The following is a 57,671-nucleotide window of genomic DNA, read 5'->3' as shown; positions in this document are numbered from 1 at the left end:
CCGCATTTTCTGTCTCAAGTAGGCCGCCCAACCGGGGCGCCCCTGTTTTTGACGCGACGTTTCAAGTCCGCTTCACAAGAGCGCGAGGAGAAGCACCGATGGTTTTTCGTCAGAGAAAAAACTCAGAGGTTCGACATATGGACATGTCTGCCGCGGACATCAAACGTGCAGCGATCACGGAAGCTCGCTCACAACCGCACCCCCATTCCGTCAGTTCCGGTCAGGAACTGAATGGCTCCGAAATCCTGGTTCAGAGTCTTCAGGCCGAAGGCGTGAAGTTCCTCTGGGGCTATCCAGGCGGTGCCGTCCTCTACATCTACGACGCGCTCTACAAGCAGGACGCCATCCAGCATGTGCTGGTACGTCATGAGCAGGCTGCCGTGCATGCCGCCGACGGCTATGCCCGGGCAACCGGCGAAGTCGGCGTTGCGCTGGTGACCTCGGGTCCCGGCGTCACGAACGCGATCACCGGCATCGCGACGGCGTACATGGACTCGATCCCGATGGTGATCATCACCGGTCAGGTCCCGACGCCCGCCATCGGCCTCGACGCCTTCCAGGAATGCGACACCGTCGGCATCACACGCCCGATCGTGAAGCACAACTTCCTGGTCAAGGACGTGCGCGACCTCGCGACGACGCTCAAGAAGGCTTTCCACATCGCGCGCACGGGCCGTCCCGGCCCGGTCGTGGTGGACATCCCGAAGGACGTCTCGCTCAATCGCACTGCGTTCCACTACCCGGAGCGTGTCGAGATGCGCTCCTACAACCCGGTGAAGAAGGGCCACAGCGGGCAGATCCGCAAGGCGGTCCAACTGCTGATGGGCGCCAAACGCCCCTACATCTACACCGGCGGCGGCGTGATCCTGGGCGAGGCCACGGCAGAGTTGCGCCAACTGGTGGACCTGCTGGGCTATCCCTGCACGAACACGCTGATGGGCCTGGGCGCGATGCCTGGCAGCGATCCACGCTTCCTCGGCATGCTGGGCATGCATGGGACCTACGAAGCGAACATGACGATGCAGCACTGCGACGTGCTGCTGGCCGTCGGTGCACGCTTCGACGACCGCGTGATCGGCAACCCGAAGCACTTCTCGTCGGTCGATCGCAAGATCATCCACATCGACATCGATCCGTCGTCGATCTCCAAGCGCGTGCGCGTGGACATCCCGATCGTCGGCGACGTCAAGGACGTGCTGCAGGAACTGATCGCGCAGATCAAGGAAGCGCAGGCAAGACCTGACGCCGACTCGATCAACGCCTGGTGGAGCCAGATCAACGACTGGCGCAAGCGCGACTGCCTGGCCTACAAGCAGTCCAACGAGGTCATCAAGCCGCAGTACGTCCTCGAGACGCTCTGGAACCTGACCCGCGACCGCGACGCCTACTTCACGTCGGATGTCGGCCAGCACCAGATGTGGGCCGCCCAGTTCCTGCGCTTCAACGAGCCGCGTCGCTGGATCAATTCCGGCGGCCTGGGCACGATGGGCGTGGGCCTGCCGTATGCGATGGGCATCAAGCTCGCGAAGCCCGAGTCGGATGTGTTCTGCATCACCGGCGAGGGCAGCATCCAGATGAACATCCAGGAGTTGTCCACCTGCCAGCAGTACAAGACGCCTGTGAAGGTGGTCTCGCTGAACAACCGCTACCTCGGCATGGTGCGGCAGTGGCAGGAGCTCGACTACGGCAAGCGTTACTCGCACAGCTACATGGATGCGCTGCCGGACTTCGTCAAGCTGGCCGAGGCCTACGGACACGTGGGCCTGCTGGTGGAGAAGCCCTCGGACGTGGAGCCCGCGCTGCGGGAAGCGATGCGGTTGAAGGACCGCACCGTCTTCATCGACGTGCGCACCGATCCGACCGAGAACGTCTGGCCGATGGTCCAGGCGGGCAAGGGCATCTCCGAGATGCTGCTGGGGTCCGAGGACCTCTGAGACCGGTGACGGCCTGAAGCTGTCCGTCGAGACGCGCGTTACCGCGCGCGTCGCGGCCGGCGGCGGACGGTCCGAATCGCTCAGGGTGAACCGACCTGATTTCCTAGATCGAAGAGCGTGGCCAAGGGCCGACCGGTTACCGCCGGCGGTCTGAAGAGCGCGAAGGACGAGACTTCATGAAACACATCATTGCTTTGCTCATCGAGAACGAGCCGGGTGCGCTGTCGCGCGTCGTCGCGCTGTTCTCCGCCCGGGGCTACAACATCGAGAGCCTGACCGTGGCGCCGACGGAAGACCCGTCGCTGTCGCGGATGACCATCGTCACCAGCGGCAGCGATGACGTGATCGAGCAGATCACCAAGCACCTGAACCGGCTGATCGAGGTCGTCAAGGTCGTCGACCTGACCGAGGGCCGCTACATCGAGCGCGAGCTCATGCTGATCAAGGTGCGCGCCGTCGGCAAGGAGCGCGAGGAACTCAAGCGCACCGCCGACATCTTCCGCGGCCACGTCATCGACGTCACCGAGAAGACCTACACGATCGAGCTGACCGGCGATGCCGGCAAGCTCGACGCCTTCATCGACGCGATCGACCGCAGCGCGATCCTCGAGACGGTGCGTACCGGCACCAGCGGCATCGGCCGCGGCGAACGCATCCTGCGCGTCTGAGCGCATCCTTCACTGAACAACCCCTGACCTGTTTTCCCCGGAGAGACCACCATGAACGTGTATTACGACAAGGACGCCGACCTCAGCCTGATCAAGGGCAAGAACGTCACCATCATCGGCTACGGCTCACAAGGCCACGCCCATGCCCAGAACCTGAACGAGAGCGGCGTGAAGGTCACCGTGGGTCTGCGCCGCGGCGGCGCGTCCTGGGCCAAGGCTGAAGGCGCTGGCCTGAAGGTCGCCGAGATCGCCGACGCGGTGAAGGCTGCCGACGTGGTCATGATCCTGCTGCCCGACGAGCAGATCGCCGACGTCTACAAGAAGGAAGTCGAGCCCAACATCAAGCAGGGCGCGTCGCTGGCCTTCGCTCACGGCTTCAACGTCCACTACGGCCAGGTGCAGCCGCGCGAGGACCTGGACGTGTGGATGGTCGCCCCGAAGGCCCCGGGCCACACGGTGCGCAACACCTACAAGCAGGGCGGCGGCGTGCCGCACCTGATCGCCGTCTACGCCGACAAGACCGGCAAGGCGCGCGACCTGGCCCTGAGCTACGCGGCCGCGAACGGTGGCGGCAAGGCCGGCATCATCCAGACTTCGTTCCGCGAGGAGACCGAGACCGACCTGTTCGGTGAGCAGGCCGTGCTGTGCGGCGGCGCCGTTGAGCTGATCAAGGCGGGCTTCGAGACGCTGACCGAAGCCGGTTATGCGCCGGAAATGGCCTACTTCGAGTGCCTGCATGAACTGAAGCTGATCGTCGACCTGATCTATGAAGGCGGGATCGCCAACATGAACTATTCGATTTCCAACAATGCGGAGTACGGCGAGTACGTGACCGGTCCGCGCGTGGTGACTGCGGCCACCAAGGACGCGATGCGCCAGTGCCTGAAGGACATCCAGACCGGCGAGTACGCCAAGTCCTTCATCCTGGAGAACAAGGCCGGCGCCCCGACGCTGATCAGCCGCCGCCGCCTGACCGCCGAGCATCCGATCGAGCAGGTCGGCGAGCAACTGCGCGCGATGATGCCGTGGATCAAGGCCAACAAGTTGGTCGACAAGTCCAAGAACTGATCCACGCAGATCGCGTCAGATCAGTCCAGAAGGCCGCGCGGGTCGCACCGCGCGGCCTTTTCCGTTGATGCGCTGGGTTATCCTCCGGCCCCATGAATTCGACCGAAAACAAGAACGTGGACCTGCTCGACGAGGACGAGGCGGACAGCCTCGACGCCCCGCAGCGCCCACGCCACAAGGGCATCTACCTGCTGCCCAACCTCTTCACGCTGGCGGCGCTGTTCAGCGGCTTCTACGCGATCGTGATGGGCATCGGCGGCCGTTTCGAGCAGTCCGTCTACGGCATCTTCGCCGCAATGGTGCTCGACAGCCTGGACGGCCGCGTGGCCCGCATGACCAACACGCAGAGCACCTTCGGCGAGCAGATGGACTCGCTGTCCGACATGGTCTCCTTCGGCGCGGCGCCGGCGCTGATCATGTATTCCTGGGCGCTGCAGGGCCTGGGCAAGTGGGGCTGGTTCGCGGCCTTCGTCTACATCGCCGGAGCAGCGCTGCGCTTGGCGCGTTTCAACACCAACATCGCGGTCGTGGACCGGCGCTTCTTCCAGGGCGTGCCCAGCCCGGCCGCAGCGGCATTGGTGATGAGTCTGATCTGGGCGCTCGACAGCTCTGGCTACAAGGATATCCACCGGGATCCAACGCTGGCGTGGCTCGCCTTCGGTTTCACGCTCTACGCCGGCCTGACGATGGTGACCAACGCGCCGTTCTACAGCTTCAAGGACATCACCTTCAAGCGTTCGGTGCCCTTCATCGTGCTGGTCGTGATCATGCTGGCCATCGCGGCGATCAACATCGACCCACCGCGCGTGCTGTTCGGCGTCTTCTGCGCGTACGGCATCTCAGGCTATGTCGTCTATGCGGTCCGGCGCGCCAAGGGCAAACCGGCAAGCGTCATCGCGATGTCGACCGACGAACCTGATGAAGCGGGCCTTCACCGATAGCGAATGCTTGCGGCTCGGTCATTCGCCCACTGACGTTGACGCTGCATACGCCGCGCCTCTATATTCAACAGCTATGACGTCCCCGGCCCGAATTGCGCTGCTACTACTAGGTGACCTTCGGGTTCGCTAGATCGCGCACGTCCGTCCATCCAGACGCTCATCCCAGATCAACGGCCCGAATGCAACTCGCAACGGGCCGTTCCTGTTTCTGGAGAGTCTGCGAGTTGCGCCCCTGAACCCACAGGAACGCTCTCATGCTCAAGCAACCGCAGACCAAGTACCGCGCCTTCGCCCCCATCGCCCTTCCGGACCGCCGCTGGCCCGACGTGCAGATCACGAAGGCGCCGCTGTGGCTGAGCACCGACCTGCGCGATGGCAACCAGGCGCTGATCGAGCCGATGGATCCGGAGCGCAAGCTGCGCATGTTCCAGATGCTGGTGAAGATCGGCTTCAAGGAGATCGAGGTCGGCTTCCCCTCGGCGTCGCAGACCGACTTCGACTTCGTGCGGCTGCTGATCGAGCAGGGCCACATTCCGGACGACGTGACGATCCAGGTGCTGACGCAGGCGCGCCAACCGTTGATCGAACGGACCTTCGAATCGCTGGTCGGCGCCAAGCGCGCCGTCGTCCATCTGTACAACGCGGTTGCTCCGGTCATGCGCCGCGTCGTGCTCGGCATGAGCGAGGACGAGATCGTCGACCTGGCCGTCACCCACACGCGGATGATCCGTGAGTTCGCCGAGAAGCAGCCGGAGACGGATTTCCGCTTCGAGTACTCGCCGGAGATGTTCTCCAGCGCCGAGTTGAGTTTCTCCAAGCGCGTCGTGGACGCGGTGACCGAGGCCTGGGGCGCCACCCCGGAGCGCAAGATCATCATCAACCTGCCGTCGACGGTCGAGCACTCCACGCCGAACCTGTTCGCCGACATGATCGAGTGGATGGGCCGCAACGTCGAACGACGCGACTGCATCGTGCTGTCGGTGCATCCGCACAACGATCGCGGCACCGGCACGGCCGCCGCCGAACTCTCGATCATGGCCGGCGCGGATCGCCTCGAAGGCTGCCTCTTCGGCAACGGTGAGCGCACCGGCAACCTGGACCTGGTGAACGTCGCGCTCAACCTCTACACGCAAGGCGTGCATCCGGAACTGGACTTCTCCGACATCGACGAGATCCGCCGCTGCGTCGAGCACTGCAACCAGTTGCCGGTGCATCCGCGCCATCCGTACGTCGGGGAACTGGTCTACACCTCGTTCTCGGGTTCGCACCAGGATGCGATCAAGAAGGCTTTCGCCGCCCGCAAGGAGGGCGACATCTGGGAGATCCCTTATCTGCCAGTCGACCCGAAGGACCTGGGCCGCAGCTACGAGGCGGTGATCCGCGTCAACAGCCAGTCGGGCAAGGGCGGCATCTCGTACCTGCTCGAGGCCGAGTACGGCATCGAGCTGCCGCGTCGCCTGCAGATCGAGTTCAGCCAGATCGTCCAGGGCGTGATGGACACGAACGGCAAGGAACTCGGCGCGGCCGACCTGTGGCGCATCTTCGACCGCGAATACGGCGTGAAGCAGGCGCCGTCGCTGCATCCGCAGATCGATACCGCCGAGGACGGCCAGACCCGCGTGCAGGCGCAGGCGGACCTGTGCGTCCGCATGGTCAAGATCGACGGACAGGGCAAGGGTCCGATCGACGCCTTCGTCGAGGGCTTGAACAAGCTGCTGAAGACCCAGGTGCGGGTGCTCGACTACCACGAGCACGCGATGGGTAGCGGCGCCGATGCCCAGGCGGTGGCTTACCTGGAGCTGCGCGTCGGCGACGCGACGCTGTTCGGTGTCGGCATGGACGGCAACATCGCGTCGGCCTCGCTGAAGGCGATCGTCTCCGGCCTGCGTCGTGCGTCGCAACGCGGCGTGCTCAAGCTCGCCGACCGCGTCGCCGTGTGAGGGACCGGGGCGGCCCCCGCGCCGCCCTCGGACGTCTCATGAGGGCGTCTCACTCGTGCGCCGCGCTCGCCGCCTAAACTCGCTGATCGGGCCGCTCCGGCCCGCGGCCCGCCACCGCAAGGAAGCCCCGACATGTCCGACCACTTGATCATCTTCGACACCACGCTGCGCGACGGTGAGCAATCGCCCGGCGCGTCCATGACCAGGGACGAGAAGCTGCGCATTGCGCGTCAGTTGGAGCGGCTGAAGGTGGACGTGATCGAGGCCGGCTTCGCAGCGGCGAGCCAGGGCGATTTCGAGGCGGTCAAGGCGATTGCCGACGCGATCCGCGACAGCACGGTCTGCTCGCTGGCTCGCGCGAACGACCGCGACATCGCCCGCGCCGCCGAGGCGCTCAAGGGGGCTGCGCGCGCCCGCATCCACACCTTCATCGCGACCAGCGAGCTCCACATGGAGAAGAAGCTGCGCATGACCCGCGAGCAGGTGCTGGAGCAGGCGATCCAGGCCGTGCGCTTCGGCCGCAACCTGACCGACGATATCGAGTTCTCGCCGGAGGACGGCTACCGCTCCGATCCGGAGTTCCTCGCCCGCGTCGTCGAGGCGGTGATCCGCGAGGGCGCTCGCACGATCAACATCCCCGACACGGTCGGCTACGCGATCCCGGAGCTTTACGGCCAGTTCATCAAGACGCTGCGCGAGCGCGTGCCGAACTCCGACCAGGCGATCTGGAGCGTCCACTGCCACAACGACCTGGGCATGGCGGTGGCGAACTCGCTGGCCGGCGTGAAGATCGGCGGCGCGCGCCAGGTGGAGTGCACCATCAACGGCCTGGGCGAGCGGGCCGGCAATTGCTCGCTGGAAGAGGTCGTGATGGCGGTGAAGACCCGTCGCGACTACTTCGGCCTGGACGTTCGGGTGGATCCGTCGCAGATCGTCCCGGCGTCGAGGCTGGTCTCGCAGACGACCGGTTTTGTGATCCAGCCGAACAAGGCGGTGGTCGGTGCCAATGCCTTCGCACATGCGTCGGGCATCCATCAGGACGGCGTGCTGAAGGCCCGCGACACCTACGAGATCATGCGCGCCGAGGACGTCGGCTGGAGTGCCAACAAGATCGTGTTGGGCAAGCTGTCCGGCCGCAATGCGTTCAAGCAGCGGTTGCAGGAACTGGGTGTGGTGCTGGAGTCGGAGGCCGAGATCAACGCCGCCTTCGTCCGGTTCAAGGATCTGGCCGACCGCAAGTCCGAGATCTTCGACGAGGACATCATCGCGCTGGTGATGGACGAGTCGGTCTCCCAACTCCAGGAGCATTACCGGCTGGTGGCGCTGGCGCAGCGCTCCGAGACCGGTGAGCGGCCGCAGGCGCAGGTGGTCTTCGCCGAGGGCGAGATCGAACACCGCACCGAGAGCGATGGCAACGGCCCGGTGGACGCGGTGCTCAAGGCGATCGAGAGCAAGGTCCAAAGTGGGGCGGAAATGCTGCTGTATTCGGTCAGCGCGATCACCAGCGGCAGCACAGAATCGCAGGGCGAAGTCACGGTGCGCCTGCAACATGCGGGGCGCGTGGTGAACGGCGTGGGGGCAGATCCCGATATCGTGGTCGCCTCGGCCAAAGCATATTTGAGCGCTCTGAACAAGTTGCAGAGCAAGACGGAGCGGGTCGCCGCCCAAGGTTGACAGGACAACGCACGCGGAGCCCTTGGGCGCGTCGGATGGCACGGATTCAGGTACTTTAAGAGCCTGCGTTAAGTCATTGATCTTGCCGGTCTTTCAGCGATCCCCTACACTCGCGCCCACTGACCTGGGGACTGGATTGAAGACCATTGCGACATTGCTGTCTGGTGCCGCGCTCAGCGGCGTCATGTTGCTGACGGGCTTGACCGCCAGTCTCGCGCCGATCCAATCGGCGCAGGCGGCTACCTCGTCGTCCTCCAAAGCCAAGGTGAAGAGCGTGCGGCAGGCCAAGCCGGCTCCCCGCTCTCCGCGCAAGGTGGCTGCCCGCGCGGCAGCCCCGATCCGGGAAGTCGTCCCGTCCAAACCGTCCTTCGGGACGATGTACGGCCTGCATGACACCGAAGATCCCCTCGACCTGAAATCCAGCGTCGCCTACGTCGTCGACCAGGACACCAATGAGGTCCTGTTCTCGAAGAACCCGTCGGCGGTGCTGCCGATCGCGTCGATCACCAAGCTGATGACCGCGCTGCTGGTCGTCGAGGCGAACCAGTCGCTCGACGACAAGATCGAGATCACCGACGAGGACAAGGACACCGAGAAGTTCACCGGCTCCCGCCTGACGGTCGGCACGACGCTGACGCGCGGTGAACTGCTGCATCTGGCGCTGATGTCCTCGGAGAACCGCGCGGCGCATGCGCTCGGACGCAGCTACCCGGGCGGCCTGGAGACCTTCGTCGCGGCGATGAACGCCAAGGCCCACATGTTGGGCATGATGGACACGCATTACGTCGAGCCGACCGGCCTGTCCAGCCGCAACCAGTCGAGCGCTGCCGATCTTGCCAAGCTGGTCAAGGTGGCGCACGCGTTCCCGCTGATCCGCGAGCTGTCGACCTCGTCCGAGTACACCGTCGCGCTGGGTCGCAAGCAGGTGCGTTTTGGCACGACGAACGGACTGGTCCGCAAGGGCGACTGGGACATCGGCCTGCAGAAGACCGGCTTCATCAACGAGGCTGGCCAGTGCCTGGTGATGCAGGCGCAGCTCGCCGGTCGCAAGCTGATCATGGTGTTCCTGGATTCCGCCGGGAAGTACTCACGCATCGGCGACGCCGAGCGTGTGCGCAAGTGGCTGACGGGAGCCGCGTCGCCGCTGGCGGCCGTGGCAACGCCGGCGGCTGTCAGCGCGACAGCACTCACTCCGGTGATCTCGGCCAAGTAAACAGCCGTTCCTGCAATGAAAGAAGCGGGCCTTGCGCCCGTTTCGTCATTTCCGCCTCAAACCCTGCCCGTCGTTTCCGGTCCGCACTGTCAACGACGGCTGCCGGGTTGGCCCCGCTCCGCCAACTCAGCCCCGGAAGCCGAGCGAGGCCGAGATCCGCGTCGCCGTCTCTTTCAGTCGGGGCAACCAGCCTTCCTCCAGCCGGTCCGCGGGTGCCGAAATCGACAGGCCGGCCACCAGCTTGCCCTGGTCGTCGTAGATGCCTGCGGCCATGCAGCGAACGCCGAGTTCGAGTTCTTCATCGTCGCGCGCGACGCCGCGCTGGCGCACCAGCGCCATTTCACGCTCGAGCAGGGTGATCTCGGTCAGGCTGTTGCGTGTATGGCCGGAGAGGCCGGTGCGCGTGGCATACGCGCGCACGCGCTGGGGATCGTCGCTCGCCAGGAAGAGTTTGCCCACCGACGTCAGGTGCAACGGCGCCCGGCCGCCCACCGCGCGCACGACTTGCATGCCGCTGCGTTCGGAGTAGGTCCGCTCGATGTAGACGATCTCATCCCCCTGCCGCACCGACAGGTTGACGGGCTGGTGGGTCAGCTTGTGGAGTTCCCGCATCGGGCCGATCGCGGCCTCGCGGACGTCCAGTCGCGCCTTCACCAGGTTGCCCAGCTCCAGCAGTCGCATGCCCAGCCGGTAGCTGCCGGCTTCGGGCCGGTCCACGAAACGTCCCAAGGTCAGGTCGTTCAGGATGCGGTGTGCGGTCGACGGGTGCAGGCCCGTCGTCTCGCTGATCAACTTCAGCGACACGGGGTCCTGATGCTGGGCCAGAACGTCCAGCAGCGCGAAAGTGCGCTCGAGGACCTGGATGGCGGGGGTCTGCAACTCCTTGGACTTCATGGCGGACGATTGTGAAGGATTTCTCCCCGGTTTTGCATGGCGAAACCGAGAGGGGCCTCCAGAGGGCGCAATCCGTCGTTTTTGCCCATCAGCGGTGCGCGGACCGGGGGGTGACGGGCGTCAGGAGGAAGCGCCGCCGATGGATTGCCGCATTGCGGAACGAGCCGCGAACAGTCCGCTGCGCACGGCGCCTTCGAGTGTCGCGGGATAAGGCCCGGCCAGGTAGTCGCCGGCAGCCCAGACCCCCGGAGCGATCGTTGGGTCGGGGCGGGTCAGTCCCGGTGTGCAGGCGAAGGTCGCTCGCTTCTCGCTGAGCACGCGAACGATCCGCGGTGGCGTCGCCCATCGGAAATGTTCCCGGGCCTGCGTCAGCGCCGCGGCGCCGGTGGCATCCAAACCTTGGGCGACCCATGGCGCGGCGCCGCTGACGACCAAGCTGAACAGTCCCGGATGCTGGCCCAGCTGGCCCAGATCGAAGGCGAACTGGGCGGGCTCTGTCGCCGATTCGCGCAGCGCGACCATCGGCGCCGGCAGCGCCGACCCCATGCTCTCCAGGTAGATGGTGACGATGGGCTGGAACTCGAACGCACCGGCGGCCGCGCTCCAGTGCGGTGCCAGATCGCGGGTGAGCCGTGACGCCTCGACGGATGTGCAGGCCACGATGACCGCGTCGAAGGCGTCGCCGTCGACGACCCAGCGCCGTCCCTCCGCGTCGAGTTGCTGGACTCGCTGCGTGTGGATCTCCGCGCCACGCGACAGCAGCCACGCGCGCGCGGGTGTCGGGAGCAGCGCGCCCAGTCCGCGCCGGGGCAGCAGCAGGTCCGCGCTCCCCGGGCCGCTGAACAGCGCGTCCTTGAGCACCCGCAGGAAGACCTGCGCGCTGGCCTGGCTGGACGGCGTGTTCAGCGCGGCGACGCACAGCGGATCGATCAGGTCGTCACGCACGGTGCGAGGGAGCCCGGCGCAGAGCTGGGCGACCGTCAGCGCCGGAGCACAGCGGAAGCCCCGCATCGTCCACAGGCTGCTTGTCATCAGGAAGCGCAGCCGGTCCCGCAGCGACCACGCCGCGCAGCCCATCACGCCGCGCAAGAAGGCGAGGGTGGGCGGCCCTGGCGGGAGCCGAAGCGTCTCGCGATCGGGATAACGCAGCCGCAGTGGCATGCGGAGCAGGTCGAGGTCGGGATCTCCGCCGACGCGTCGCATCAGCGCCAGCGTGTCCGTGTAGGCGCCGATCAGGATGTGCTGCCCGTTGTCGAGCGTGGGCTCGATGCCTTCCAGGCTGCGCGCCCGCCCGCCGAGCGTGGGCGCCATCTCGAACAGCGTGACCGAGGCGCCCAGCGAGACGGCTTCGACAGCCGCGGCGAGCCCCGCCCAACCGCCGCCGATGACGGCCAAGCGAGTCACGTCAGCGCCCGCGCCAGTTCGTCTTCATCGCGATCCACAGCTTGCGCAGCGGCGTCAGCGCGATGCGCTGGTGAAGGACCTGGAAATTCTCCGCCTCGATCTCGCGCAGCAGCGTGCGGTAGATGTTGGCCATCATGAGCCCCGGCTTCTGCGCCTTGCGGTCGGTATCGGACAGCAGCGACACCGCCTCGTCGTACAGCGCGTGCGCGCGGTCCGCCTGGAACTTCATCAGCGCGGTGAAACGGTCGCTGTAGCCCCAGGGCGCGTCGCGCTTGAGGATCTCGTGCGCCTTCACGTCGAACTGCTGCAGCTCGCTCACCGGCAGGTAGATGCGGCCGCGTCGCGCGTCATCGCCGACGTCGCGAATGATGTTGGTGAGCTGCATCGCCTGACCCAGCTTGTGGGCGTAGGCGATGGTGCCGGGATCCGTGCGGCCGAAGATGCCCGACGCCACCTCGCCCACCACGCCCGCCACCAGGTGGCAATAGCGTTGCAGGCCGGGGTAGTCGAGGTAGCGCGTCTGCTCGAGGTCCATCTGGCAGCCGTCGATGACCGCGAGCAGGTGCTCGACGCGGATGTCGTAGTCCTTGACGTGCGGCATCAGCGCCTTCATCGCCGGATGCGAGGGCTGGCCGTTGAAGGCGCTCATGGCCTCCTTGCGCCACCAGGCCAGCTTGGTCGCGGCGACGCCAGGATCGGACACCTCATCGACCACATCGTCGACCTCGCGGCAGAACGCGTAGAAGGCGGTGATCGCGGCGCGGCGCGGCGGCGGCAGGAAGAGGAACGCGTAATAGAAGCTCGAGCCGCTCGCGGCGGCCTTCTGCTGGACGTACTGCTCCGGCGTGGAAGCGCCGGCGGTCGTCGGGTCGGAGGTCTTGTCGGTCTTGGTGCTCATCGCGCCGTCCCTTCGCGGCGTGTGTTCGTACGGTCTGCCGGCATCGTCATCGCGCGCCACAGCAGGAGCGGCGCGTCGGATGCACCGATCGTCGGCCGTCTCAGCAAGGCGTCGAAACGGTTCGATGCCAGCTTGTCGAGGATGCGGAGGCCGCCTTGTACCACCAAGCGCAGCTCCCAACCGGCCCGGCCCGGAATCCGGCGGGCCAGCGGCGCACCTTCGGCCATCAAGTCGCAGGCCCAATCACAGAGTTCCGCGATCAGCGCACGGGCCGCCGGGCTGTCGCGCAGCGACAGCAGGTCCTGTCCCTCGACGCCGTGACGCCGGCGGTCCTCCAGTGGCGCATAGATCCGGCCGCGTGGACCGTCGACGGTGAAGTCCTGCCAGAAGTTGATCAGTTGCAGCGCCGAGCAGATCGCATCGGAGCGCCGCAGCGACTCGACGTCGTCGATGCCGTACAGGTGCAGCAGCAGGCGCCCGACCGGGTTGGCCGAGCGGCGGCAGTAATCGAGCAACTCGGCGCGGGTCGCGTAATCGGTTTTCACGAGGTCCTGCTCGAAGGCATCGAGTAGATCCTCCAGTAGCGGCACCGGCAGGCGGTATTGGACCAGGACCCGTCCCAGCGGCGCGAACACGCGTGCCGCCCAGCGCGGAGAGGGCGCTTGGCCGGCGGTGATGGCACGCAGGTCGGCGCGATAGTCGGCCAGGTCGCGCAGACGCCGCGAGGGCGTCGCATCGCCTTCATCGGCCAGGTCGTCGGCCGTCCGGGCGAACCGGTAGATCGCCATGATCGCGGGACGCAAGGCCGGCGGGCTCAGCCAGGAAGCGACAGGAAAGTTTTCGTAGTGCTCTATGCTCACGGGCGGCATTCTCCGCTGAGCGGGCGATGTCGTTTGCGTCAACCTGACGTCCCGAACCACGCGCTGTTCGCCGAGGACGTCAATCTCCGCAGACCACGAGCAGTACCCCGGTGAACCGTACGCCGTCGGTTTGACACGTTCGGACACGCTGAATACATTACTGACCAGTCAGTCAGTTACTCCGATGCCCGAGGTCGGGCGTCGTGGCTTTGTCGAGGTGTTCATGCCCCAACGGTCTCTTGTGTCCCTGTCCGCCGGAACGTCCGGCGCCGTGTCCGAATCCGCCTTCGCCGGTTCCTGGGGACGCCTGTCGACGTGGCTGTCGGCGACCGCCGCGATCGCCGCCATGGCCGTGCTGGCCGCCTGCGGCAAGCAGGCCCCGCCGCCGGAACCGGAACGCTATGTGCGCACGCTGGTGTTGACGCCGCAATCGGCCGGTCTCCAACGCGAGTTCGCGGCTGAAGTGCGGGCCCGGGTCGAATCACGGCTGTCCTTCCGCGTCGCCGGCAAGATCCTCGAGCGCAAGGTGGACCTGGGATCGGTGGTCAAGCCCGGGCAGGTGCTGGCGCGGATCGACAGCTCGGACCTGGTGCTGGCGCAAGAAGCCGCCAAGTCCAACGTGCTGGCGGCGCGTGTCAACCGCGACCAACTGGGCGCGGACTACAAGCGCTACATCGACCTCCACAAGCAGGGCTTCATCAGTGCCGCCGAACTGGATCGCCGCGACGCCGCCTTCAAGGCCGCGCAGGCGCAGTTCGAATCGGCCCGTGCCCAGTCCGACGTGCAGCGCAACCAGGCGCAGTACTCGAGCCTGATCGCCGATGCGGCCGGTGTCGTCACCGGCGTCGACGCGGAGCCCGGCATGGTCGTGGCCGCCGGCACGCCGGTCGTGCGCGTGGCCAACGATGGGCCGCGGGACATCGTGTTCTCCGTCTCCGAAGACCAGGTCGCGCTGGTACGCGCCGCCGCCGCGCGTCCGGACGGCCTGAAGGTCCGCCTCTGGACCGATACCAAGGCCGACGCGCAGCCGATCAAGCTGCGTGAACTGGCCGCCGCCGCCGATCCGGTGACGCGGACCTTCCTGGTGAAAGCCGAACTGAACAGCCAGAACGTGCACCTCGGGCAGACCGCGACGGTGGTGCTGACCGGCGCGCCGTCGGACAACGCGATCAAGCTTCCGTTGAGTGCCGTGATGGAAGTACAGGGCAAGAGTTCCGTGCTGCTGCTCGACCCGAAGACGATGGCGGTACGCCCGCAGGCGGTGACTGTCGTCGGCGCCGAAGGCAACGAACTGGTCGTGCAGGGCCTGTCGCCCGGCATGGAGGTCGTGACCGCCGGCGGCCACGTGCTGACGCCGGGGCAGAAGGTCAAGCGCTTCGTCCCGCCGGGCACGCCGACCGAGGGCGCAGCGCCCGCGCCGGCTCCGACTGCTTCGCGCTGATCCTCGGGAGCCCTGAATGAGCAACCCGAGCCGCGCCGGTTTCAACCTCTCGCGCTGGGCGCTGGAGCATGCCCCGCTGACGCGCTACCTGATGGTGGTGCTGATGGTGCTGGGCTTCGCCGCCTACTTCCAGCTGGGCCAGGACGAAGACCCGCCGTTCACTTTCCGCGCGATGGTCGTGCAGGCCTACTGGCCCGGCGCGACGCCGCAGCAGATGGCGGAACAGGTCACCGACAAGATCGAACGCACCCTGCAGGAGGTGCCGCACGCCGACAAGATCCGCAGCTACACCAAGCCGGGGGAGTCCCTCACCATCTTCCAGGTGAAGGACAACACCGCGCCGACCGAGGTGCCGCAGCTCTGGTACACGGTCCGCAAGAAGATCGGCGACCTGAAGGCCACGCTGCCGCAGGGCGTGCTGGGACCGTTCTTCAACGATGAATTCGGCGACGTCTACGGCTCGATCTTCGCGCTGTCGTCCGACGGCGGTTTCTCGATCGAGGAACTGCGCCAGCAGGCCGAGGCGGTCCGCTCCGAGCTGCTGCGCGTGCAGGACGTGGCCAAGGTGGATCTGTTCGGTGTCCAGGCCGAGAAGCTGTTCATCGAGATCTCGCAGAAACGGCTGGCCGAACTGGGCCTGGACTTCAACCAGGTGGTGTCGCAGCTCAACGCGCAGAACGCGGTCGAGAGCGCCGGCACGATGAACGCCGGCAGTGCCAACGTGCAGATCCGCATCGAAGGGCAGCTCAACTCGGTCCAGGCGCTGAGCGAATTCCCGATTCGCGGCACCAATACGCAGACCGGCGTGGCCAGCAGCATCCGCCTGGGCGACATCGCCAAGGTCCGCCGCGGCTACGTCGATCCGGCGACGACGATGGTCCGCTTCAACGGCAAGCAGGTGGTCGCGCTGGGCGTGTCGATGGGCAAGGGCGGCGACATCATCGCGCTGGGCAAGGCGCTGCAGGCCAGCGTCAAGCGGCTCCAGCAGCAACTGCCCGCCGGCATCACGCTGCAACAGATCCAGGACCAGCCGAGCGCCGTGAAGAGCTCCGTGGGCGAGTTCGTGCACGTGCTGATCGAGGCCGTCATCGTCGTGCTGGGTGTGAGCTTCATCGCGCTGGGCCTGCACACCAAGCCGCTGCGCATCGACGTGTGGCCGGGTCTGGTCGTGGGCATCACGATCCCGCTGGTGCTGGCGATCACCTTCGTGGTGATGCTCTACGCCGGCGTGGGGCTGCACAAGATCTCGCTGGGGTCGCTGATCATCGCGCTCGGCCTGCTCGTCGACGACGCCATCATTGCCGTCGAGATGATGGTGCGCAAGCTCGAGGAGGGCTACGACAAGATGCACGCGGCGACGTACGCCTACGACGCCACAGCCAAGCCGATGCTGACCGGCACGCTGATCACCGCGGTCGGCTTCCTGCCGATCGGCCTGGCGAAGTCCACCGTCGGCGAGTACACCTACGCCATCTTCGCGGTGACCGCGGCGGCGCTGGTGATCTCGTGGATCGTGTCGGTGTACTTCGTGCCCTACCTCGGCGCGCTGCTGCTGAAAACCCGCGCCGGCCACGAGGGCGAGGCGCACGAGGTCTTCGATACGCCGTTCTACAACCGCTTCCGCCGCTGGGTCGCGTGGTGCGTGTTCAACCGCTGGAAGACCATTGGCCTGACGATCCTGGTGTTCGTGCTCGGCCTGGCCGGCATGGGCAAGGTGCAGCAGCAGTTCTTCCCGGACTCGAGCCGGCCGGAGATCCTCGTCGACCTGTGGCTGCCAGAAGGCGCCACCATCGAGGAGAGCAACGTCATCGCCAAGCGCTTCGAGGCCCGCATGGCCAAGGAGCCGCTGGTGGGCAGCATCGCGACCTGGGTCGGTTCGGGTGTGCCGCGCTTCTACCTGCCACTGGACCAGATCCTGCCCAACACCAACGTCAGCCAGGCCATCATCCTGCCGAAGTCGCTGGCCGACCGCGAGACCTTGCGCCACAAGTTGCCGCAGATCCTGGCCCAGGAGTTCTCCGAGGTGCGCGGCCGCGTGAAACTGCTGCCCAACGGGCCGCCGGTGCCGTACCCGGTGCAGTTCCGCATCGCCGGCGACGATCCCGCGCAGCTGCGGATCTACGCCGATCGCGCCAAGGAGCAGATGCGCGCCAATCCCAACATGGTGGGCGTCAACGACAACTGGAACGAGGCCATCAAGGTCCTGCGGCTTCAGGTCGACCAGGACAAGGCGCGCGCGCTGGGCGTGACCAGCCAGAGCATCGCGCAGGCGGCGCGCATCCTGGTGACCGGCACGACGGTGGCGCAGTACCGCGAGGCCGACCGGCTGATCGACATCGTCCTGCGTCAGCCCGTGCAGGAGCGCGACACGCTGTCCGAACTCGCCAACGCCTACGTGCCGACGGCCTCCGGCCGCTCGGTGCCGCTGACGCAGATTGCTAAGCCCCAGTTCACCTGGGAGCCCGGCGTGATGCACCGCGAGAGCCGCCAGTTCGCGATCACCGTGCAAGGCGATGTCATCGAGGGCCTGCAGGGCGCGACCGTGACGAACCAGCTCTGGCCCGCGCTCGACGCGATGCAGAAGGAGATGCCGCCCGGCTACTCGATCTCGATCGCCGGCGCGGTCGAGGAGAGCAGCAAGGGCACCGGTTCGATCGCGGCCGGCGTGCCGATCATGCTGTTCATCACCTTCACGCTGCTGATGCTGCAGCTGCACAGCTTCTCGCGCGCCATGCTGGCCTTCCTGACCGGCTTCCTCGGCATCGCCGGCGTGTCCGCGGCGCTGCTGATCCTGAACCGTCCGTTCGGCTTCGTCGCGCTGCTGGGCGTCATCGCGCTGATGGGCATGATCCAGCGGAACTCGGTCATCCTGATCGACCAGATCGAGCAGGACCGCAGTCGCGGCGTCCCCCGGCCCAGGCGATCGTCGAGTCCGCCGTGCGTCGTCTGCGCCCGATCGCCCTGACTGCAGCGGCCGCCGTCCTGGCGATGGTGCCGCTGTCTCGCAGCGTGTTCTGGGGCCCGATGGCGGTGGCGATCATGGGCGGCCTGATCGTGGCCACCGTGCTGACGCTGCTGGCGCTGCCGGCGATGTACGCGGCCTGGTTCCGCGTCGAGCGGGACAAGGACGCCGGCATCGCGCCGTCCACGCATTGATCGCGCACTGACCCCGCACCGACCTCGCAGGGGTTTCCCCCGCCCGGGACGGGCGGGGGTGCGTCGGAAAGCGTCGATTCCTTGATTACAATCGCCGGTTTTCCGGATCGCGGAGGGCGGGCCCTGGGCTCTTCCTTCGCTTCATGAATTACCAAGGGGCCGTCGCGCAGGACTGTGCGCAGCGATCGCGACGACCTCAGTTCACCCGGCGCGGGTGGCGAAATTGGTAGACGCACCAGGTTTAGGTCCTGACGCCTTCACGGGCGTGCCGGTTCGAGTCCGGCCCCGCGCACCACACTCTCAACTGATTCCGAGTCCACTATGGCTGTCACCGTCGAAACTCTCGAAAAGCTCGAACGCCGCATCACGCTCACGCTGGCGGCCACTGACATCAACTCCGAAGTCGAGTCGCGCCTGAAGAAGCTGGCCCGCACGGTCAAGGCCGACGGTTTCCGTCCCGGCAAGGTGCCGATGTCGTTCGTGGCGCAGCGCTATGGCGCGCAGGTCCAGTACGAAGTCGTCAACGACAAGCTGGGCGAGGCCTTCAGCGCCGCCGCCAACGAGGCCAAGCTGCGCGTCGCCGGCATGCCCAGCATCGCCCAGAAGGACGAAGCGGCCGAAGGCCAGCTGGCCTTCGACGCGACCTTCGAGGTCTACCCGGAAGTGAAGATCGCCGATCTGGCCGAGGCCGAGATCGAGCGTGTCGCCGCTGACGTCACCGATGAAGCCATCGACAAGACCGTCGAGATCCTGCGCAAGCAGCGCCGTTCGTTCGCCCAGCGTGGTGCCGCGGACGTCGCCGCCGACGGCGACCGCATCACCATCGACTTCGAAGGCAAGATCGACGGCGAACCCTTCGCCGGCGGCAAGGCCGACGCGTTCCAGTTCCTGCTGGGCGAAGGCCAGATGCTCGAGGCTTTCGAGAAGGCCGTGCGCGGCATGAAGGCCGGCGAATCGAAGACCTTCCCGCTCGCGTTCCCCGCCGACTATCACGGCAAGGACGTCGCCGGCAAGGAAGCCGACTTCCTGGTCACGGTCAAGAAGATCGAGGCCCAGCACCTGCCCGAAGTGAACGAATCGTTCGCCAAGGCCCTGGGTATCAAGGAAGGCACGGTCGAGGCCCTGCGCGCCGACATCAAGAAGAACCTCGAGCGCGAAGTGAAGTTCCGCGTGCTGGCCAAGAACAAGGGCGCTGCGATGGACGCGCTGGTCGGCAAGGCCGAGCTGGACGTGCCCAAGTCGCTGATCGCCGGCGAAGCCGAGCGCATGGTCGCCAACGCCCGCGAAGACCTGAAGAAGCGCGGCATCAAGGACGCCGACAAGGCCCCGATCCCCGCCGAGCTGTTCAACGATCAAGCCGAGAAGCGTGTGCGCCTGGGCCTCGTCGTGGCCGAACTGGTCCGCTCGCAGAACCTGCAGGCCAAGCCCGAGCAGCTGCAGGCCCACATCGAAGAGATCTCGCAGAGCTACGAGAAGCCGGCGGAAGTCGTGCGCTGGTACCTGTCGGACCGCGAGCGCATGGCCGAGGTCGAAGCCGTCGTGATCGAGAACAACGTCACCGACTTCATCCTGGGCAAGGCCAAGATCACCGACAAGCAACTGCCGTTCGACGAGCTGATGGCCACGGCCTGATCCGCGGACACGCTGCTTTGGCGCGGGCTTTTTCGGCGTTGCTCTTGATTCGCCGCAAACTCATCGCCAAGTAAGGCGCCAGGCCGAAAGGCCGGCGCCTTTTTCTTTCCCCGGCGCTACCGTCGGGTGGGGCCCTCCCGGGAGGGAACCCTCGCACGGTCAGGGGATGGAGCGCACGACATAATGGTTTGTCGTGATCTCGAACCACATCAGAGGATTTCATGAGCGCGCTTGAAACCAGCAACCTGGGCATGGTGCCCATCGTCATCGAACAGTCGGGCCGCGGCGAGCGCGCCTACGACATCTACAGCCGCCTGCTGCGCGAGCGCATCGTCTTCCTGGTCGGTCCGGTGAACGATGCCGTCGCCAACCTGGTGGTGGCGCAGCTGCTGTTCCTGGAGAGCGAGAACCCCGAGAAGGAGATCTCGCTGTACATCAACTCGCCGGGCGGCAGCGTCTCGGCCGGGATGTCGATCTACGACACGATGCAGTTCATCAAGCCGTCGGTCTCGACGCTGTGCATGGGCATGGCCGCGTCGATGGGCGCGTTCCTGCTGGCCGCGGGCGAGAAGGGCAAGCGCTTCGCGCTGCCGAACTCCAAGATCATGATCCACCAGCCGCTGGGCGGCGCCCAGGGTCAGGCCACCGACATCGAGATCCACGCCCGTGAGATCCTCAAGACCCGCGAGCAGTTGAACCGCATCCTGGCCGAACGCACCGGGCAGAGCCTGGAAAAGATCCAGGCGGACACCGAGCGTGACTACTTCATGTCGGCCGCCGAATCGGCCACCTACGGCCTGATCGACAAGGTCATCGAGAAGCGCTGATCGCGGATCGGGGACCGGTTCACTTCCGGCTTGTAGCGGCGTCCCTGAGGGGCGCCGCTTGTCTTCCCCCGCCCTCCGCTGCCGCTTCCGAGCAGGAGATTTCTCAAGATCGGGAAGTCTTCTGACTGGTGCGGAGCGAACCGCCGGCTCCGCATGTCAACTGACCGCCCGTTGACCGCACCAACTGACCACTCTTAGGGGCTTTTATCCCCCCAAGGGTGGTGCCGGCAATTGAACTATCATCAATGCAGGCACTTGCCTGTATTCCCCGCAGCCCTTCAGCAGCCCCAGCAGCACTCCCATGGCCGAGAAAAAAGGCAACTCCAGCGAAAAAGTCTTGTATTGCTCCTTCTGCGGCAAGAGCCAGCATGAGGTCAAGAAGCTGATCGCGGGCCCGTCGGTGTTCATCTGCGACGAGTGCATCGAGCTGTGCAACGACATCATCCGCGACGAGGTCCCCGCCGAGGCGGCGACCGGCGGACGTGCCAGCAAGTCGGACTTGCCCGTCCCCAGCGAGATCAAGACGACGCTCGACCAGTACGTGATCGGCCAGGACGTGGCCAAGCGCACCCTGTCCGTCGCGGTCTACAACCATTACAAGCGGCTGCGCCACGCGGCCGACACCAAGGACGGCGTCGAGCTGTCCAAGAGCAACATCCTGCTGATCGGACCGACCGGTTCGGGCAAGACGCTGCTGGCGCAGACGCTGGCCCGCGTCCTGAATGTCCCGTTCGTGATCGCCGATGCGACGACCTTGACCGAAGCCGGCTATGTCGGCGAAGACGTCGAGAACATCATCCAGAAGCTGCTCCAGAACTGCAATTACGACGTCGAGCGCGCGCAGCGCGGCATCGTCTACATCGACGAGATCGACAAGATCAGCCGCAAGGCGGACAACCCCTCGATCACGCGCGACGTGTCGGGCGAGGGCGTCCAGCAGGCGCTGCTGAAGCTGGTCGAAGGCACGATGGCGTCGGTCCCCCCTCAGGGTGGCCGCAAGCATCCGAATCAGGACTTCCTGCAGATCGACACGACCAACATCCTGTTCATCTGCGGCGGCGCCTTCGATGGCCTGGAGAAGCTCATCCAGAATCGTTCCGAACGTTCGGGCATCGGCTTCAGCGCCGACGTCAAGAGCAAGAGCGACAAGAAGGTCGGCGAGCTGTTCCGCGAAGTCGAACCGGGCGACCTGATCAAGTTCGGCCTGATCCCCGAGCTGGTCGGCCGTCTGCCGGTGATCGCCACGCTCGGCGAGCTGACCGAGGACGCGCTGGTGCAGATCCTGACCGAGCCGCGCAACGCGCTGGTCAAGCAATACCAGCAGCTGTTCTCGATGGACGGCGTGGAACTGGAAGTGCGTCCGTCGGCGCTGAGCGCGGTCGCGCGAAAAGCGCTGGCCCGCAAGACCGGGGCCCGTGGCCTGCGCTCGATCGTCGAGCATGCGCTGATCGACACCATGTTCGAGTTGCCTTCGCTCGAGAGCGTCGCCAAGGTCGTGCTGGACGAACACAACATCGACGAGGACACCAAGCCGTTGCTGGTCTATCGCGAAACCAAGGCCAGCGCCTGAGGTCGCGAAGACACCCCGGGCGATTCGCTTGCCATCACTTCACGTGGAAAGCAATTGCTCAAAGGCTATTGAACGGCACCTTGTAATTGGTAGCTCGGGCCCTAGATGGGCTTGAGAAAGAGAGGTTTTCATGTCCGGTCATCCGATCCTCCCCGCGGAACCCATCACGCTGCCGCTGCTCCCGCTGCGCGACGTGGTTGTGTTCCCGCACATGGTGATCCCGCTCTTCGTGGGTCGTCCCAAGTCCATCAAGGCCTTGGAAGCGGCGATGGAAGCAGGGCGCCAGATCATGCTGGTCGCGCAGAAGGCGGCCGGCAAGGACGAACCCAAGCCCGACGACATGTTCGAGATGGGTTGCGTCTCCAGCATCCTGCAGATGCTGAAGCTGCCCGACGGCACGGTGAAGGTGCTGGTCGAAGGTCTGCAACGCGCGACGACGAGCAAGATCGAGGACGGTGAAGAGCATTTCACCGCCGAGGTCGTGCCCATTCCGCCCGAAGCCGACGATCAGCCCGAGGTCGAAGCCCTGCGCCGCGCCGTGACGCAGCAGTTCGACCAGTACGTCAAGCTGAACAAGAAGATCCCGCCGGAGATCCTGACGTCCATCGCCGGCATCGACGACGCCGGCCGCTTGGCCGACACGATCGCCGCGCACCTGCCGCTCAAGCTCGATGCGAAGCAGTCGGTGCTGGACCTGTCCGAAGTGGGCAAGCGGCTGGAGAAGCTGCTGGATCTGCTCGAACATGAGGTCGATATCCTGCAGGTGGAAAAGCGCATCCGTGGCCGCGTCAAGCGCCAGATGGAGAAGTCCCAGCGCGAGTACTACCTGAACGAGCAGGTCAAGGCCATCCAGAAGGAACTGGGCGACGGCGAAGAAGGCGCCGACATGGAGGAGCTGGAGAAGAAGATCCAGGCTGCTCGCATGCCGAAGGAAGCGCGCAAGAAGGCCGAGTCCGAGCTCAAGAAGCTCAAGCTGATGTCGCCGATGTCCGCGGAAGCGACCGTCGTGCGCAACTACATCGACACGCTGGTCAACCTGCCGTGGGCGAAGAAGACCAAGATCAAGCACGACCTCGCGAATGCCGAGGCGGTGCTCAACGAGGACCACTACGGCCTCGACAAGGTCAAGGAACGCATCCTCGAGTACCTCGCGGTGCAACAGCGCGTGGACAAGGTGAAGGCGCCGATCCTGTGCCTGGTCGGACCTCCGGGCGTGGGCAAGACTTCGCTGGGGCAGTCGGTGGCGCGCGCCACGGGCCGCAAGTTCGTCCGCATGGCGCTGGGCGGCGTGCGTGACGAGGCCGAGATCCGCGGTCACCGCCGCACCTACATCGGCTCGATGCCGGGCAAGGTGCTGCAGAGCCTGAGCAAGGTCGGCACGCGCAATCCGCTGTTCCTGCTCGACGAGATCGACAAGCTGGGCATGGACTTCCGCGGCGATCCGTCGTCGGCGCTGCTGGAGGTGCTGGACCCCGAGCAGAACCACACCTTCGCCGACCATTACATCGAGGTCGACTACGACCTGAGCGATGTGATGTTCGTGGCGACGTCGAACTCGCTGAACATCCCGCCGGCTCTGCTGGACCGGATGGAAGTGATCCGTCTGTCGGGTTACACCGAGGACGAGAAGGTCAACATCGCCCAGCGCTACCTGCTGCCGAAGCAACGCGGCAACAACGGCGTGAAGGATGAGGAACTCGAGGTCACCGAAGACGCGATCCGCGGCGTGATCCGCTACTACACGCGGGAAGCCGGCGTGCGGTCGCTGGAGCGCGAGATCTCCAAGATCTGCCGCAAGGTGGTCAAGGGTCTTCAGCTGAAGGCCTACGACAGCAAGGTGGTCGTCAACGAGGACAACCTCAACGAATTCCTGGGCGTTCGCAAGTACGACTTCGGCCGTGCGGAGAAGAAGAACCAGGTCGGTCAGGTGGTCGGTCTGGCGTGGACCGAAGTGGGCGGCGATCTGCTGACCATCGAAGCCACCGCGATGCCGGGCAAGGGCAACATCATCCGCACCGGCTCGCTGGGCGACGTGATGAAGGAATCGGTCGAGGCGGCGCGCACGGTGGTGCGTTCGCGGGCTCGCCGGCTGGGCATCAAGGATGAGCTCTTCGAGAAGCGCGATATCCACGTGCACGTGCCGGACGGCGCGACGCCCAAGGATGGTCCGAGCGCGGGCATCGCGATGACGACGGCCTTCGTGTCGGCGCTGACCGGGATTCCGGTGCGGGCCGATGTGGCGATGACCGGCGAGATCACGCTGCGCGGCGAGGTCACGGCGATCGGCGGCTTGAAGGAGAAGCTGCTGGCGGCTCATCGCGGCGGCATCAAGACGGTCATGATTCCGGAAGAGAACGTCAAGGATCTGCAGGACATTCCGGAGAACGTGAAGAACCAGCTCGAGATCGTGCCGGTCCGCTGGATCGATCGCGTGCTGGAAGTGGCGCTCGAGACCTATCCGCAGGCCTTGCCTGAGGAAGAGGTCGCTGCGACGGCGACGCCGGCCGAGAAGGTGGCGGACCCGAAGCCTGACGCGGGCGACTCCTTGAAGCACTGAGCCTGAGCTCGACACGACATGGCGCCTTCGGGCGCCATTTTTCTTTGGGCTTTGACATCGGCACTTGGGCGATCTTCATAAAGAAGTCGCCGAACTCTTGCGAGAGCGTCAAAAACCGTTCTATACTCTCGGCTTCAGCGCAAACGGTGCAGCGACGACAAAGCAATTCGCAAGAATTGCACGGCAGTTGAAGCAGGCAGTGTGTTGAAGACCCTGCGGGAATAGCTCAGTTGGTAGAGCGCAACCTTGCCAAGGTTGAGGTCGCGAGTTCGAGCCTCGTTTCCCGCTCCAGGTTCAAAAAAATGGAAGCCCAGGCTTCCATTTTTTATCGAAGTCGGACAACCAAATCCGGCTTCTACAGAATCCCGTCCAGGGTTCTGGGGCGCGATAGCAAAGCGGTTATGCCCCGGATTGCAAATCCGGTCAGTCCGGTTCGACTCCGGATCGCGCCTCCAAAGAATGGACATTGCGGGAATAGCTCAGTTGGTAGAGCGCAACCTTGCCAAGGTTGAGGTCGCGAGTTCGAGCCTCGTTTCCCGCTCCAACGACACCAAAGGTCGGTGGGGTGATTGAACACTCCGCTGTCCTGCGATGCGGGAATAGCTCAGTTGGTAGAGCGCAACCTTGCCAAGGTTGAGGTCGCGAGTTCGAGCCTCGTTTCCCGCTCCAAATCCTGCAAAGGGAAGCCAGTTTGGCTTCCCTTTTTTCTTTGTCGGTCGCCGTGATAATGCGCGCTCACTCCGACATGGAATCGATGCGGAGTCGTCGCGCCTCGATGGTGAAATTGGTAGACACAGCGGACTTAAAATCCGCCGCCCTCAACCGGCGTACGGGTTCGAGTCCCGTTCGAGGCACCACGCGATCGGCTTCCAGAGACTGCAGCACATGGGCATGTTTGTGCAGGAACTGTTGAACCCGGGCGTTCGCAAGCGCGAAGTCTTCGGCTGGTCGATGTACGACTTCGCCAATTCGGGCTACACGACCGTCGTCCTGACGGCCGTCTACAACGCGTACTTCGTCGGCGTCATCGCCAAGGGCCAGCCGTCGGCGACGCTGCTCTGGACCGTGCTGATCGCCGTCTCCAGCTTCCTCGTGATGGTGACGATGCCAGGGCTGGGCGCCTGGGCTGATGCCCATGGGGCGAAGAAGAAGCTGCTGGGGCTCTGCACGATCGGCTGCGTGTTGTCGACCGCCGCGCTCGCGGTGTTCGGCGCGGACCAGCTGTGGTGGGCGGCCACGGCGGTCGTGCTCTCCAACGTGTTCTTCTCCTACGGCGAATCGCTGATCGCGGCGTTCCTGCCGGAACTCGCGCGGCGTGATGCGCTGGGCCGCGTGTCGGGCTGGGGCTGGGCTTTCGGTTATCTCGGCGGGATGCTCGCGCTCGGTCTGTGCCTGGGCTACGTGCTGAGCGCCCAGGCGCGCGGGGACACGGCCGACCATTTCGTTCCGGTCACGATGCTGATCACCGCCGGCCTGTACCTGCTCGCCGCGCTGCCCACCTTCCTGCTGCTGCGCGAGCGCGCCGATCCCTGCGCCACGCGTCGCGCCGCTCGCATGGGGTCAGGTCTTTCCCAGCTATGGACATCCTGGCAGCGTGCACGTGCCTATCCCGATTTTCTGCGACTGCTGGCCTGCGGCACGAGCTACCAGGCCGGAATCGCCGTCGTCATCGCGCTCGCTGCGGTCTATGCGGAGCAGGCGCTCGGTTTCACACAGGCGCAGACGATGACCTTGGTGTTCCTCGTGAACATCGCCTCCGCGGTCGGTGCGTTCCTGTTCGGCTATTACGAGGACCGCATCGGCCACCAGCCCGCGCTCGCGGTGACGCTGGTGGGTTGGATGGTCATGACGCTGCTGGCCTTCCTGGCGACGAGCGCCTGGCTGTTCTGGATCGCTGCGGTGATCGCGGGCCTGTGCATGGGTTCCAGCCAGTCCTGTGGCCGTGCGCTCGCCGGTGCCCTCGCGCCGCACGACCGCCTGGCCGAGTTCTTCGGCCTGTGGACCTTCGCCACCCGCCTCGCCGCGATCATCGGTCCGCTGACCTACGGCGCCGTCACAGTGTTGACGGCAGGCAATCACCGTCTCGCGATCCTCGCGACCGGCGTCTTCTTCGTTCTCGGCTACTGGTTGCTCAGACGCGTCGACATGACGCGCGGACTGGCGCGGGCGCTGATCTGAACCTGATCTGAGGCCGGTCAGCTCGCTGGCCGTCGATCAGGCCGCGATGCGAGTGGCCGTCACGTCGCGCCAGCCGAGCGCCTCGCGCGCCAGGTGCTGCAGCGGCGCGGGATCGCCGGTGCTTTCGAGCACGATCGCCGCGGGGCCTGACGCGGCGAAACCGAGTCCTTCCCACACGCGCCTCGCCTGACGTGCGACGGCGTCCTCAATGTTGAGCAACTGAACGCCGTCGCCCAACGCCGCCTGGATGCGCGCCTGCACCAGCGGATAGTGGGTGCAGCCGAGCAGCACCGTATCGACGCCGCCCCGCCGCAGTGGCTCGCAGAAGCGCTCGATCAGATCGCCGAGCTCGGCGCTGCGCAGATCGCCTTGCTCGATCAGCGTGACCAGGCCGGGGCAGGGCTGGCTGATCAACTCGACATCACTGGCATGTGCCGCGACGAGCTGCTCGAAACGCCGGCTCGCGATCGTCGCCGTCGTCGCCATCACGCCGATGCGGCCGTTGCGCGTTGCGGCCACGGCCGGCTTCACGCCCGGCTCGATGCCCACGACCGGCCAGTCCGGCCAGCGCTCGCGCATGGCCTGCACCGCGTGCGCCGTCGCCGTGTTGCACGCCACCACCGCCATCCGGGCGCCGACCTCTCGCAGGCGTTCGGCCACGCGCACGCTGCGCTCGACGATGTACTCGCTGCTGCGATCCCCATATGGGGCGTGAGCGGTATCGGCGACGTAGTGCAACGGCACATCGGGCAGCTGCTCGCGCAGCGCCTTCAGCACGGTGAGACCGCCGACGCCGGAATCGAAGACCCCGATGCAGGGGACGCGCGCGTCGGTGTCAAGGGAACTCGCGGGAGCGATCGATGGAGAGGAGGGAGGAGGCACGGAACTCGCGGTCGTGATCGTTGGGGGCGGTGGTGCTGGCGTATCGGGAGCGCAGTCTAGAGGAATCCCTCATTCCTGCCGTGAACCGCTTGGCAGCCGCGAAGCTATGGCTAGAATAGAACGATCGTTCGTTTTATTTTCGAGCCAGCGCCGAGGAGACGCTCGCGGTTTTCCGGGATGCCCGGGACGGGAGCAGGGGCGCATGACGGCTGGGAGACACGGGAGCGCCCCGGGGCTCCCATAGAATCTGATTAACGTTAACGTCAATCCGCTTGGAGTGCTTCGATGAAGGTATTGGTCCCCGTCAAACGAGTCGTCGATTACAACGTCAAGGTGCGCGTCAAGAGTGACGGAACCGGCGTGGACATCGCCAACGTGAAGATGTCCATGAACCCGTTCGACGAGATCGCCGTCGAAGAAGCCGTCCGCCTGAAGGAGAAGGGCGTGGTCACGGAAGTGATCGCCGTCTCCTGCGGCGTCACGCAGTGCCAGGAAACGCTGCGCACCGCGATGGCCATCGGCGCCGATCGCGCGATCCTGGTCGAGACCGCCGCCGATCTCGAGCTGCAGCCGCTGGCCGTGGCCAAGCTGCTGAAGGCGCTGGTCGACAAGGAACAGCCGCAGCTGGTGATCCTGGGCAAGCAGGCCATCGACGACGATTGCAACCAGACCGGCCAGATGCTGGCCGCGCTGACGGGCCTGCCGCAGGGCACGTTCGCGTCGAAGGTGGAAGTCGCCGACGGCAAGGTCAACGTCACGCGTGAAGTCGACGGCGGCCTGGAGACGGTCCGCCTGACGCTGCCCGCGGTCGTGACGACCGACCTGCGCCTGAACGAGCCGCGTTACGTGACGCTGCCCAACATCATGAAGGCGAAGAAGAAGCAGCTCGACGTGGTCAAGCCCGCCGACCTGGGCGTGGACGTGTCGCCGCGCATCAAGACGCTGTCGGTCGCCGAGCCGCCCAAGCGCAGCGCCGGCATCAAGGTGCCGGACGTCGCGACCCTCGTGACGAAGCTGAAGACCGAAGCGAAGGTCATCTGAGCCGCAGAACAAGATCCGGAGATAAGACATGACCATCCTCGTCATCGCTGAACACGACAACGCCTCGCTGAAGGGCGCCACGCACCACGTCGTCACCGCCGCCGCCGCCATCGGTGGCGACGTGCACGTGCTGGTCGTCGGCTCGAACGCCGGCGCCGCCGCGCAGGCCGCCGCGAAGATCTCGGGCGTCGCCAAGGTCCTGCACGCCGACGGCGCGCAGTTCGCCGACGGCCTGGCCGAGAACGTCGCCGCCCAGGTGATCGCCATCGCCAAGGACTATTCGCACCTGCTGTTCCCGGCCACCGCCTCCGGCAAGAACGTCGCACCGCGCGTCGCCGCGCTGCTGGACGTCGGCCAGATCAGCGACATCACCAAGGTCGTCAGCCCCGACACCTTCGAGCGCCCGATCTACGCCGGCAACGCGATCGCGACCGTGCAGTCGACCGACGCCGTCAAGGTGATCACCGTGCGCACGACCGGTTTCGACTCCGCGGCCGAAGGCGGCAGCGCCGCCGTGGAATCGCTGTCCGGCGTGGCCGACAGCGGCAAGAGCAGCTTCGTCGGTCGCGAGGTCACGAAGAGCGATCGTCCTGAACTGACCGCCGCGAAGATCATCGTGTCGGGCGGCCGCGCGCTGGGCAGCAGCGACAAGTTCAATGAAGTACTGACCCCGCTGGCCGACAAGCTGAACGCCGCGCTGGGCGCCTCGCGCGCCGCGGTGGACGCGGGCTACGCACCCAACGACTGGCAGGTCGGCCAGACCGGCAAGATCGTCGCGCCGCAGCTGTACATCGCCGCCGGCATCTCCGGCGCGATCCAGCATCTGGCCGGCATGAAGGACTCCAAGGTGATCGTCGCGATCAACAAGGATCCGGAAGCGCCGATCTTCTCGGTGGCCGACTATGGCCTCGAAGCCGACCTGTTCGTGGCCGTGCCCGAACTGGTCAAGGCGCTGTAAATCGGACGCTGACGAACCGCGACGGCGAAGACCGTCGCCGACAAGACCAAGGGCGCCCGCCGACGACGCGCGGCGCCCTTTTTTCATCCGGAGACAACCCCCATGACCTACCGCGCCCCGATCAAGGACATGCTGTTCGACATGCAGGCCCTGGCCGGCCTGCAGACGCTCGCCGAGCAGATCCCCGCGTTCGCCGACCACGGCCTGGACACCGCGCAGGCGGTGCTCGAGGAATCGGCCAGGCTGAACGAGGATGTGATCGCGCCGCTGAACGTCGAAGGCGACAGGAACCCGTCGTACTGGAAGAACGGCGAGGTCTTCGCGACGCCGGGCTTCAAGGCGGCGTTCAAGCAGTACGTCGAGGGCGGCTGGCAGGGGCTGCAGCATCCGGAGGCTTATGGGGGTCAGGCCTTGCCCAAGACGATCGGCGCGGCCTGCGGCGAGATCGTGCAGGCGGCCAATGTCAGCTTCGCGCTGTGCCCGCTGCTGACCGACGGCGCGATCGAGGCGCTGCTGGTGGCGGGCTCGGAGGAGCAGAAGCAGACCTTCATCCCGAAGCTGATCTCCGGCGAGTGGACCGGCACGATGAACCTGACCGAGCCGCAGGCCGGCTCGGACCTGGCGATGGTGCGCACCCGCGCCGAGCCGCAGGGCGACGGCACCTACAAGATCTTCGGCACGAAGATCTTCATCACCTGGGGCGAGCACGACATGGCGGACAACATCGTCCACCTGGTGCTCGCGCGCGTGCCGGGCGCGCCGGAAGGCGTGAAGGGCATCAGCCTGTTCCTGGTGCCGAAGTTCCTGGTGAACGCCGACGGCTCGCTGGGCGCGCGCAACGACGCGCACTGCGTGTCGATCGAGCACAAGCTCGGCATCAAGGCGAGCCCGACGGCCGTCCTTCAGTTCGGCGATCACGGCGGCGCGATCGGCACCTTGATCGGTGAAGAGAACCGCGGCCTCGAGTACATGTTCATCATGATGAACGCGGCCCGCTTCGGCGTCGGCGTGCAAGGCATCGCGGTGGCCGATCGCGCGTACCAGAAGGCGGTCGAGTACGCGAAGGACCGCGTGCAGTCTCGCCCGGTCGACGGTTCCGCATCCGGTCCGGCCGCGATCATCCACCACCCCGACGTGCGTCGCATGCTGATGACGCAGCGCGCGCTGGTCGAAGGCTGCCGCGCGATGGCGATCGACGCCGCCGCGGCCTACGACATGGCGCATCACCACGAGGATGCCGAGACCCGCAAGCAGGCGCAGGCCTTCTACGAGTTCATGGTGCCGCTGGTGAAGGGCTACAGCACGGAGATGAGCCTGGAGGTCACCTCGCTGGGCGTGCAGGTGCACGGCGGCATGGGCTTCATCGAGGAGACCGGGGCGGCGCAGTACTACCGCGACGCGCGCATCCTGCCGATCTACGAAGGCACGACGGCGATCCAGGCCAACGACCTGGTCGGCCGCAAGACGGTGCGCGACGGCGGCGCGTTCGCGCGCAGCGTGGCGGCGCAGGTCGAGGAGACCGAAGGCGCGCTGGCCGCGAACGGCAGCGCCGACGCGCAGGCGGTGCGCACGCAACTGGCGGCGGCCCGCGCGGCCTTCGTCGAGGTCGTCGACTTCATCGCGGCCAACGGCAAGGCCAGGCCGAATGCGGCCTTCGCCGGCTCGGTGCCTTACCTGATGGTGGGCGGCAACCTGATGGCGGGCTGGCAGCTGGCGCGCTCGCTGCTCGCCGCGCAGGAATTGAAGGCGACCGGTGAGGACGTCGCCTTCATGGACGCCAAGATCGCCACCGCGCGCTTCTACGCCGAGCACATCCTGCCCCGCTGCGCCGCGCAGCGCGACGCGATCGTGAACGGCGCGGACAGCGTGATGGCGCTGCCCGTCGACGCGTTCTGAGACATCGCGGGACGCCGCGAGGCGTCCCGCCCCCGTCGCATCCAGATTCATCGAAGAGGAGACCCAGGTGGCACTTCCCCCGCTGTTCAACACGCTGCGCCTGCCGGTGATCGGCTCGCCGCTGTTCATCATCAGCAACCCCAAGCTGGTGATCGCGCAATGCAAGGCCGGCATCGTCGGCTCGATGCCGTCGCTCAACGCCCGCCCGGCCGAGCTGCTCGACGACTGGCTTGCCGAGATCACCGAGACGCTGGCCGCGCATGACCGCGCGCATCCGGAGTCGCCGGCCGCGCCGTTCGCGATCAACCAGATCGTGCACAAGAGCAACGACCGGCTCGAGCACGACATGGCCCTGTGCGCCAAGTACAAGGTGCCCATCGTGATCACCTCGCTGGGCGCGCGCGAGGACGTCAACGCCGCGGTGCACGGCTGGGGCGGCATCGTGCTGCACGACATCATCAACAACAAGTTCGCGAAGAAGGCGATCGAGAAGGGCGCCGACGGCCTGATCGCCGTGGCGGCCGGCGCCGGCGGCCATGCCGGGGTGAAGAGCCCGTTCGCGCTGATCCAGGAGATCCGCGAGTGGTTCGACGGCCCGCTGGCGCTGTCGGGCTCGATGGCCAGCGGCGACGCGATCCTCGCGGCGCAGGCGATGGGCGCGGACCTGGCGTACATCGGCTCGGCCTTCATCGCGACCGAGGAAGCGCGCGCTTCCGACGACTACAAGCGGATGATCGTCGAGAGCAACAGCGACGACATCGTCTACAGCAACCTGTTCACCGGCGTGCACGGCAACTACCTGAAGGGCTCGATCGTGAAGGCCGGACTCGATCCGGAGAACCTGCCCGAGAGCGACCCGACGAAGATGAACTTCGGCGGCACGGGCGCGAAGGCCTGGAAGGATGTCTGGGGCAGCGGCCAGGGCATCGGCGCGATCCGCGAGGTGCTGCCGGCCGGCGAGCTGGTGGCGCGCTTCGATCGCGAGTACCAGGCGGCGCGTCGACGCCTGGCGCTGGCCTGACAGCGCGAGACGCTTCCCGCAGCTCACGCCCCGCCTTGCGGGGCGTTTTCATTTCTGCGCTTCTCCACCAATCGGCACTTGCATCCCCCTTCGCACCTCATCGCGTTGTGCTTCCGTTCACGGCTTGCGGGCAATGCCCCCTCATCCGGGGGTGGGCAAGCGCGCTCATCGCCCGAATTGGGCGATTGATGGCTCCATTGATTTGCTAATCGAACGCTCGTGAGGTCCGTGGAGGCGCCGATCCGTTGAAAACTTCACGGCCCGATGATTTCATAACGTGAATGCTAATTTCGCATTGCTGAGTCGATAGACCTGAAATGTAAGCAGTGGTGTCATCTCCAGACATTCAGTCGTCAGGGAGAGCAAACAAATGAAATTGGCCGACGTTCGGATCGGGTCACGTCTTGCCGCGGCATTCGCGGTCGTCTTCGTGTTGCTGCTGGTCATCCTCGGGGTGGGGATCCGCGTGATCGACGGGGTCAACGCGACGATGGGGCGGGTGGTCGAGGACCGCTACGCGCTGATCGCGTTGACCACGCAGGTCAAGAGCGTGGGCGACCGCGGCGCGATCACCATCGGACGGCTGCTGCTGGCCGGCACGCCGGATGCGGCGAAGAAGTACATGGACGAGTACGCCGTCATCCGTCAGACCAACTCGGAGAACCTCGCCAAGCTCGAGAAGATGCTGGCGGACGACGAGAGCAAGCAGCTCTTCGCCGAGCAGTCGGCGGCGCGCAAGGACTACGGCGCGGTGGTGCGCAAGATCTTCGACCTGCTGGCCGCGGGCGACCGCGACGGCGCGATGGCGGTCTATCAGGATCAGATGGTGGGGCCGCAGGCGCGCTACTACGCGCTGATCGACAAGATGGTCGACTTCCAGGCCGCCCGCATGGCGGCGGACGTGGCCGAGGCCAACGAGCGCTCCCAGGGCGCCAAGCTCGACATGATCGTCGCGTCGGCCCTGGCGCTGCTGATGGGCGTGGCGACCGCGTTCTTCATCACGCGGTCGATCACGCAGCCGATCGAGGGCGCCATCGAGCTGGCCGAGCGCGTCGCCGCCGGCGACCTGACCTACCGGATCCGCGCCAGCGGCAAGGACGAGGTGGCGCGGCTGATGGCGGCGCTGCAGAACATGGTCGAGAACCTGCATCGCATCGTCACCGAGGTCCGCACGGGCGCGGACACGATCGCGAACGCGGCCCAGGAGGTCGCGCAGGGCAATCAGGATCTGGCGGCGCGCACCGAGCAGCAGGCCGCGGCGCTGGAGGAAACCGCGTCGGCGATGGAGCAGCTGACCGCATCGGTGCGGATGAGCGCCGACAACGCCGGCGAGGCCGACCGCTCGGCCTCGTCCGCGTCCGGCATCGCGACGCAGGGCGGCGAGGTGGTGGGCCAGGTCGTGCAGACGATGAGTTCGATCTCTGCGGCGTCGCGCCGCATCGTCGAGATCATCGGCGTGATCGACGGCATTGCGTTCCAGACCAACATCCTCGCGCTCAACGCGGCGGTCGAGGCGGCGCGCGCGGGCGAGCAGGGCCGCGGCTTCGCGGTCGTGGCGTCGGAGGTGCGCAGCCTGGCGCAGCGCAGCGCGACGGCGGCCAAGGAGATCAAGCGGCTCATCGACGACTCGGTCTCGCAGGTCGAGGCCGGCGGCCGCATGGTCGAACAGGCCGGCCAGACGATGCAGCAGGTCGTGGGCAGCATCCGGCACGTGAGCCACATCGTGACCGAGATCAGCGCCTCCAGCCGCGAGCAGAGCGCCGGCATCGAGCAGGTCAATGCGGCGGTCGTGCAGATGGACGACTCGACGCAGAAGAACGCGTCGATGGTCGAGCAGAGCACCGCCGCCGCGCGCGCCCTGCAGGAGCAGGCGCATCAGCTCAACGACGCCGTGCGCGCCTTCGCGCTATGAGGCCGCCGCGCGCGACGCATGAACGCGCCGTGATCGCGTCTTGAATCCGTGAGCGGCGGCCGAGCGCCGTCGCGTCAGGTTGGAGGGGACTGGAGACGGGACCGGCCGCAGAGCCGGAGGTCGCGCAGCCCGGGAGGATCCGACCGCCGACTGATCGACGGCCCGCGAGGGCCGCGAGGGATCGGCACAGGTGCCGCAGAGCGCCGGGGTCGCCCGGAGGCGTGACGAGCAGGGCTCATCCGAGCCGCGTCAGTCAACGTCAAGGGAGTCGACATGTCCGTGAACACCTCGTTCGGGCGCCACGCCTGGGCGCTCCGCTGCCGTTTCGATCGCGACACCGATCCGTCGGACGCGAGCGCTTCGCCGGCCGCCTCACCGTCTTCTTCACCGCGTCTGCGGCCCGGCATCGCCGCGCTGATCGACGCATTCCGCCGGCAGGGCCATCGCCATGCGCGGCTCGATCCGCTGGCCGGATCGCCGACCGCATCGGACGCCGGTGCATTCGACCTGTCGCGATTCGACCTCGCGGACGACGACGCTGTCGCCGAGGCGGGCGGCTCGGTGCTCGGCGTCGCGGACGCGCGGGCGCTTCGCCAGCGCTTGAGCGCGCTGTACTGCGGCGCCTTGACGCTCGACCTGAGCGCGGTGCGCGACGAGTCGCGCCGCTCGTGGTGGAGCGCGCGTTTCGAGTCGGACGATGCGCCGTTGTCCGCCGACGCGGCGCGCGCGCTGCTGCGCCGGCTCGCTCGCGTGGAGGGCTGGGAGCGTCATCTGGCGAATCGCTTTCCGCATGGCAAACGCTTCTCGCTCGAGGGCAACGAGGCGCTGCTGCCCTTGCTCGACGCCGTGCTGGAGGCTGGCGCGGCGCTGGGCGTCGACCAGGTGCTGATGGGCATGCCGCATCGCGGCCGTGTGAACGTGCTGGCCAACCTGCTGGGCCATCCCGTCGACGCGTTGATCGACTACTTCGAGCCCGCGCCGGCGCATCCCGAACGACAGCGCGATCTCGTCTATCACCTCGGCGGCACGTCGCGCGTGCAGACCGCGCACGGCGCCGTGCGCCTGCGACTGGCAAGCAACCCGTCGCACCTGCAGAGCGTCTATCCGGTCGTCGTCGGCATGGCGCGCGCGGCGCGCTCCGCGGCGGGTGACCGACCGGACCGGTGCATGGCCGTGATGATGCACGGCGACGCGGCCTTTGCCGGTCAGGGCGTGGTGATGGAGACGCTGGCGCTCGGCCTGAAGCCGGGCTACGAGGTGGGCGGCGTGATCCATGTCGTCATCAACAATCAACTGGGCTTCACCGAGCCGAACCCGATGGATGCGGGCGCCGCCCGCTACTGCACCGATGCGACGCGAGGCGTCGACGCGCCGGTGCTGCGCGTCCATGCCGACGATCCCGAGGCGGTGCTGCGCGCCGCGCGCCTGGCGGTCGACTACCGTGCGCGCTTCGGTACCGACGTGGTCATCGACCTGGTCGGGTACCGCCGCCTCGGTCATTCGGAGCACGACGTGCCGCAGCTCACCAGTCCCGCGCTGTACCGGCGCATGCCGGCGAAGCCGGGCGTGACCGCGCTGTATGCGAGGCGCCTGGCGGCAGAGGGCCGTCTCCGCGACGGGGAAGCCGCGGCCATCGCCGCGCAGGTCGATGCCTTCGACCCGTCGCGACCGCTGGAAGGTGCCGCACCGATCGCCGATGACGCGCCGCTGCGGCCGGAGGGGCACGCCCCCATCGGCGATCTGCATGACGTGCTGGAAGCGCTGGCGCAGGTGCCCGAAGGTTTCGAGCCGCACCCGCTGCTGCGCGATCAAGCCAGCCGCTGGCGCGGCATGGCCGATGACGCCCGCCGTCCCGCCGACTGGTGCACGGCGGAGACGCTCGCCTGGGCGCAGGTCCTGCGCGCGGGGACGGGCGTGCGGATCTCCGGCCTGGACGTGCAGCGCGGCACCTTCCTGCATCGGCATGCGGTGTGGCATCACCAGCGGCGGGAGGTCGATGCCGGTGGGAGCCTGCCCATTGCGGCCGCCGGCAGCATGCGCGATCACACGTGCGATGACGTGCACGAGGACAAGCGCCTGAGCGAGCCCTCGACGTGGACGCCGTTGTCCCGCTTCGCCTCGGCGGGCGCGCGACTGGAGGTCGTCAACTCGCTGCTGGCGGAGGAAGCGGTCCTGGGCTTCGAGTATGGGCACAGCGTGCACGCGCGCGATGTGCTGACGGTGTGGGAGGCTCAGTTCGGCGACTTCGTCAACGGCGCGCAGGTCTACCTCGACCAGTACCTCAGCTCCGGCGAAGAGAAGTGGGGCGACACCTCGGCGCTGACCGTGCTGCTGCCGCATGGCTACGAGGGCGTGGGGCCGGAGCACTCGAACGGTTTCCTCGCGCGCATCCTGCAGCTGTGCGGCGCGGACAACCTGCGCGTCGCGATGCCGTCGACATCGGGCCAGTACGCGGCGCTGCTGCAGCGCCAGGCGCTGGATCCGGTGCGCAAGCCGCTGATCGTGATGACGCCCAAGGCGGTGCTGCTGGCGGAGCCGCGCAGCCACACGCCGGTCGGCGTGCTCGCGGCCGGCCGCTTCGAGCCGGTGCTCGATGACGACACCCTCGACGAGGCACAGGCGGGTCGTGTACGCCGGGTCGTGCTGAGCAGCGGCAAGGTCCACTACGACCTGCTGAGCGCGCGCCAGGCGATGGCCGGATCGCTCGCCGATCCGATGGCGGGCCCGACCGCGCTGGTGCGGGTCGAGCAGCTCTACCCGTTCCCGAGCGAGTCGCTGTCGGCCGTGCTGCGGCGGTACCCGCTCCTCGAGGAACTCGTCTGGACGCAGGAGGAAACGCGCAACCAGGGCGCGTGGCACTTCGTCCGCGACGAGCTCGAGGCGCTCCTGCCCGACGGCGCGTGGCTGTGCGAGGTCTCCCGCGCCGTGACCGCGGCGGGCGCCACGGCTTCGCCGGTGATCCATCGTTGGCAGCAGGCCGAGCTGGTCCGCCAGGCGCTCGTGCCGCAGACCGCCGTGCCGGGGCGCTCGCCAGCTCGTTCGTCCTGAACGACGAAGGCGGCATCGCGCATCGCACGGTGCCGCCTTCCAGGCGTGATCAGCGCCGGGGCGGCCGTTGTGGACGGCCGCCCCGCGTTCAACCCTCCGTCACTTGATCGTCGTGAACCGCGCTTCCGGCCGGTCGTCGGAGCGGTGCGGCGTCGTGACGCTCTTCTTCATCGCCCACGGGCGCACCTGGTGGTGCAGCGGGATGAAGAACACCTCGTCGCGGATGCGCACCAGGCCTTCCTTCAGCAGCGCGTTGCGCTTGGCCACGTCGCCCTCGACCTTCGCGGCGTCGATGATCTGGTCGAGCTTCGCGTCGCTCAGGCGGAAGTAGTTGCCGCTGCCGTCCGCGCCGCCGCTGCGCGTGCGCGCCAGCGACTGCATCGTGTACAGCGCGTCATAGGTTGGCACGCCCCAGCCGTACAGGAACAGCGGGTACTCGAAGGCCTGCAGCTTCGGGCTGAAGGTGCTGAACGACTCGGTCTGCAGCCGCGCCTTGATGCCGACCTTGCTCCACATCGACACCACCGCGAGGCAGATCTCCTCGTCGTTGACGTAGCGGTTGTTGGGGCAGTTCATCGGCACGTCGAAGCCGTTCGGATAACCGGCCTCCGCGAGCAGCTTCTTCGCGCGTTCGGCGTCGACCTTGGTCGGCACGTCGATGTCCGGCGCGTTGCCGTTCACGCCCGGCGCGACCATGATGCCGGCCGGTACCGACAGGCCGCGCATCGTCGCGCGCTTGATGGCCTCGCGGTCGATGGCCAGCGACATCGCCTCGCGCACGCGCTTGTCCTTGAACGGGTTCTTGCCCGTCACGCTGCTGCCCTTGAGCTGTTCGCTGCCCTGGTCCATGCCGATGAAGATCGTGCGGGTCTCGCTGCCCTCGGCGACGTTCAATTTCGGATCGGCCTTCAGCCGGCCGACGTCCTGCGTCGGGATGTCGGACAGCAGGTCCACGTCGCCCGACAGCAGCGCCGCGACGCGCGTCGGATCGGACTTGATCGGCGTGTAGATGACCTCGTCGACATTGGTCGCGTTCTTCGCGTCCCACCAGTCCTTGTTCTGGACCATCGTGATGCGCTGGTCCGGTTGCCAGCCGGTGATCCGGTACGGCCCGGTGCCATTGGCATTGCGCGTCGCGTAGGTCTCTTCCTTGGCCTTGAAGTCCGGCAGGTTCAGCGCCTTGTTCTTCTCCGCCCAGGTCTTGCTCATGATGCGGAAGTCGACGAACTGGCGCAGCAGGATCGGGTTGGGCGCGGCCAGGATCACGTCGATGGTGTGGCTGTCGACCTTCCTGATCTCGGTGACCCCCGCCACGAACGGGTGCATGGTCCCCACCGGCTGCTTGATGCGCTGGAACGAGAACACCACGTCGTCCGCGGTGAACGGCGAGCCGTCGTGGAACTTCACGCCCTTGCGCAGCTCGAAGCGGACTTGCGTGGGGCTGATCTGCGTCCACTTCGTGGCGAGCGAGGGCTCGACCTGGTACTGGCGGTCGTAACGCGTCAGACCCTCATAGGCGTGCTGCGTGATCGCGTTCGTCGTGCTGTGGTTCTGCGAATGCGGATCCAGCGTCAGCACGTCGTTCTGAGCGGCCCAGCGCAGCGGCGCCGCCTGGGCGATGCCGACCATCGCCGCGATGGCGGCGACGCAAAGGGCGGTGCGGGCGGATCGGATCGATCCGGAGTGATTCCTCGACATGAGCGGTAGCTCCCTTGGCAACGTCGTTAAGCAAACGTGAAGTCGCCTGGATGCTAGCTGCCGGGACCCTCGGCGGGAGGCCGATCCACCCTGGGGATTGCCCCAGGGGAGGACCGGAAAATTCAGCCGCCGAGCAAGGACATCCGGGATCCGCTCATCAAACCGTCACTTGATCGTCGTGAACCGCGCTTCCGGCCGGTCGTTGGAGCGGTGCAGGGTCTGCAGGTTGGCGCGCATCGCCCACGGGCGCACCTGGTGGTGCAGCGGGATGAACAGGTACTGATCGCGCGTGCGCACCAGCGCATCGCGCAGGATCGCGTCGCGCTTGGCGGTGTCGATCTCGCTCTTGGCGGCATCGATCAGCTTGTCCAGGGCCGGGTCGCTGATCTTGGAGAAGTTGAAGCTGCCGTCCGCACCGCCGCTGCGGGTGCGCGCGAGCGCCTGCAGCGCGTAGAGCGCATCGCGCGTGGACACGCCCCAACCCAGCATGTACAGCGGCGCCTCGAAGCGCTGGAACAGCTGGCTGTGCTGCGACATCGGCTGCGCGGTCAGGCGCGCCGTGACGCCGATCTTGCTCCACATCGACACGACGGCCAGGCAGATCTTCTCGTCGTTGACGTAGCGGTTGTTGGGGCAGTTCAGCGGCAGTTCGAAGCCGTTCGGATATCCGGCGTCGGCCAGCAGCGTCTTCGCGCGGGCCAGGTCGGGCTTGGCGGGCTTGTCCAGCGCGGCGTCGTAGCCGTTGACGCCGGGCGAGACCATCAGCGACGCCGGCACCGACAGGCCGCGCATGATGCTGCGCTTGATCGCCTCGCGGTCGATGGCGATGGAGAGCGCCTCCCGGACGCGGATGTCCTTGAACGGGTTCTTGCCCTTGACCGAGGCGCCGCGCAACTCCTCGCTGCCGAGGTCCATCGCGAAGAAGATGGTGCGGGTCTCGGGCCCTTCGATCGACTTGAGCTTCGCATCGGCCTTCACCGCGGCGACGTCCTGGGTCGGCACCTCGGTCAGCAGGTCCACGTCGCCCGAGGTGAGCGCCGCGACGCGCGTCGGATCCGACTTGATCGGGATGTAGCTGACCTCGGTGATGTTGCCCTTGTTCTTGTCCCACCAGGCCTTGTTGATCGTCATCGAGACCTTCTGGTCCGGCTGCCAGGAAACGATCTCGTACGGGCCGGTGCCGTCGGTGTGGCGGCTGGCGTAGTTCTCGTCCTTGGCCTTGTAATCGGCCATCTGCGTCGCCCTGTTCTTCTCGGCCCAGACCTTGCTCATGATCCGGAAGTCGACCAGGTTGCGCAGCAGGATGGGCTGTGGCGAGTCGAGGATCAGGTCGACGGTGAAGTCGTCGACCTTCTTGATCTCCTTGATGCCGGTGACGTAGATCTGCATCGTGCCCTGCGGCTGGCGGATGCGGTCGAAGCTGAAGATCACGTCGTCCGCGGTGAAGGGCGAACCGTCGTGGAACTTCACGCCCTTGCGCAGCTCGAAGCGGACCTGCGTCGGACTGATCTGCGTCCACTTCGTGGCCAGGCAGGGCTCGATCTCCCACTGCTCGTTGTAGCGGGTCAGGCCTTCGTAGGCGTGCTGCAGGATGGCGCTCGTGGTGGTGTGGTCCTGCGAATGCGGATCCAGCGTCAGCACGTCGTTCTGCGCGGCCCAGCGCAGCGGCACGGCCTGCGCGCCGGGCGCGGCGGCGAGCGCGCCGAACGCGATCGTCAGGGACAGACTCATGCGGGCGCGCACGGATCGGGACGCTTTCGGGAAGCGGGATGTCGGGAGGCAGGACATGGGCGGACTCCGATGAAGCCTGGGCAGGCGATGCCCGGCGCATGCTATGCCCGACGGGGGCAGGCGTCGCCTAGCGCTTCTCCGGAGATGAGGGAGAAGACACCGTGGACGAGGGGGCCGTCGTCGGCTCGATGTCGGCGTCGCAGCCGATGCCGGCCGCGATCATGCGTCGCGCATAGCGGCGGATCAGGCGATTGACGAGCCCGTCCGGCCGGGGTGTTCGCCACCCGACATAGCGCGTCGGATGCACCAGCATGCCGCATCGGTACTGCTGGTCTTCCCCGGACCACTGCAGCGCGCGGCAGGCGCCTTCGCGCTTCAGGCTCACGAGCATCCCGAGCGGGCAAGGCTCGGCCAGGCAGCACACGCCGCAGCCGTTGCACGGTTGGCCGAGGGCGGGTTTGGGTGGCGCTTCCGGATGGATCCAGATGACGCTGCCTGATCGGGAGGACATGCACCACTGTAGACGGGGTTGATCCGTGTCCTTCACGGCCGCATTACGTAGACTCGACGTCCCCCTTGCCGGGGAAGACCTTACCGAGGAAGACATATGAAGAAGTTCTCTCTGAAACTGCTGGTGCTCGTCGCCGGTTTCGCGGCGCTGGGCAGCCAGGCGCAGGAGCGCGTGCGCATCGGCTTCATGAGCCCGGTCACCGGGCCGCAGGCCGGCTACGGCATCGACAACCGCGACGGCGCCGCGCTCGCCATCAAGGAACTGAACGCGAAGGGCGTGAAGGTGGGGGGCAAGCCGGTCGTGTTCGAACTCGACGTCAACGACGACGGGGCCGATCCGCGCCAGGGCGTGCAGGTGGCGCAGGCGCTGGTCGACAAGAAGATCAGGTTCGTGCTCGGCCCGTACAACTCGGGCGTGACGATGCCGGCCTCGCGCGTGTTCTCCGACGGCGGCGTGATCGTGCTGACGGTGGCGTCCAACCCTCGCATCACGCAGCAGCCCAACCAGTCCAACCTGTTCCGCATCGGCGCGACCGACAACCAGCTCGGCGCGAAGATGGCCGTCTACGCGGCGCAGGACCTGAAGGTGAAGACGGTCGCCGTCATCGACGACCGCACGGCCTACGGCCAGGGCGTCGCGCAGGAGTTCACCGCCCAGGCGACCAAGCTCGGCATCAAGGTCGTGTCCAAGGAGTTCACCAACGACAAGGCGACGGACTTCAGCAGCATCCTGACCGCCGTGAAGGCCGCCAAGCCCGACGCCGTGTTCTACGGCGGCTACTCGGCGCAGGGCGGCCCGATGCTGCGTCAGATGCGAGGCCTCGGCATCACGGTGCCGCTGCTGGGCGGCGACGGCATCTGCTCGTCGGAGACCGCCACGCTGTCGCAGATCGCGAACGACCTGAACACCTACTGCACGCAGGGTGGCGCGCTGATCGACCGCAGTGCCAAGGGCAAGCAGTTCCTGGACAAGTACAAGGCCGAGTTCAAGCGCGATCCGTTGACCTACGCCGCGTCGTTCTACGACGGCGCCTACCTGCTGGCGGGCGCCATGGAAGCGGCGCAGTCCACCGATCCGAAGAAGGTCGGCGAACATCTGGCGAAGTCGACCTACGTCGGCGTGGCCGGCGAGTACGCCTACGACGACAAGCACGACCTCAAGTCGTCCGCCGTCACGGTGTTCACGCTCAAGGGCAAGGACGTGGTGCCGCTGAAGAGCCTCTGAAAACGCCTCTTGCTCCCTCTCCCGCTTGCGGGAGAGGGCAGGGGTGAGGGATCCCTGGGGTCAGGTCTTGACGCCCAGCTCCCGCAGCCGCTCTTCCAGGTACTCATGCGCCGTGTAGCGGTCCGACAGGACCACGTCCTCGCGCGGATGCAGGAACAGCGGCAGCGAGACGCGGCTCTTCTTGGCGCCTTCGCCGGTCGGGTTGACCACGCGGTGCTGCGTCGACGGGTAGTAGCCCTGCGAGGCTTCCTGCAGCATGTCGCCGATGTTGATGATCAGCATGCCGAAGTCGCCGGGCACGTCGACCCACTCGCCATCCTTGCCCTGGACCTGCAGGCCAGGCTCGTTGGCGGCCGGCAGGATGGTCAGCAGGTTGATGTCGCCGTGCGCCGCGGCGCGCAGCGAACCCGCCGGCTCGTTACCGGTCAGCGGCGGGTAGCGCAGCACGCGCAGCAGCGTCAGCCGGCTGTCCTTGATCATGTTGGACAAGGGCTCGCGATAGTTCTTCGCGATGTCGGCCGGGGTGTGCCGCTCCACCCACGACAGCAGCTCCGCCGCCAGATCGTTGGCGATGCGGTAGTAGCGCATCGCGTCGTCCTTCAGCGCCGCCGGGATCCTTCCCCACGGGTAGATGTGGAAGTACTCCTTGATGTCCTTCTGCGCGTGGCCCTTGGCGGTCTCCGAGATCTCGGTGGAGAAGTAGCCGTCCTGGGTCTCCTTGGAGAACGCCAGCGCGTGCTTCTCGGTCCCGTTGAAGTAGCCGAGCCAGTCGGCGTAGATCTTCTCGACCAGTTCCTGGGGCAGGGGGTGATTCACCAGGACGCCGAAGCCTGTCTCGTGCAGGGAGCGGGTGAATTGCTCGGCCGCATCCGCGGCGCGGTAGTCGACGACTCGAACTTGCATGTGGGATCTCCTGTGTCCCGGGCAGTCCGCCATTCAATCTCGGGGCGGTACGCCAACCGGCAGTCTACTGCGTTGAGTTGGCTGTTCGCAAACGTTTGTAGGCCGTGAGGATCCGTTCGCTTGATCCATGTCATGGACGGGGTGCACAGGAAGTGGGCGATCCCGCAACAGCACGGGTTCCAGCGTGGTGCTACAGTCCTGCGCTTGTGACTTCAGGTCCTTCCCGTACCCCTTTTCTGGCAACAGCAAAGGCGGGTCGCAATCCGCCAACCGGTCAAGCCGTGTCGCGGAAGGTTCATAACCAGCCGATAGCTCCGGAAGCCGGGGCAGAGGTGAGCGAAAGATGATGCAGCAATACAGCTCGAACTCCTATCTGTTCGGGGGCAATGCTCCCTACGTCGAGGAGATGTACGAGCAGTACCTCGACAACCCGGGCGCCGTGCCCGACAACTGGCGCGCCTACTTCGACGCCCTGCAGCACGTCCCCGCCGTGGACGGCAGCGACAAGCGCGACGTCCCGCACGCCCCCGTCGTCGAGTCCTTCGCGCAGCGCGCCAAGGCCAACGCGCTCAACAACAAGGTGTCCTCCGCCGAGCTCGAAGTGGCCGGCAAGCAGGTGCACGTCCAGTCGCTGATCGCCGCGTATCGCACGCTCGGCTCGCGCTGGGCCGACCTGGACCCGCTCAAGCGCACCGAACGCGCCAAGATCGCGGAACTGGAACCCTCGTCCTACGGCCTCACCGAAGCCGACATGGACCGGACCTTCAGCGCCACGAACACCTATTTCACCAAGGCCGAGCGCATGACCCTGCGCGAGATCGTGCAGGCCTTGCGTGACACCTACTGCGGCTCCGTCGGCGCCGAGTTCATGCACGTCACCGAGCCGACCGAGAAGCGCTGGTGGCAGGAGCGCCTGGAGGCGATCCGCAGCAAGCCGACCTACACGGCCGAGAAGAAGCAGCAGATCCTGGAGCGCCTGACGGCCGCCGAAGGCCTGGAGCGCTACCTGCACACGAAGTACGTCGGCCAGAAGCGTTTCTCGCTGGAAGGCGGCGAGAGCTTCATCGTCTCGATGGACGAGCTGGTGAAGTGCGCCGGCGTCCGCGGCGTGCAGGAGATCGTGATCGGCATGGCCCACCGCGGCCGCCTGAACGTGCTGGTGAACACCCTGGGCAAGATGCCCAAGGACCTGTTCGCCGAGTTCGACCACACCGCCCCGGAAGACCTGCCCTCGGGTGACGTGAAGTACCACCAGGGCTTCTCCAGCGACGTGACCACCCCCGGCGGCCCCGTCCACCTGAGCCTGGCCTTCAACCCGTCGCACCTGGAGATCGTGAACCCGGTCGTCGAGGGCTCGGTCAAGGCGCGCATGGACCGTCGCGGCGACAAGACCGGCGAGCAGGTGCTGCCCGTGCTGGTGCACGGCGACGCGGCCTTCGCCGGCCAGGGCGTCGTGATGGAGACGCTGGCGCTGGCGCAGACGCGCGGCTACTACACCGGCGGCACCGTCCACATCGTCATCAACAACCAGATCGGCTTCACCACCAGCGACCCGCGCGACACGCGCTCGACGCTGTATTGCTCCGACGTCGTCAAGATGATCGAGGCCCCGGTGCTGCACGTGAACGGCGACGATCCGGAAGCGGTCGTGCTGTGCACGCAGCTGGCGCTGGACTATCGCCAGCAGTTCAAGAAGGACGTCGTCGTCGACATCGTCTGCTTCCGCAAGCTGGGCCACAACGAGCAGGACACGCCCGCGCTGACGCAGCCGCTGATGTACAAGACCATCGCCAAGCATCCGGGCACCCGCAAGCTGTACGGCGAGAAGCTGGTGGCCCAGGGCGTGCTGGACGCCGACGGCCCGGACGGCATGGTCAAGGCCTTCCGCGCCGCGATGGACGAAGGCCGTCACACCGTCGACCCGGTGCTGACCAACTTCAAGAGCAAGTACGCGACCGACTGGACCCCGTTCCTCGGCAAGAAGTGGACCGACAGCTGCGACACCGCGCTGCCGGTGGCCGAGTGGAAGCGCCTGGCCGAGAAGGTCACCACGCTGCCCGGCAACTTCAAGGCCCACACGCTGGTGGAGAAGGTCATCGCCGACCGCGCGGCCATGGGTCGCGGCGACATCAACGTCGACTGGGGCATGGGCGAGCACATGGCCTTCGCCTCGCTGGTGGCCTCGGGTTACCCGATCCGCCTGTCCGGCGAAGACTGCGGCCGCGGCACGTTCACGCACCGCCACGCGGTGCTGCACGACCAGAACCGCGAGCGCTTCGACGAAGGCATCTACATCCCGCTGCAGAACGTCGCGGAAGGCCAGGCCCCGTTCGTCGTGATCGACTCGATCCTGTCGGAAGAGGCCGTGCTGGGCTTCGAATACGGCTACGCCGCCGCCGACCCGCACACGCTGACCATCTGGGAAGCGCAGTTCGGCGACTTCGTGAACGGCGCGCAGGTCGTCATCGACCAGTTCATCGCCTCGGGCGAAGTGAAGTGGGGCCGCTCCAACGGTCTGACGATGATGCTGCCGCACGGCTACGAAGGCCAGGGCCCCGAGCACAGCTCGGCCCGCCTGGAGCGCTTCATGCAGCTGGCCGCCGACAACAACATGCAGATCGTCCAGCCGACGACGGCGTCGCAGATCTTCCATCTGCTGCGTCGCCAGATGCTGCGCATGTTCCGCAAGCCGCTGGTCATCCTGACGCCCAAGTCGCTGCTGCGCGCCAAGGACGCCACGTCCCCGGTCAGCGAGTTCACCAAGGGCGAGTTCCGCACCGTCATCGGCGAGACGAGCGCCGAGATCGACGCGAGCAAGGTCAAGCGCGTGATCGCCTGCTCCGGCAAGGTGGCCTACGACCTGATCAAGGCCCGTGGCGACAAGAAGGATGTCGCGATCATCCGCGTCGAACAGCTGTATCCGTTCCCGCACAAGGCGTTCGCGGCCGAGCTCAAGAAGTACCCGAACCTCGCCGAGATCGTGTGGTGCCAGGACGAGCCGCAGAACCAGGGCGCCTGGTTCTTCGTGCAGCACTACATCCACGAGAACATGGCCGACGGCCAGAAGCTCGGATACGCGGGCCGTCCCGCCTCGGCCTCGCCGGCCGTCGGCTACGCCCACCTGCACCAGGAACAGCAGAAGGCGCTGCTGGAGCAGGCCTTCGGGAAACTGAAGGGTTTCGTGCTGACCAAGTGAGTCATTGCGGACGCCGCGCGCCGCAATGACACCGGCGCCGGGGACGGGCACAAGCTCCCCGGCGACCGGCAGGCGCAAGGCTCCGGTTTACTGAAAAACCGAGAGAAAAAACATCATGGCAATCGTTGAAGTCAAAGTCCCCCAGCTGTCCGAATCGGTCGCCGAAGCGACCCTGCTCCAGTGGAAGAAGAAGCCCGGCGACGCCGTGGCCATCGATGAGATCCTGATCGAGATCGAGACCGACAAGGTCGTGCTCGAAGTGCCGGCGCCGTCCGCCGGCGTGCTGGCCGAACTGGTCGTCGGCGACGGCGGTACCGTCACGTCGGACCAGGTCATCGCCAAGATCGACTCCGAAGGCAAGGCCGGCGCCGCGGCTCCGGCCGCCGCCGCTCCGGCTCCCGCTGCCGCCGCCGCCGCACCGGCCGCCGCTGCCGCCTCGTCGGACAGCAAGGCCGGCGTCGCGATGCCCGCCGCCGCGAAGATCATGGCCGACAACAACCTGCCCGCCGGCTCGGTGTCCGGCACCGGCAAGGATGGCCGCGTGACCAAGGGCGACGTGCTGGGCGCGATCGAAGGCGGCGCCAAGCCGGCCGCGATCCCCGCGCCGGTGCAGGCCCCGGCCGCTCCGGCCAAGGCGCCGCTGCAGGCGGTCGCCGCGCCCGTGTCCGCCAACCTGGGCGACCGTCCGGAACAGCGCGTGCCGATGAGCCGCCTGCGCGCCCGCATCGCCGAGCGCCTGCTGCAATCGCAATCGACCAACGCCATCCTGACCACGTTCAACGAAGTGAACATGGCCCCGGTGATGGAGCTGCGCAAGAAGTTCCAGGACAGCTTCACCAAGGAACACGGCACGAAGCTCGGCTTCATGAGCTTCTTCGTGAAGGCCGCCGTGCACGCGCTGAAGAAGTACCCGGTGCTGAACGCCTCGGTCGACGGCAACGACATCGTCTATCACGGCTACTTCGACATCGGCATCGCCGTCGGCTCGCCGCGCGGCCTGGTTGTGCCCATCCTGCGCAATGCGGACCAGATGAGCTTCGCCGACATCGAGAAGAAGATCGCCGAGTTCGGCAAGAAGGCCCAGGAAGGCAAGCTCGGCATCGAAGAGATGACCGGCGGCACCTTCTCGATCTCCAACGGCGGCACCTTCGGTTCGATGCTGTCGACGCCCATCATCAACCCGCCGCAATCGGCCATCCTGGGCGTGCACGCGACCAAGGACCGTGCCGTCGTCGAGAACGGCCAGATCGTGATCCGTCCGATCAACTACCTGGCGATGTCCTACGACCACCGCATCATCGACGGCCGTGAAGCCGTGCTGGGTCTCGTGGCCATGAAGGACGCGCTGGAAGATCCGGCTCGCCTCCTGTTCGACATCTAAGCCAAGGACGATCGACACATGAGCAAGCAATTCGACGTCGTCGTCATCGGCGGCGGCCCCGGCGGCTACATCGCGGCGATCCGCGCGGCGCAACTGGGCTTCAACACGGCCTGCATCGACGAGTGGAAGAACGACAAGGGCGGTCCCGCCCTGGGCGGCACCTGCACCAACGTCGGCTGCATCCCGTCCAAGGCCCTGCTGCAGTCGAGCGAGCACTTCGAGCACGCCGGCCACGGCTTTGCCGACCACGGCATCTCGATGAACGACCTGAAGATCGACATCGCCAAGATGATCGGTCGCAAGGACGCCGTCGTGAAGCAGAACAACGACGGCGTGCAGTACCTGTTCAAGAAGAACAAGGTCACGTTCTTCCACGGCCGCGGCTCGTTCGTGGCGGCGAAGGACGGCGCTTACGAGCTGAAGGTCGCCGGCGCCGCCGAGGAGACCATCACGACCAAGCACGTGATCGTCGCCACCGGCTCCAACGCCCGCCAGCTGCCGGGTGCCCCGTTCGACGAGACCAACATCCTGTCCAACGACGGCGCGCTGCGCATCCCGGCCGTGCCGAAGAAGCTGGGCGTGGTCGGTTCCGGCGTCATCGGCCTGGAAATGGGCTCGGTGTGGCGCCGCCTGGGCGCCGAGGTGACGATCCTGGAAGCGCTGCCCGCCTTCCTGGGCGCCGCCGACGAGTCCGTCGCCAAGGAAGCCGCCAAGGTCTTCAAGAAGCAGGGCCTGAACATCGAGCTGGGCGTGAAGATCACCAGCGTCGAGAACGGCAAGGACGGCGTGGCCGTGAAGTACACGGATGCCAAGGGCGGCGAGCAGACGCTGGCGGTCGACAAGCTGATTGTCTCGATCGGCCGCACGGCCAACACCATCGGCCTGAACCCCGAAACCGTGGGCCTGAAGCTCGATGAGCGCGGCGCCGTGATCGTCGACGACGAGTGCAAGACCAACCTGCCCAACGTGTGGGCCATCGGCGACGTCGTGCGCGGACCGATGCTGGCGCACAAGGCCGAGGAAGAAGGCGTTGCCGTGGCCGAGCGCATCGCCGGCCAGCACGGTCACGTCAACTTCAACACGATCCCGTGGGTCATCTACACGAGCCCCGAGATCGCGTGGGTCGGCAAGACCGAACAGCAGCTGAAGGCGGACGGCGTGGCCTACAAGGCGGGCCAGTTCCCGTTCCTGGCCAACGGCCGCGCGCGCGCGCTGGGCGACACGACCGGCTTCGTCAAGTTCCTGGCCGACGCCAAGACCGACGAGATCCTGGGCGTGCACATCATCGGCCCGATGGCCTCGGAGCTGATCGCCGAGTCCGTGGTCGCGATGGAGTTCAAGGCCTCGGCCGAGGACATCGCCCGCATCTGCCACGCGCACCCGTCGCTGAGCGAAGCGACCAAGGAAGCGGCCCTGGCCATCGACAAGCGCACGCTGAACTTCTGAGCTCCGGCTCGAAGCGCATCGGACGCATGAACGGAAGGGGCGGCGCGAGTCGCCCCTTTTTCCATCTTGTCCGCGCTGCGCAGGTTCCCTGATCTGAACGTCTCGAACGCCGCCGCTTGACCACCGCATGACTACCGTTACCGAGCTCTACCACCAGACCCTCGCCGAACGCGGCTACACCGCCGACGCGGCCCAGTTGCGCGCCGTCGCCTCGCTGCAGCGCTGCCAGGACGAATGGGCCGACTACAAGGCGCGGCGCTCCAATGCGGTGACCAAGTTCCTGGTGCGGCCGCCGCTGCCGCGCGGCGTGTACATGTTCGGCGGCGTCGGCCGCGGCAAGAGCTTCCTGATGGACTGCTTCTTCCAGGCCGTGCCGCTGACGCGCAAGACCCGGCTGCACTTCCACGAGTTCATGCGCGAGGTCCATCGAGAGCTGCAGGAACTCAAGGGCATCCAGGACCCGCTGGACGAGCTCGGCAAGCGCATCGCGCGGCGCTTCCGGCTGATCTGCTTCGACGAGTTCCACGTCGCCGACGTCACCGACGCGATGATCCTGTACCGGCTGCTCGACGCGCTGTTCAAGAACCGCGTGTCGATCGTGACGACGTCCAACTTCCATCCGGACGGGCTCTACCCGAACGGGCTGCACCGCGACCGCATCCTGCCGGCGATCGAATTGCTGAAGCAGAACCTGGAAGTCATCAACGTCGACAACGGCACCGATTACCGGCAGCGCTCGCTCGAGCATGTCGAGCTCTATCACACGCCGCTGAACGCGCAGACCGAGGCGGCGCTGACGACGGCCTTCGAATCGCTGGCCGAGGCGCGTGACGAGGACCCGATCCTGCACATCGAGCACCGCGAGATCCGCTCCCGGCGCCGCGCCGGCGGCGTGGTGTGGTTCGACTTCTCGGAACTCTGCGGCGGGCCGCGCTCGCAGAACGACTACCTGGAACTGGCGACGCAGTTCCACACGATCATCCTGTCCAACGTGCCGGCGATGCCGCCACGGCTGGCCAGCGAGGCGCGCCGCTTCACGCTGCTGGTCGACGTGCTGTACGACCGGCGCGTGAAGCTGATCATCTCCGCGGCCGTTCCGGCGGAGCAGCTGTACACCGAGGGCCCGCTGGCGCACGAGTTCCCGCGCACCGTGTCGCGGCTGCAGGAGATGCAGTCGAAGGAATACCTGGAGCTCGAGCGTCGCGACGTCGATACCCGGTTGACCTGACCCCTGTTCCTGCGCGTCCACGCCCATCCCCACTCGCGGTTCCCTCCGATTGGGGTGTAGGGAAGTCACCGGCGGGCGTGTCACTGGAACGAGCGTCGCCGGATGCGATGATCACGTCCATGACTTTCCGCCCAGTCCTTGTTCTCCTGCCGATGGCGCTGTCGGGCATGGCTGCCTCGACGGCCGTCTGCGCGGCGGAGATGACCCGCGCCGAGATCGGCGCCGCCCGCGCGCGCATCGAGCAGACCTACCAGGCCAAGGTCCGCGAGTGCAACCAGCGTTTCGTCGTCACCGGCTGCCTGGAAGACGCCCGCGACGAACGCATCCGCCAGCTGCGACCGCTGGACCACGCCGAACACCAGGTCAATGCCGAGGAGCGCCAGCGTCGCAGCGCCGCCGCGCGCGAGCGCGTCCAGCAGAACGAGCGCGAGGCGGCCAAGGACGAAGCCCGGCGCAAGACCGAATCGGTGCGGGAAGCGGCTCAGCCGGCATCGGCGCCGACGGTGCCGGGGGCGCGTACACCGCGCGCCAATCCGGAACTGCATCAACGCCGCGAGGCCAAACTGGATGCCGAGGCGAAGGCCGAGGCGGCCAAGCGCCGCGAGGCCGCCGCGGAGCGCCGTCAGAAGGCGTTGGACCGCCAGCGCAAGGCCGGTGAGCAGCAGTTGCGCTCGGCGGGGAAGGCGGCCTCCGCGGCGTCCGCGCCCGTCGGCAAGAACACGAAGCCGCCCGCGGCCCATCTGCCGACGCCGTCGGCCTCCGACATCCGCGCGTTGCCCAAGCCCTGAAGCGTCGAAGCGGGGAGCGCGTCATCCGATCCCCGAGGCGCTCAATGCAAAACGCCGGTCGCGAGACCGGCGTTCTTCATGGCGAGGCGGGGAGGGCGCCCGCCCGGCGTCACTCGAGCGGATCCACCCGCACGATCGCCAGCGACAGGTTGTCGCCGGTGCCCTTGGCGCGCTGGCGCGCCTTGTTGACCAGCAGCTCGGCGCCGTCGCGCGGCGGCAGGCTGTGCATCACCGTGCCGAGCTCGGCCGGCGAGAAGTAGTGCCACAGCCCGTCGCTGCAGCACATCAGCGTGTCGCCGTGCTCCAGGTGCTCGATGTAGGACTCGACCGGCGTCGGTTCCTGCACGGTGCCCAGGCAGGCGGTCAGCAGGTTCGACTGCGGATGGACCAGCGCCTCGTCCTCGGTGATCTGGCCTTCGTCGACCAGGCGCTGCACGTAGGACTGGTCCAGCGACCGCGTCACCATGTTGGGACCGCGGAAGTGGTAGATCCGCGAGTCGCCGGTATGGATCCAGAAGCAGCGCCGGTCCGACGTCAGCAGGTAGGCGGCCAGCGTGCTGTGCGGCTCCTCCTCGGCCGAGATCGCCGTCAGGCGGATCATCAGGTGGGCTTCGGACACGATCTGGCGCAGCAGCTCGGATTCGTCCTCCTCCCCGGGGACGAAACGTTCGAACAGTTGCTGGGCGGTGAGGATGACCTGGTCGGCGGCCTTGCGGCCGCCGCTCTTGCCGCCCATGCCGTCGGCGACGATGCCGAGCACGCAACCGCTCTGTCTGGGATGGGCGATGACCTGGACCTGATCCTGCTGGTACAGACGATCGCCGCGATGGATGCCGGTGGCGGCGCTGAGGCGATAGCCTGGGGTGTTGCGACTCATCCCAAAACTATAATCGTCCGGCTCGGCTTCCCGGTCGGGTGGTTCCCCGTTTATGGATGAACAACTTCACTCTCCAGCGCGCCGTCTGATTGAACTTCGCATCGCCCATGCGGAGTTGGACGGCCGTATCGACGCATTGATGGGCGCCGTGCGCGCCGACGTCGTCGCGGACATCAGTCCGGTTCCGGCCATCGGGGCCATCGCGGCGATCGCTGGCGAGCTGGCCCTGCCGCCCGTCGACGAGCTGACGCTGCGCCGGTTGAAGAAGCAACGCCTGGCGCTGCGCGACGAGATCGCGCGGCTCGAACGGGCCAGCGATCCCGATGAGCCGGCCTGACCGTCACGATCCCGCCATCAACGACTCGACCGACCACTCCTCCGAGGATTCGACCGACGATCTGATGGCTGACGCTCCCTGGGGCGCGGCCGAGGCGTCGCCGGCGCTGGCGGCGTCCCGCGCCCGCGCGGCGGCCGAGGAGCTCCGCCCGGGTGAGCTGGAACAGTCGGTGATCGCCGCGTTCGACACGGGCGGTCCGCTGTCACGACATGGCCCCGGCTATGCGCCCCGAGCGCCTCAGCAGCGCATGGCGCTGGCCGTCGCGCAGGCGATCGCCGGGCGCGACACGCTGGTCGTCGAGGCCGGCACCGGCGTCGGCAAGACCTTCGCGTACCTGGTGCCGGCGCTGCTCAGCGGCGGCCGCACGCTGATCAGCACCGCGACGAAGAGCCTGCAGGACCAGCTCTTCATGCGCGACCTGCCGCGGCTGCTGGACACCTTCGCGCTGCCGCTGCGCGCCGCGTTGCTGAAGGGGCGAGGGAGTTACCTCTGCTTGCACCGGCTGCAGCAGGCGCGCCACAGTGCGGAGCTGCCTGATCGACGCGCCGTCGCGCAACTCGCGCGCATCGAGCGCTGGGCGATGACGACGCACACCGGCGACTTCGCGGAGATCGACGGCATGGACGAGCGCTCGCCGGTGATCCCGATCGTCAGCTCGACGCGCGACAACTGTCTGGGCACCGACTGCCCGTCCTACCGCGACTGCCACGTCGTGAAGGCACGGCGCGAGGCGATGGAGGCGGATCTGGTCGTCGTGAACCACCACCTGTTCTTCGCCGACCTGGTGCTGCGCGACAGCGGCGTCGCGGAGCTGCTGCCCAGCGTCGAAGTCGCGATCTTCGACGAGGCGCATCAACTCCCCGAAGCCGGTCTGAACTTTCTGGGCCGTCTGCTGGGCAGCGCCCAGCTGTTCGACTTCGGACGCGACATGCTCGCGCAAGGCCTGGCACATGCGCGCGGGCTGCAGGAGTGGCAGGCCATCTCCGGCGGCGTCGAGCGCGCGGCCCGTGCGCTGCGGCTGGCCTGTGCCGGCGGACGCGAACTGCGTGGCGTGCTCAAGCTGCGCTGGAGCGAGTGTTCGGGCCGCGCCGATTTCGAGGAGGCGCTGGTGCAGGTCACGCAGGCGATCGAGCTCAGCGTGGACGCTCTTGCGACGGTGATGGAAGTCGGGCCGGACCTCGTGCGCCTGCACGAGCGCGCGGTCGAGCTCTACAAGACGGCGCAGCTGTTCGCGCGGGCGCCGGATCCGGGCGCGGTGCGCTGGGTCGATGTCGGCACGCACCAGGTCCGCCTGATGGAATCGCCGCTGGACATCCGCGAGGCGATGCAGGAAGCGCTCGCCAGCACGCCCAAGGCCTGGGTGTTCACGTCGGCCACGCTGGGCGAGGACGACGCACTCACCTGGTTCACCGAGCCCGCCGGTCTGGGGCAGGCGCGCACGCTGCGTGTCGGCAGCCCGTTCGACTACGCGTCACACGCGCGGCTCTACGTGCCCAAGCATTTCCCGAAGCCCTCGGAGCCCGACCATGGCGAATCGGTGGGCTGGCTCGGCGCGCGCCTGGCGGCGCGACTCGGCGGTCGCACCTTCATCCTGACGACGACGCTGCGTCAGCTGCAGACGGTGGCCGACGTGCTGCGCCAACGCTTCGAGGAAGGCGGCCATCGCATCGAGGTGCTGGTGCAAGGCACGATGCCGAAGCGACAGCTGCTGCAGCAGTTCGTCGATCAGCCAGCGTCGGTGCTGGTCGGCTCGGCGAGTTTCTGGGAAGGCATCGACGTGCCCGGCGACGCGTTGCAATGCGTGCTCATCGACAAGCTGCCGTTCCCGCCGCCGAACGATCCGCTGGTCGAAGCCCGCGTCGCGCGCCTGGAGTCCGAGGGCCGCAACCCCTTCATGGAGTACTTCGTCGCCGAGGCCGCGATCGCGCTGAAGCAGGGCGCCGGCCGCCTGATCCGCACCGAGACCGACCGCGGCCTGCTCGTCGTCTGCGATCCGCGCCTGGCCGGCTCGCACTACGGCAAGCGCCTGCGCGAGGCTCTCCCTCCAATGACGCAGGTACCCGACGAGACGACGGCGCAGGCCTGGCTCGCCGAGCTGAAGGCCGCTCACGACGCCTGAACGAAACAGCCCGCTCGAGAGCGGGCTGTTTCCTTCCGATGGCGAGCTTCGGCCCACCACAGCATCACCAGATGACCCACCAAGCCCTGTCTTTAGGTTTGGCCTTTCCAGTCGTCAGGTAATAACTGTCCGGGAAGCTTGCCTGCAGCACGCGGCGGCTGTCATCGCGCAGCTGTTCCAGGCCGAGCTTGTCATAGCTCTGCACCATCAGGAACAGCGCCTCTTCCAGCGCGGGTGCGTTCTGGAATTCCATCAACGCGGCCTGCCCACGGTTCGCCGCCGCGAGATACGCGCCGCGGTTGTAGTAGTAGCGCGCCACATGCACCTCGTAGGCCGCGAGGCTGTTGGTGATGTAGTCGATGCGGATGCGGCCGTCCTCGGAGTACTTCGATTCCGGGAACTGCTCCACCAGCTGCTTGAACGCCTGCATCGAATCGCGCGCGGCCTGCTGGTCGCGTTCGCTGATGTCCTGGCGGGCGATGCGGCCGAACAGGCCGAGGTCGTCGTTGAAGTTGACCAGGCCCTTCATGTACAGCGCGTAGTCCAGCGCCGGGCTCGACGGGTTGAGCTTGATGAAGCGGTCCAGCACCGTCACGGCCTGCACGCGCTCGCCGCTCTTGTAGTTCGCCCAGGCCAGGTCCAGCTGCGCCTGCTGGCCCAGCGTCGTGCCCGCGGCGCGGCCTTCGATGCGTTCCAGCGTCTTGATCGCCCGGTCGTAGGAGCCGGAGAGCATGTCCTCCTTGGCCTCTGCGTACAATTTCTCCAGGTTGGCCTGGGAATTCGGGTCCTCCTTGGGGGCCGACGAACAGGCCGCCAGCCCCAGCACGGCAGCGGCCGCGGCGGTCATCGCCACGCAGCGCCACGCGGCGCGCCAGGAGCCGGACGCTTCAGAAGAATCCGCGGTCCGGCGGCGCAACACCCGAGTCTCGATCATGGTCCACAGGGCGCGCGCCACGGCGGCCCTCATCTGAAATTGGAGCGGCGATTATATGGTTCAGGTCGGTCACGACCCGGCGGCGCAGGACGGGCTTTACCCTGGTGAGAAACCAGGGGAGGCGCCGGCGCAGGCAGCCCTCTCCGAGGGCGTCGACGACGCCCAGGACGTCGGGGTCGACGTCCCCGAACGCCGCAGCGCCGAGGCCGGACGCGAGGAGATCGCGCTGCGCCTCGACAAATGGCTGGTGCAGCTGGCGCCGGAGTTCTCGCGCAGTCACCTGCAGGGCCTGATCGAGCGCGGTTGCGTCACGCTCGACGGACAGCTCGTCACCCACGCGTCGCGCAAGCCCCGGCTTGGGCAGACGCTGGTCGTCGACCTGGTCCCGACCGAGGAAGCGCTGGCCTTCCGCCCGGAACCCCTCGCGCTCGACATCGTCTTCGAGGACGAGCACCTGCTCGCGGTGAACAAGCCGGCCGGGCTGGTCGTCCATCCGGCCGCGGGCAACTGGTCCGGCACGCTGATGAACGGGCTGCTGGCCCATCACGCCAAGGCGGCGACGCTGCCGCGCGCGGGCATCGTGCATCGGCTGGACAAGGACACGTCGGGCCTGATGGTCGTCGGCAAGACGCTGCCGGCGGTCACTGCGCTCATGCGGATGATCGCGGCCCGGGAGGTCCATCGCGAGTACCTGGCCCTGGTCCATGGCCGCACGCCCGACGAGTGGATCGTCGACGCACCGATCGGCCGCGATCCGCAGTCGCGCACGCGGATGGCCGTCGTGGGTGGCGGCAAGCCGGCGCGCACCGATTTCTTCAAGCTGGCCGAGGGCGAGTGGCAGGACGCGCGCGGCCTGAACCGAACCGTCTCCGCGCTGCACTGTGTGCTGCATTCGGGGCGCACGCATCAGATCCGCGTGCACGCCGCGCACCGCGGACATGCGCTGGTGTCGGACGCCCTCTACGGCGGGGCCGAGGCGCTGGGCGTGCCGCGCCAGGCGCTGCATGCCGCGCGGCTCGGTTTCGCCCATCCGATCACCGGCGAACCGCTGCGCTTCGAGGCCCCGTTGCCGGCCGATCTGGCGTCCGGGTGGCGCGTCTCGGGTTTGCCCGATCCGGTGTTCTGAGAGCGGTGCGCCCGCTCGCGCTACAATGCGTCCCAGTACTTGCGCTGAGACCAACGTGAAGAGCGTGCGCAAGACGGCGGCGGGCTGGCAGTCGACCCCGTTCGCAGCGCAGGCCGCACACCGACGCGGCGCCCCACTGACCGGCCGGATCCACCACTGAGCGGCGGCCGTTGGAGCACAGAGCTCCCAAGCAAGCAGATCGAATCCGTCCGGCGCGGCCCGTTGCCGTCGCCGGCGCCCAAGATGGCGACACACACCGATTTGACCGGCCTCCAGGCCGGCCTGACGAACTGAGTTCATGGATACGCAGGAGGCGAAGCGGGTCCTGGAAACGGCGTTGCTGTGCGCGCAGGCGCCGCTGACGCTGCGTGACATGCGCTCGCTGTTCGCGGACGAGCTCAACGGCGACAGCGTGCGGACGCTGCTCGACGAGTTGCTGCGCGAGTGGGAAGGGCGCGGCGTCGAGCTGGTGGCGCTGTCCTCCGGCTGGCGCTTCCAGAGCCGGCCCGAGATGCGCGAACATCTGGACCGGCTGCACCCGGAGAAGCCGCCGAAGTAT

General features: G+C 66.9%; 40 protein-coding genes, 6 tRNA genes and 1 pseudogene (1 of these 47 running past the window's edge). 36 read left to right on the top strand and 11 right to left on the bottom strand.

Annotated features, from left to right (window positions below):
- Positions 1–137 precede the first annotated feature (137 nt).
- The 7 genes from AC1VNM_RS14085 (at position 138) to pbpG (ending at position 9,438) form a co-directional block, all read left to right on the top strand.
- Positions 138–1,934: an acetolactate synthase 3 catalytic subunit gene (locus AC1VNM_RS14085; protein ID WP_483107322.1), complete on the top strand. Its 1,797-nt coding sequence runs from the start codon at positions 138–140 to the stop codon at positions 1,932–1,934.
- Positions 1,935–2,110: 176 nt separating this feature from the next.
- Positions 2,111–2,602, top strand: coding sequence for an acetolactate synthase small subunit (ilvN, locus tag AC1VNM_RS14080; RefSeq protein ID WP_431261263.1), 492 nt, complete (start codon positions 2,111–2,113; stop codon positions 2,600–2,602).
- A gap of 51 nt (positions 2,603–2,653) precedes the next feature.
- Positions 2,654–3,670 (top strand): ketol-acid reductoisomerase, encoded by a 1,017-nt coding sequence (gene ilvC / locus AC1VNM_RS14075; protein ID WP_067275671.1) that lies wholly within the window; start codon positions 2,654–2,656, stop codon positions 3,668–3,670.
- Positions 3,671–3,762: 92 nt separating this feature from the next.
- On the top strand, positions 3,763–4,611 hold the full coding sequence (pssA, locus tag AC1VNM_RS14070; protein WP_377152558.1) for a CDP-diacylglycerol--serine O-phosphatidyltransferase: 849 nt from the start codon (positions 3,763–3,765) through the stop codon (positions 4,609–4,611).
- Between the two features lie 254 nt (positions 4,612–4,865).
- Entirely contained in the window at positions 4,866–6,551 is a 1,686-nt protein-coding gene (gene leuA / locus AC1VNM_RS14065; RefSeq protein ID WP_377152560.1) for a 2-isopropylmalate synthase, read from the top strand.
- A gap of 132 nt (positions 6,552–6,683) precedes the next feature.
- Positions 6,684–8,225, top strand: coding sequence for a 2-isopropylmalate synthase (locus tag AC1VNM_RS14060; RefSeq protein WP_483107321.1), 1,542 nt, complete (start codon positions 6,684–6,686; stop codon positions 8,223–8,225).
- Between the two features lie 184 nt (positions 8,226–8,409).
- Complete coding sequence (pbpG, locus tag AC1VNM_RS14055) at positions 8,410–9,438, top strand: D-alanyl-D-alanine endopeptidase (RefSeq protein WP_377161804.1); 1,029 nt, start codon at positions 8,410–8,412, stop codon at positions 9,436–9,438.
- Positions 9,439–9,564: 126 nt separating this feature from the next.
- Here pbpG and AC1VNM_RS14050 read toward each other — a convergent pair whose 3' ends face one another.
- The 4 genes from AC1VNM_RS14050 to hpnC form a co-directional block, all read right to left on the bottom strand.
- Complete coding sequence (locus tag AC1VNM_RS14050; protein WP_088403548.1) at positions 9,565–10,332, bottom strand: IclR family transcriptional regulator; 768 nt, start codon at positions 10,330–10,332, stop codon at positions 9,565–9,567.
- A gap of 120 nt (positions 10,333–10,452) precedes the next feature.
- Positions 10,453–11,736 (bottom strand): hydroxysqualene dehydroxylase HpnE, encoded by a 1,284-nt coding sequence (hpnE, locus tag AC1VNM_RS14045; protein WP_483107320.1) that lies wholly within the window; start codon positions 11,734–11,736, stop codon positions 10,453–10,455.
- Between the two features lies 1 nt (position 11,737).
- Positions 11,738–12,634: a presqualene diphosphate synthase HpnD gene (hpnD, locus tag AC1VNM_RS14040; RefSeq protein ID WP_483107319.1), complete on the bottom strand. Its 897-nt coding sequence runs from the start codon at positions 12,632–12,634 to the stop codon at positions 11,738–11,740.
- On the bottom strand, positions 12,631–13,503 hold the full coding sequence (hpnC, locus tag AC1VNM_RS14035) for a squalene synthase HpnC (protein ID WP_483107318.1): 873 nt from the start codon (positions 13,501–13,503) through the stop codon (positions 12,631–12,633). The genes hpnD and hpnC overlap by 4 nt, the downstream gene beginning before the upstream one ends.
- A gap of 262 nt (positions 13,504–13,765) precedes the next feature.
- Here hpnC and AC1VNM_RS14030 point away from each other — a divergent pair, with 262 nt between their 5' ends.
- From AC1VNM_RS14030 to AC1VNM_RS13970, 13 genes and pseudogenes are all read left to right on the top strand, one after another.
- Positions 13,766–14,935, top strand: a complete 1,170-nt coding sequence (locus tag AC1VNM_RS14030; RefSeq protein ID WP_483107317.1) for an efflux RND transporter periplasmic adaptor subunit — start codon at positions 13,766–13,768, stop codon at positions 14,933–14,935.
- 16 nt (positions 14,936–14,951) lie between these two features.
- A pseudogene (locus AC1VNM_RS14025) lies at positions 14,952–18,091 on the top strand (efflux RND transporter permease subunit).
- Between the two features lie 208 nt (positions 18,092–18,299).
- Positions 18,300–18,386 (top strand) — tRNA-Leu (locus AC1VNM_RS14020).
- A gap of 26 nt (positions 18,387–18,412) precedes the next feature.
- On the top strand, positions 18,413–19,723 hold the full coding sequence (tig, locus tag AC1VNM_RS14015) for a trigger factor (RefSeq protein ID WP_377152580.1): 1,311 nt from the start codon (positions 18,413–18,415) through the stop codon (positions 19,721–19,723).
- Between the two features lie 221 nt (positions 19,724–19,944).
- Entirely contained in the window at positions 19,945–20,550 is a 606-nt protein-coding gene (gene clpP / locus AC1VNM_RS14010) for an ATP-dependent Clp endopeptidase proteolytic subunit ClpP (protein WP_067275631.1), read from the top strand.
- A 301-nt stretch (positions 20,551–20,851) separates the two neighbouring features.
- Entirely contained in the window at positions 20,852–22,120 is a 1,269-nt protein-coding gene (gene clpX, locus AC1VNM_RS14005; protein WP_067275628.1) for an ATP-dependent Clp protease ATP-binding subunit ClpX, read from the top strand.
- Between the two features lie 130 nt (positions 22,121–22,250).
- Entirely contained in the window at positions 22,251–24,677 is a 2,427-nt protein-coding gene (lon, locus tag AC1VNM_RS14000; protein ID WP_377152584.1) for an endopeptidase La, read from the top strand.
- A 215-nt stretch (positions 24,678–24,892) separates the two neighbouring features.
- Positions 24,893–24,968, top strand: a tRNA-Gly gene (locus AC1VNM_RS13995).
- A gap of 90 nt (positions 24,969–25,058) precedes the next feature.
- Positions 25,059–25,132: transfer RNA gene (locus AC1VNM_RS13990), tRNA-Cys, on the top strand.
- A gap of 13 nt (positions 25,133–25,145) precedes the next feature.
- Positions 25,146–25,221: transfer RNA gene (locus tag AC1VNM_RS13985), tRNA-Gly, on the top strand.
- Positions 25,222–25,270: 49 nt separating this feature from the next.
- Positions 25,271–25,346 (top strand) — tRNA-Gly (locus AC1VNM_RS13980).
- Positions 25,347–25,446: 100 nt separating this feature from the next.
- A tRNA-Leu gene (locus AC1VNM_RS13975) sits at positions 25,447–25,534 on the top strand.
- A 28-nt stretch (positions 25,535–25,562) separates the two neighbouring features.
- Positions 25,563–26,855 (top strand): MFS transporter, encoded by a 1,293-nt coding sequence (locus AC1VNM_RS13970; protein WP_377152586.1) that lies wholly within the window; start codon positions 25,563–25,565, stop codon positions 26,853–26,855.
- A 36-nt stretch (positions 26,856–26,891) separates the two neighbouring features.
- Here AC1VNM_RS13970 and murI read toward each other — a convergent pair whose 3' ends face one another.
- Complete coding sequence (gene murI / locus AC1VNM_RS13965; protein ID WP_483107316.1) at positions 26,892–27,737, bottom strand: glutamate racemase; 846 nt, start codon at positions 27,735–27,737, stop codon at positions 26,892–26,894.
- 285 nt (positions 27,738–28,022) lie between these two features.
- Between murI and AC1VNM_RS13960 the strand changes: the two genes are divergently transcribed.
- The 6 genes from AC1VNM_RS13960 (at position 28,023) to AC1VNM_RS13935 (ending at position 37,613) form a co-directional block, all read left to right on the top strand.
- A complete protein-coding gene (locus tag AC1VNM_RS13960; protein ID WP_483107315.1) occupies positions 28,023–28,778 on the top strand; it encodes an electron transfer flavoprotein subunit beta/FixA family protein in 756 nt (251 codons plus the stop codon).
- Between the two features lie 28 nt (positions 28,779–28,806).
- Positions 28,807–29,736: an electron transfer flavoprotein subunit alpha/FixB family protein gene (locus AC1VNM_RS13955; RefSeq protein WP_483107314.1), complete on the top strand. Its 930-nt coding sequence runs from the start codon at positions 28,807–28,809 to the stop codon at positions 29,734–29,736.
- Positions 29,737–29,838: 102 nt separating this feature from the next.
- Positions 29,839–31,632 (top strand): acyl-CoA dehydrogenase, encoded by a 1,794-nt coding sequence (locus AC1VNM_RS13950; protein ID WP_483107313.1) that lies wholly within the window; start codon positions 29,839–29,841, stop codon positions 31,630–31,632.
- Positions 31,633–31,699: 67 nt separating this feature from the next.
- Complete coding sequence (locus AC1VNM_RS13945) at positions 31,700–32,653, top strand: NAD(P)H-dependent flavin oxidoreductase (RefSeq protein ID WP_483107312.1); 954 nt, start codon at positions 31,700–31,702, stop codon at positions 32,651–32,653.
- Between the two features lie 370 nt (positions 32,654–33,023).
- Entirely contained in the window at positions 33,024–34,565 is a 1,542-nt protein-coding gene (locus AC1VNM_RS13940; RefSeq protein ID WP_483107311.1) for a methyl-accepting chemotaxis protein, read from the top strand.
- A gap of 273 nt (positions 34,566–34,838) precedes the next feature.
- Positions 34,839–37,613 (top strand): 2-oxoglutarate dehydrogenase E1 component, encoded by a 2,775-nt coding sequence (locus AC1VNM_RS13935; RefSeq protein WP_483107310.1) that lies wholly within the window; start codon positions 34,839–34,841, stop codon positions 37,611–37,613.
- Positions 37,614–37,712: 99 nt separating this feature from the next.
- Here the strand turns inward: AC1VNM_RS13935 and AC1VNM_RS13930 are convergent, their stop codons facing one another.
- The 3 genes from AC1VNM_RS13930 to AC1VNM_RS13920 all read right to left on the bottom strand — a co-directional run bounded on the left by AC1VNM_RS13930 (position 37,713) and on the right by AC1VNM_RS13920 (position 41,553).
- Entirely contained in the window at positions 37,713–39,311 is a 1,599-nt protein-coding gene (locus AC1VNM_RS13930) for an ABC transporter substrate-binding protein (protein WP_483107309.1), read from the bottom strand.
- Between the two features lie 165 nt (positions 39,312–39,476).
- Entirely contained in the window at positions 39,477–41,042 is a 1,566-nt protein-coding gene (locus AC1VNM_RS13925) for an ABC transporter substrate-binding protein (RefSeq protein ID WP_483107308.1), read from the bottom strand.
- A gap of 127 nt (positions 41,043–41,169) precedes the next feature.
- Positions 41,170–41,553: a hypothetical protein gene (locus tag AC1VNM_RS13920; RefSeq protein ID WP_483107307.1), complete on the bottom strand. Its 384-nt coding sequence runs from the start codon at positions 41,551–41,553 to the stop codon at positions 41,170–41,172.
- Between the two features lie 96 nt (positions 41,554–41,649).
- Here AC1VNM_RS13920 and AC1VNM_RS13915 point away from each other — a divergent pair, with 96 nt between their 5' ends.
- The gene (locus tag AC1VNM_RS13915; RefSeq protein WP_483107306.1) at positions 41,650–42,777 is read left to right on the top strand and encodes a branched-chain amino acid ABC transporter substrate-binding protein; all 1,128 of its coding nucleotides are present in this window, start codon (positions 41,650–41,652) and stop codon (positions 42,775–42,777) included.
- Positions 42,778–42,837: 60 nt separating this feature from the next.
- Here the strand turns inward: AC1VNM_RS13915 and AC1VNM_RS13910 are convergent, their stop codons facing one another.
- Positions 42,838–43,680, bottom strand: coding sequence for an isopenicillin N synthase family dioxygenase (locus AC1VNM_RS13910; protein WP_377152616.1), 843 nt, complete (start codon positions 43,678–43,680; stop codon positions 42,838–42,840).
- A gap of 343 nt (positions 43,681–44,023) precedes the next feature.
- On the opposite strand from AC1VNM_RS13910, the gene AC1VNM_RS13905 reads away from it, so the two are divergent.
- The 5 genes from AC1VNM_RS13905 to AC1VNM_RS13885 all read left to right on the top strand — a co-directional run bounded on the left by AC1VNM_RS13905 (position 44,024) and on the right by AC1VNM_RS13885 (position 51,719).
- Entirely contained in the window at positions 44,024–46,876 is a 2,853-nt protein-coding gene (locus tag AC1VNM_RS13905; protein WP_431104735.1) for a 2-oxoglutarate dehydrogenase E1 component, read from the top strand.
- 115 nt (positions 46,877–46,991) lie between these two features.
- Complete coding sequence (odhB, locus tag AC1VNM_RS13900; protein WP_483107305.1) at positions 46,992–48,257, top strand: 2-oxoglutarate dehydrogenase complex dihydrolipoyllysine-residue succinyltransferase; 1,266 nt, start codon at positions 46,992–46,994, stop codon at positions 48,255–48,257.
- 18 nt (positions 48,258–48,275) lie between these two features.
- Positions 48,276–49,703 carry a dihydrolipoyl dehydrogenase gene (gene lpdA, locus AC1VNM_RS13895; protein ID WP_483107304.1) on the top strand — a complete coding sequence of 476 codons (1,428 nt, stop codon included), beginning with the start codon at positions 48,276–48,278 and terminating at the stop codon, positions 49,701–49,703.
- A gap of 127 nt (positions 49,704–49,830) precedes the next feature.
- Entirely contained in the window at positions 49,831–50,931 is a 1,101-nt protein-coding gene (gene zapE / locus AC1VNM_RS13890; protein ID WP_483107303.1) for a cell division protein ZapE, read from the top strand.
- Between the two features lie 119 nt (positions 50,932–51,050).
- Positions 51,051–51,719 (top strand): hypothetical protein, encoded by a 669-nt coding sequence (locus AC1VNM_RS13885; RefSeq protein ID WP_377152625.1) that lies wholly within the window; start codon positions 51,051–51,053, stop codon positions 51,717–51,719.
- A 109-nt stretch (positions 51,720–51,828) separates the two neighbouring features.
- On the opposite strand, the gene AC1VNM_RS13880 is transcribed toward AC1VNM_RS13885, so the two are convergent.
- Positions 51,829–52,596, bottom strand: coding sequence for a PP2C family protein-serine/threonine phosphatase (locus AC1VNM_RS13880; RefSeq protein ID WP_377152627.1), 768 nt, complete (start codon positions 52,594–52,596; stop codon positions 51,829–51,831).
- 52 nt (positions 52,597–52,648) lie between these two features.
- Between AC1VNM_RS13880 and AC1VNM_RS13875 the strand changes: the two genes are divergently transcribed.
- Positions 52,649–52,933, top strand: coding sequence for a YdcH family protein (locus tag AC1VNM_RS13875; protein ID WP_377152629.1), 285 nt, complete (start codon positions 52,649–52,651; stop codon positions 52,931–52,933).
- The gene (gene yoaA / locus AC1VNM_RS13870; RefSeq protein WP_483107302.1) at positions 52,920–55,052 is read left to right on the top strand and encodes a DNA repair helicase YoaA; all 2,133 of its coding nucleotides are present in this window, start codon (positions 52,920–52,922) and stop codon (positions 55,050–55,052) included. The genes AC1VNM_RS13875 and yoaA overlap by 14 nt, the downstream gene beginning before the upstream one ends.
- Positions 55,053–55,116: 64 nt before the next feature.
- Here the strand turns inward: yoaA and AC1VNM_RS13865 are convergent, their stop codons facing one another.
- Positions 55,117–55,899, bottom strand: a complete 783-nt coding sequence (locus tag AC1VNM_RS13865) for an outer membrane protein assembly factor BamD (protein ID WP_483109277.1) — start codon at positions 55,897–55,899, stop codon at positions 55,117–55,119.
- Positions 55,900–56,041: 142 nt separating this feature from the next.
- On the opposite strand from AC1VNM_RS13865, the gene AC1VNM_RS13860 reads away from it, so the two are divergent.
- Both AC1VNM_RS13860 and scpB read left to right on the top strand, forming a co-directional pair.
- Positions 56,042–57,112, top strand: coding sequence for an RluA family pseudouridine synthase (locus tag AC1VNM_RS13860; RefSeq protein ID WP_483107301.1), 1,071 nt, complete (start codon positions 56,042–56,044; stop codon positions 57,110–57,112).
- 298 nt (positions 57,113–57,410) lie between these two features.
- Positions 57,411–57,671: the 5' end (the start) of an SMC-Scp complex subunit ScpB gene (scpB, locus tag AC1VNM_RS13855; RefSeq protein ID WP_483107300.1), read on the top strand. The gene runs 624 nt beyond the window's last position; 261 of the gene's 885 nt are visible here — the first part of the coding sequence; its start codon is at positions 57,411–57,413; its stop codon lies beyond the right edge, outside the window.

The sequence above is a fragment of the Mitsuaria sp. MSU3D genome (genome assembly GCF_056867975.1).
The sequence above is the reverse complement of the archived record's forward strand: the minus strand, read 5'-3'. Positions and strand labels throughout refer to the sequence as shown.

Excerpts from the sequence above, each read along its gene's own strand:
- AC1VNM_RS14050 (WP_088403548.1), bottom strand. The coding sequence starts at position 10,332 with ATGAAGTCCAAGGAGTTGCAGACCCCCGCCATCCAGGTCCTCGAGCGC.
- AC1VNM_RS13905 (WP_431104735.1), top strand. The coding sequence starts at position 44,024 with ATGATGCAGCAATACAGCTCGAACTCCTATCTGTTCGGGGGCAATGCT.
- odhB (WP_483107305.1), top strand. The coding sequence starts at position 46,992 with ATGGCAATCGTTGAAGTCAAAGTCCCCCAGCTGTCCGAATCGGTCGCC.
- clpX (WP_067275628.1), top strand. The coding sequence starts at position 20,852 with ATGGCCGAGAAAAAAGGCAACTCCAGCGAAAAAGTCTTGTATTGCTCC.
- clpP (WP_067275631.1), top strand. The coding sequence starts at position 19,945 with ATGAGCGCGCTTGAAACCAGCAACCTGGGCATGGTGCCCATCGTCATC.
- AC1VNM_RS13880 (WP_377152627.1), bottom strand. The coding sequence starts at position 52,596 with ATGAGTCGCAACACCCCAGGCTATCGCCTCAGCGCCGCCACCGGCATC.
- lpdA (WP_483107304.1), top strand. The coding sequence starts at position 48,276 with ATGAGCAAGCAATTCGACGTCGTCGTCATCGGCGGCGGCCCCGGCGGC.
- AC1VNM_RS13970 (WP_377152586.1), top strand. The coding sequence starts at position 25,563 with ATGGGCATGTTTGTGCAGGAACTGTTGAACCCGGGCGTTCGCAAGCGC.
- AC1VNM_RS14085 (WP_483107322.1), top strand. The coding sequence starts at position 138 with ATGGACATGTCTGCCGCGGACATCAAACGTGCAGCGATCACGGAAGCT.
- leuA (WP_377152560.1), top strand. The coding sequence starts at position 4,866 with ATGCTCAAGCAACCGCAGACCAAGTACCGCGCCTTCGCCCCCATCGCC.
- pssA (WP_377152558.1), top strand. The coding sequence starts at position 3,763 with ATGAATTCGACCGAAAACAAGAACGTGGACCTGCTCGACGAGGACGAG.
- yoaA (WP_483107302.1), top strand. The coding sequence starts at position 52,920 with ATGAGCCGGCCTGACCGTCACGATCCCGCCATCAACGACTCGACCGAC.
- tig (WP_377152580.1), top strand. The coding sequence starts at position 18,413 with ATGGCTGTCACCGTCGAAACTCTCGAAAAGCTCGAACGCCGCATCACG.
- AC1VNM_RS13875 (WP_377152629.1), top strand. The coding sequence starts at position 52,649 with ATGGATGAACAACTTCACTCTCCAGCGCGCCGTCTGATTGAACTTCGC.
- AC1VNM_RS13910 (WP_377152616.1), bottom strand. The coding sequence starts at position 43,680 with ATGCAAGTTCGAGTCGTCGACTACCGCGCCGCGGATGCGGCCGAGCAA.
- AC1VNM_RS13925 (WP_483107308.1), bottom strand. The coding sequence starts at position 41,042 with ATGAGTCTGTCCCTGACGATCGCGTTCGGCGCGCTCGCCGCCGCGCCC.
- AC1VNM_RS13930 (WP_483107309.1), bottom strand. The coding sequence starts at position 39,311 with ATGTCGAGGAATCACTCCGGATCGATCCGATCCGCCCGCACCGCCCTT.
- AC1VNM_RS13860 (WP_483107301.1), top strand. The coding sequence starts at position 56,042 with ATGGTTCAGGTCGGTCACGACCCGGCGGCGCAGGACGGGCTTTACCCT.
- AC1VNM_RS13935 (WP_483107310.1), top strand. The coding sequence starts at position 34,839 with ATGTCCGTGAACACCTCGTTCGGGCGCCACGCCTGGGCGCTCCGCTGC.
- AC1VNM_RS13920 (WP_483107307.1), bottom strand. The coding sequence starts at position 41,553 with ATGTCCTCCCGATCAGGCAGCGTCATCTGGATCCATCCGGAAGCGCCA.
- ilvC (WP_067275671.1), top strand. The coding sequence starts at position 2,654 with ATGAACGTGTATTACGACAAGGACGCCGACCTCAGCCTGATCAAGGGC.
- hpnC (WP_483107318.1), bottom strand. The coding sequence starts at position 13,503 with ATGCCGCCCGTGAGCATAGAGCACTACGAAAACTTTCCTGTCGCTTCC.
- AC1VNM_RS14060 (WP_483107321.1), top strand. The coding sequence starts at position 6,684 with ATGTCCGACCACTTGATCATCTTCGACACCACGCTGCGCGACGGTGAG.
- lon (WP_377152584.1), top strand. The coding sequence starts at position 22,251 with ATGTCCGGTCATCCGATCCTCCCCGCGGAACCCATCACGCTGCCGCTG.
- AC1VNM_RS13915 (WP_483107306.1), top strand. The coding sequence starts at position 41,650 with ATGAAGAAGTTCTCTCTGAAACTGCTGGTGCTCGTCGCCGGTTTCGCG.
- zapE (WP_483107303.1), top strand. The coding sequence starts at position 49,831 with ATGACTACCGTTACCGAGCTCTACCACCAGACCCTCGCCGAACGCGGC.
- AC1VNM_RS13955 (WP_483107314.1), top strand. The coding sequence starts at position 28,807 with ATGACCATCCTCGTCATCGCTGAACACGACAACGCCTCGCTGAAGGGC.
- AC1VNM_RS13950 (WP_483107313.1), top strand. The coding sequence starts at position 29,839 with ATGACCTACCGCGCCCCGATCAAGGACATGCTGTTCGACATGCAGGCC.
- ilvN (WP_431261263.1), top strand. The coding sequence starts at position 2,111 with ATGAAACACATCATTGCTTTGCTCATCGAGAACGAGCCGGGTGCGCTG.
- AC1VNM_RS13940 (WP_483107311.1), top strand. The coding sequence starts at position 33,024 with ATGAAATTGGCCGACGTTCGGATCGGGTCACGTCTTGCCGCGGCATTC.
- pbpG (WP_377161804.1), top strand. The coding sequence starts at position 8,410 with ATGTTGCTGACGGGCTTGACCGCCAGTCTCGCGCCGATCCAATCGGCG.
- hpnD (WP_483107319.1), bottom strand. The coding sequence starts at position 12,634 with ATGAGCACCAAGACCGACAAGACCTCCGACCCGACGACCGCCGGCGCT.
- AC1VNM_RS13960 (WP_483107315.1), top strand. The coding sequence starts at position 28,023 with ATGAAGGTATTGGTCCCCGTCAAACGAGTCGTCGATTACAACGTCAAG.
- AC1VNM_RS13865 (WP_483109277.1), bottom strand. The coding sequence starts at position 55,899 with ATGACCGCCGCGGCCGCTGCCGTGCTGGGGCTGGCGGCCTGTTCGTCG.
- AC1VNM_RS13885 (WP_377152625.1), top strand. The coding sequence starts at position 51,051 with ATGACTTTCCGCCCAGTCCTTGTTCTCCTGCCGATGGCGCTGTCGGGC.